Genomic DNA, 57,671 nt, shown 5'->3' with positions numbered 1-57,671 from the left:
ACTAATGTATATTCTACAAAAGCCTTAACGGAAGATCAACGTTTATTGTTTCACCAAAAGGTAGTTTCAGAAAGTACCGATGTGGTAAAAATAAACTTAAACCGTATTCACCCAAGATTCTTAAAAAACGAAATTCAGAATGTAATTATCACTAGCCAAAATACTGTAGAATCACTTACCACAAACTACTCGGCTATAGAATTACAGTTTAAAAATATTTATTGTGTAGGTCGTAGAACCAAACGTTTAGTTGAAAACCGTATTGGAAAAGTGACACACACCGAAAAGAACGCTAAAAAACTTGCTGAATATTTAGTAGAGTTTATGGAAGGTAGCGCAGTAACATATTTCTGTAGCGATATTAGATTAGATGCTTTACCAACTATTCTAGCTGAAAACAATATTGAAGTTACCGAAATTGAAGCTTATCAAACCAAATACGATGGCGTAAAAGTTACAGATACTGTTGAAGCAGTTATGTTTTACAGTCCATCTACTGTTGAAAGTTTCACTCAAAAAAACAATAAAGACCTTATTGCGTTTTGTATTGGTGAAACCACTGCAAATGAAGCTAAAAAGCATTTTAAAGATGTTCGGGTAGCCAAAGTGCCAACTGTAGAAAGTGTGATTGAATTAGTGAACGAGCACTACATTTAATATCAATACGCATTTATACCAAATTAAACCGGTATGATTTAAAATGTCTAGATTAAAAAAACAATCGCTACTTAATTACATTTATCGTTTTTTCGATATTATCGTATTATTTTTTATTGTTTTTGATTTAGGTTTCGATCATGCCGATAATTACACCTCGCCACACGTTTTTGGGCTAATTACATTATCGCTTTTATTACTGATTTTTAACACCGTTAAGCTTTTTGTTTACAAGTACCGCACCAACAAAAATGTGGCACTGGTTAACATTGTAATTATCTCACTTTTATTAGCTATTTCTACAGTGGTTGCTGTGGTGCATAACCATAACGACTACCACTATATATTACAAAAAGTAAAACCCATACTAGAATTAGGTCTTATTTTATATTTCCTATTGAGGCTTCTGGTTTTTGTACGTTACATTTACGAGGTTTATTTTAATCCCGCCATTGTATTTGTAGGTAGCTTTTTTATTTTAGCCATTTTAGGCGCTTTTTTACTCATGCTTCCTAGCGCAACTACTCATGGTATTACTTTCACAAACGCTCTATTTACAGCTACTAGTGCGTCATGTGTTACAGGTTTAGCCGTTTTAGATACGAGTCAGGATTTCACCATTATTGGGCAAACCATTATTTTAGTTTTAATTCAACTAGGTGGTTTAGGCATACTAACATTTACGTCCTTTTTTGCGTTTTTCTTTAGAGGAAGTTCTTCTTTTAAAGAAGGTTTAAACACTAAAGATTTTATTGCTCAAGAAGGCTTAAAAGATGTTTTTCGTGCAGCTTTAAACGTGGTTATTTTTACGGTTACTTTAGAACTTATTGGTGCGTTATTCATTTACTTTTCAGTACTCGATGATGTGGTTATAAAAGACAAACTCTTCTTTTCTGTGTTTCATTCTATTTCGGCATTTTGTAACGCCGGTTTCTCCATTTTACCTTCAGGTTTATTTGAAGAAAGCATCCGTTTCAACTATGGTTTTCAATGGATTATTATGCTACTCATTATTATTGGCGGTTTAGGACATAATATTATTTTCAACTTCTATCAAAAAATAAAGATATTAGTTTTAGAAACATTCACAAGTCATTCAATCCATAAACGCAGGCCTATAATAACACTAAATACTAAAATTGTAATTTACACCACCTCTATTTTACTTTTTGTAGGCTGGGTATTTTTTTTCATTTCAGAATACAACAACACCATGCTAGAGCATACCACTATAGTAGGTAAGCTCACCAATGCTGCGTTTAATTCGGTAAGCCCTAGAACAGCAGGTTTTAACGTTATAGATTACAGCCAAATGACGCTACCATCCTTATTATTCATCATATTTTTAATGTGGATAGGTGCTTCACCAGCATCAACCGGTGGTGGTATAAAAACCAGTACCTTTGCATTGGCAACACTAAATGTTTTTTCGGTGGCCCGAGGAAAAAGTCGTATTGAAATTTTCGGAAAACGTATTTCTGCTGAATCCACATCTAGAGCCTTTGCTATTTTATGCATTTCGCTTATTGTTATTGGTATTTCAATCATGGCTTTACTTATTTTTGAACCTAAAAACACACCCCTACTAACCGTAGTTTTCGAGTGTTTTTCAGCATATAGTACCGTAGGTTTAAGTTTGAATTTCACCCCAACTTTAACCGAAGCAAGTAAATACGTTATTATAGCCGTTATGTTTATTGGCCGTATTGGTATGCTCAATTTAATGATTGGTTTATTACGCCAAATAAATCATCAATTTTATGAGTATCCAAAAGAAAATATTTTAATTAACTAAAGCGTTTTACAAGTAATTTAATAATTAATACAGATGAAAATAATCGTTATCGGACTCGGAAACTTCGGAAATGCCTTAGCATTAAGCCTCACCGAAACAGGCAACGAAGTGATTGCTATAGACAAGCAAATGGATAAAATTAATTTGGTAAAAGACCAAGTTTCTCACGCCATCTGTATGGATTCTACCAACGAATTAGCCTATAACGCCGTACCTTTAAAAGATGCCGACAAAGTTGTTGTGGCCATTGGCGAAAATGAAGGCGCCGCTATAATTACCACCGCTATTGTAAAAAAACTATCCGATGTAAAAATAATTAGCCGTGCACTTTCACCTATTCACGATACCATTTTAGAAGCCATGGGCGTGCACAGTATTATTCATCCGGAGCAAGATTCGGCAAACCGATTAACCAAGCAAATTAATTTTAAATCTACTTTAGAAAACTATCAACTAGACGACAATTTCACCATTTCTGAAGTCAAAGCTAAACCCGATTTCTTCGGAAAAACATTAAAAGAACTCGATACCACTAATAAATTTCACCTGACCTTAATTACCATTATCCGTACTACGGAAAAACGTAATATTTTAGGAAAAAAAAGTATAATTAAAGCAAGTATTGGTCGTGTAAACTCTGAAACCTTGGTGCTCGAAAACGATATTTTAGTCGTTTATGGCAACAACAAAGACATAGAAAGTTACTGTGCCGGACAAGAAGAATACGACCTCAGAAACAAAAACATTTAATATGATAAAAAACGATCTATTTCTAAGAGCCTTAAAAGGCGAAACTGTAGAGCGCCCACCCGTTTGGATGATGCGCCAAGCCGGCCGATATTTACCAGAATTTATGGAAATTAAAGCCAAATACGATTTCTTTACACGCTGCCAAACACCGGAATTAGCCAGCGAAATCACCGTGCAACCCATCCGTCGTTTTGGTATGGATGCCGCCATTTTGTTTAGCGATATTTTAGTCATTCCACAAGCCATGAACATTGAAGTGCAAATGAAACCTAATTTCGGTCCCTATTTGCCAAACCCAATCCGTTCGCAAAAAGACGTCGATAACGTTATTGTTCCCGACGTTACCGTGGCTCTAGACTATGTTTACCAAGCCATAAAAGCCACCAAAGAAAAACTTAACGACGACATTCCGCTTATCGGTTTTGCAGGTTCACCATGGACTATCTTGTGCTATTGCGTACAAGGTCAAGGCTCTAAAAACTTCGATAAAGCCAAAGAATTTTGTTTTACAAATCCAGTTGCCGCTCATAATTTATTGCAAAAAATTACAGACACCACCATCGCTTACTTAAAAGAAAAAGTAAAAGCTGGTGTTAATGCTGTACAAGTTTTCGATTCTTGGGGAGGCATGCTTTCTCCAGTAGATTATCAAGAATTTTCTTGGCAATATATCCAACAAATCATCGACGCTCTTAAAGACGAAACTCCAGTCATCGCTTTCGGTAAAGGTTGTTGGTTCGCTCTAAACGAAATGGCCAATTCTGGTGCTGCAGCTTTGGGTGTAGATTGGACGTGCTCGGCTAGAAATGCTCGTTATTTAACCGGTGGAAACATCACCCTTCAAGGTAATTTCGACCCAACGCGCTTATTTTCGCCACCAGCAGAAATCAAGAAAATGGTACATCAAATGATTAACGAATTCGGCAAAGACAAATACATCGTTAACCTCGGGCACGGTATTCTACCAAACATCCCAATAGAAAATGCACGCGCATTTATCGATGCCGTTAAAGAGTATAAAGTTTAAGTTTTTTTTGGGCGTTACCTACTTTTTTAAGTAACTTTTTAGCTTTAACAGCTACTTATAGGCTGTAAAAAAGTAGGTCGCGCTTTTACTACTCGCTCCTTCCCGAAAAGGTCAGGGAGCTCAAACAGACCGTTCAATCGCTAACGCAAGAGTAACGCTATGATTAAAAATATAATTTCAGGAATTAAAGCCTACTTTGGGGCTTTCAGTTTAATATCAAAACTAAAACTCTGGAAATATTTTACTATTCCCATGCTTATAAGCGTGATAACCGCTGTCGTTATTTTCGGTTCAGCTTATGGGTTATCTGATAATATCGGGCATTTTATAGCCAAAATCTGGATTTGGGATTGGGGTAAAGACGCCTTTACAAGCATCAGTAATTTTATTGGCGGACTATTTATCATTGTCATCGGCCTAATTCTTTTTAAGCACATCATCATGGCATTATCAGCGCCATTCATGAGTCCGGTTTCCGAAAAAATTGAAGCCCATTTACTCAACAACCACAATAAAATACACCGAAACACCACATTCCAAGAACAACTTTGGCGCGGCATCCGCTTCAACCTTAGAAATCTTACTATGGAATTATTACTCACCATACCCATTTTAATTCTCGGGTTTATTCCTGTAATTGGAATTATTTCAAGCGTTTTATTATTTTTAACACAAGCCTATTACGCCGGTGCAGGAAATATGGATTACACCCTAGAACGCCACTTTAAATACAAAGAGAGCTTAATTTTTGTTAGACAGAACCGAGGGATTGCCATTGGTAACGGTATTGTTTTTATGCTCTTTTTATTAATTCCAATTATTGGTGTTATTTTAGTGCTGCCACTATCGGTAACTGCAGCAACCGTAAAAACGGTTCACGCTTTACCACTAAACAACAAACCAGATGCAGCTTAGTTTTAAAGATTACCATATCGAACCTATTAAAATTAGTGATGCTTGGCCTTTATGCAACTTTGCTGTAGCTAACGAAGATCGACTAAAACGCTATTTCCCAAAAACGCTACGTCAAAACTTAGCGCCAGGTTTATCTGGTTTTTTTGTTGAAAAAATGGTAAAATCCTTCAACCAAAAAGAAGCATTTTTATTCACCATAAAAGAAAAAGGATCTAACCAAATTGCGGGGTTAGTTTATATTAAAGACCTTGATTGGACTAAAAAACAAGGCGAATTTGCTTACTGCATCGGCTACCAATTTGAAGGACAAGGCGTCACCACAAACGCCATTAAAGTATTATCCGATTATGCTTTTGACAGCTTAGCATTAAAAACACTTCAAATTATTGTTCATAAAGACAATTTAGCTAGTGTTTCTGTTGCCAAAAACAACAATTTTATTTGGATAAAAACGTTAGAAAACGAACATACACCACCAGGTGAAGCCCCACTAGACATGGAACTTTACGAACTGTATCATGAAATTGAATAAGTAAAAAAAATGAAAAATAAGTTTTATAAATATATAGAAACCCTTCAAGATCAAATTACCTCAAAACTGGAAGCCGTAGATGGCAAAGCGCGTTTTCAAGAAGATATTTGGGAACGTCCAGAAGGTGGCGGCGGACGCACACGTGTGATTGAAAATGGAAATGTTTTTGAAAAAGGAGGTGTAAATATTTCTGGTGTACATGGCAAGTTACCAAAATCTATGCAAGACTATTTTAAAGTAGGCGATGTCGATTTTTTCGCCTGCGGATTAAGTTTAGTTTTACACCCAACAAATCCCATGGTGCCAACCGTTCACGCCAATTGGCGCTATTTTGAAATGTACGATAAAACAGGAGAAATAGTAGGAAGTTGGTTTGGTGGCGGACAAGATTTAACGCCATATTATCTATTTGAAGATGATGCTAAACATTTTCATCAAACGTGTAAAACCGCTTGCGATAAACATAATCCAGAATTTTATCCAAAATATAAAGCCCGTTGCGATGAATATTTCTACAATGCACATCGCAATGAAGGTCGCGGTTTAGGTGGTTTATTTTTCGATTACTGTAAAGCTACCGAAGACATGAGTATGGAAAACTGGTACAATTTTGTTACCGAAGTCGGTGATAGTTTCCTTGAAGCTTATGTACCCATTGTTGAAAAACGTAAAGATTTATCATATACTGAAGCTCAACGTAATTGGCAAGAAATTCGTCGTGGTCGTTACGTAGAATTCAATTTAGTACATGATAAAGGCACCCTTTTTGGACTAAAAACCAACGGACGTATAGAAAGTATTTTAATGAGTTTACCTCCACATGTGCAATGGGTTTACAACCACGAGCCAGAAGCAGGAAGCGAAGAAGAAAAGCTAATAGAAGTTTTACAAAAGCCGGTAGATTGGGTTTAATTTAGTCTAAATTCAGAAAAAACCATGAATTGCCACTGCGGAAATTTAAAAACCTATTCCGATTGCTGTGAAAAAGCACATAAAAATAAAGCTGAAGCCAAAACAGCCGAACAACTTATGCGTTCGCGCTACAGTGCTTTTGTGCTAGCAAACGGCGATTATTTGATGGAAAGTCACCACACATCTACGCGCCCAACAAAAGAAAAAAAATCTATTGTAAACTGGGCAAAATCGGTGCAATGGATAAAATTGGAAATCTTAGAAACTTCCGAAGGACAAGAAAACGACACTAAAGGCACTGTAACCTTTAACGCTTATTTTTTCGAAAATGGACAAGTAGAAGTCATCCACGAAAAATCAGCATTTATAAAAGAAAATAACCACTGGGCTTATTTAGGCCTAAGTAAATAAAACATATATTATGTACCCACTTAGAAGAAATAGAAGACTGAGAACTAATGAAGCTATCAGAAGTTTAGTTCGCGAAACCACAATAACACCAAACGATTTTTTAGTACCACTTTTTGTGGTTGAAGGCAAAGGTATCAAAGATGAAATTGCATCAATGCCTAATTACTTTCGCTACAGTTTAGACCTGCTAGAAGGTGAAATAAAAGAACTTTGGAGTCTAGGATTAAAATCGGTTTTACTTTTTGTAAAAGTACCAGATAACTTAAAAGACAATAAAGGTACTGAGGCTTTAAACCCAAACGGATTAATGCAACGTGCCATTAAAACCATAAAAAACGTTTGCCCGGATATGCTAGTGATGACGGATGTTGCGCTAGATCCTTATTCATCTTTTGGACATGATGGCATTGTACAAAATGGTATGATAATAAACGACGAGTCGGCTGCAGTATTATCGCAAATGGCTTTAACACACGCACAAGCAGGTGCCGATTTTGTAGCGCCTAGTGATATGAATGATGGCAGAACGTTACAAATTCGTCAATTATTAGAAAACGAAGGCTTTAAAAACACCGGAATTATGAGTTATTCAGCAAAATATGCATCGGCTTTTTATGGGCCTTTTCGTGATGCTTTAGATTCTGCCCCGGTTGATTTGGTTGATGTGCCAAAAGATAAAAAAACTTATCAAATGGATTGCGGAAATAGAATAGAAGCCATTCGCGAAACTTTAATGGATATCGACGAAGGTGCCGATATTGTTATGGTAAAACCAGGCTTATCTTACCTTGATATTTTACGCGACATAAAAAATGAAGTCGACGTTCCTATAGCTGTGTATCAAGTTTCTGGTGAATACGCTATGATTAAAGCTGCTGCCGAAAAAGGTTGGTTAAATCACGACCAAGTTATGATGGAAACCACCATAGCTTTTAAACGTGCGGGTGCCGATATTATCGCAAGTTACTTTGCCAAAGATGTTGTTAAATTGATTTCGTAAACCTTAAAAAATGAAGTTATATCTTGTTTAAAAGTCTATTATTTATTATTTCTGTTCTTTTCATATCGCCTTTAGTTTGGGCGCAATTAGAATATGATACGCCAGAATCAGTAGGATTAAATACCGATTTTATCCAAACAAAAGTAGATTCAATAATGCAATCGAGCATTAAAGAATACGCCTTTCCTGGCGCTCAACTTTTGGTGGCTAAAAATGGCAAAATCATTTTTCATAAGGCTTTTGGTTATCATACCTATGACAGCATTAATAAAGTTAATTTAAATGATATTTATGATTTAGCTTCGGTTACTAAAATAGTTGGTCCGCTCCCTGCTTTAATGAAACTTTACGAAGAAGGTAAGCTCGATTTAGACAAACCATTTAGTCATTACTGGAAACCTTGGAAACATAAAAAAGATAAGAAACACATAACACTTCGAGAGTTATTGGCGCATCAATCTGGCATGAAGCCCTACATTATTTTTTTAAACAGTGTTACAAAAAAAGGAAAGATTAAAAATCGATTTGTTAAAACGGAGACTAGCAAACGTTTTTCGAATAAAATGTACGACGGTATTTTTATTAAAAACCGTTTCAAAAATAAAGTATTCAGACAAATTAATCGATCTAAAGTCTCCAATGAAAAAGTTTATAACTACTCCGGGTTAGCATCATTAATTTATCCGGAGATTATTGAAAATTTAACTCAGCAATCGTATACTGAGTATCTTCAAAATGAATTTTATAAGCCTCTAGGCAGTGAAACATTAGGCTATCTTCCTTCGAACAAAAACTTTAAAAACAACATCGTTCCAACGGAATACGATTCAATATTTAGAAAAACCTTAGTTAAAGGCTGGGTTCATGATGAAAATGCGGGACTTTTAGGAGGTATTTCCGGAAATGCGGGCTTATTTGGTACCGCTTTAGATTTGGCAAAATACATGCAAATGCTGCTCCAAAAAGGACAATACAATAACAAGCAGTTTCTAAAGCCTGAAACGGTTGATACTTTTACGCAAATTCAATATCCAGAAAACAATAATCGTAGAGGTTTAGGCTTTGATAAACCCTTGCAAGGCAACGATACTTTAAGTTTGAAAGCGGCCTACCCAGCGCCAAGTGTTAGTCCACAAAGTTTTGGACACTCAGGTTTTACAGGCACTTTTATTTGGGCAGATCCCGTAAATGATATGATCTTTATTTTTCTATCAAATAGAGTATATCCAACTAGAGAAAATAGAAATATATACGACCATAATATTAGAATTCATTTACAACAAACCTTTTACGAAGCAACAAGAACAGAATAGCCCTATATTTCTTTTTATACAAAGTTAGTAGATTTAGGAAAGGTATTCAATGGATTTCGTAAATTAGCATTTAACAAAATCATCATTAATGAGCGCATTAATTTTTTGGGCAACCATATCTGTTTTCTTTTCTTTTTTATGTTCTATACTCGAGGCCGTTTTACTCAGTGTAACGCCAACCTTTATAAACGTTAAAAAACAAGAAAACAAAGACTACGCACTTACCTTAGAAGCATTAAAAAAAGATGTAGATAAGCCACTAATTGCTATTTTAACATTAAACACTATTGCTCACACATTAGGTGCCATGATGGTTGGTATTCAAGCAGAAAGTTTACCTTATAAAATTGAAGTTTTAGGTATAAATACTGTTGGTGTAGTATCTGCAATAATGACGTTACTTATTTTAGTAGCTTCGGAAATAATCCCGAAAACCATTGGCGCCACCTATTGGAAACAGCTCGCTAATTTCACAGCTAAAGCATTAACTGTTTTAATTTTCCCTTTAAAATGGACAGGTATTTTATGGCTACTACAACTCACTACAAAACTTATTGGAGGCAAAGGTCACGGAAGTATTTTAAGTAGAGAAGGCTTTTTAGTCATGGCCGATATGGCTCAAGAAGAAGGCGTTTTTCAAGAAAATGAAAGTAAAATAATAAAGAATTTATTAAACTTTAAAGAAGTGTTTGCCAAAAATGTGATGACACCACGAACCGTGATGTTATCCGAAGAAGAAAATACAACGGTTGAAGATTTTTTTAATAGAAATATGAATTTGCGTTTTTCTAGAATCCCTATTTATTCTGAAAACATAGACAACATTAAAGGGTTGGTTTTAAAAGATGAAATTTTTAAAGAAATGGCTTTAGGAAATAAAGACAAAAAACTTTCCGAATTAAAACGAAACATCATTATTATAGACCGTAATCTACCCATTCCGAAATTATTCGAACAACTTGTAGAAACTAGAAACCACATGGCTTTAGTAGTTGATGAGTATGGTTCTGTTAGCGGCATAGTAACTATGGAAGATGTGATTGAAACGCTTTTAGGTTTGGAAATTATGGATGAAAGCGATAACGTATCCGACTTACAACATATGGCGAGAAAAAGCTGGGAAGCACGTGCTAAAAAATTAGGAATTCTGGATGAAAACAATCCTGAAAACTAATGGAAACTTGTATTATCAATTCACCTTTAGGATTTACTAAAATTGTTGGAGATACCGATGGTATTTCTCAAGTAACAGTTTTAAATTCTGAAGAAAAACTGACTGATATTATTCCTATAGAATTGGAAGATTGCGCCAGGCAACTTCAAGAATACTTTGAAGGTATTCGCACACAATTCAATTTAAAATTAAATGCTGAAGGCACCGATTTTCAAAAACGAGTATGGGAAGCCTTAGCTCAAATCCCGCATGGCAAAACCACATCATATTTAGAGTTATCCAAAGAATTGGGCGATGTAAAAGCCATTCGAGCGGTGGCCAATGCCAACGGAAAAAATCCACTTTGGATTATTGTGCCTTGCCATCGCGTTATAGGCAGCAACGGCAGCTTAACCGGTTATGCAGGCGGACTTCATAGAAAACAATGGTTACTTAATCATGAAAGCCCATACAAACAACTAGCGCTTTTTTAGAATGTACAGAACCATAACCAAGATTGCAAAACGCTTTTTTACCGATGCTCAAATTTACAAATACGGGTTTAATTGGCCGCCCATGTATCGCAGATCTACAGGCCGATTAATTACCGTTTCGCAAGATTTAATGTACGTTAAAATCAAAATTCCGTTAAGTATTAAAAACAGAAACTTTATTGGAACCATTTTTGGTGGCAGTCTATTTTCGGCAACCGACCCGATTTACATGATTCAACTCATGAATATCTTGGGAAACAACTATGTCGTTTGGGATAAAAGTGCCACCATAAACTTTAAACGTCCGGCGAAAGAAACAGTTTTTGCTGAATTTGTTTTTTCCGAAGAAGATTTAAATCTCATTAAAACAAAAGTATCAAAAAACGGAGAATTCGATTTAGTAAAAACCCCAAATATTGTAGATAAAAAAGGGACTATTATTGCCGAATTATCAAAAACAATTTATGTGGCCGATAAAACCTACTACAAAGAAAAACGTAAACAAAAGCGCAAACCTTCAGCTTAAAAACAAACCTTCTTTTTTTATTAGAACAGAATTTTATTATCTTTAGTTTCAACATAAACTAAATAAATGACCTTCATAAAAAACCTTATCAAATGGCTCGCTGTAGCTATTATCTCACTTATTGCAGTGCTTTATATTACAGATACCGATTACTTAATAAAAGCCGTTAGAACCATATATCTTAAAGGCCATAAAACTGCTTATCTTGAAGATTATAAAGAAATGGACAACAGAGTTGTTGAAACTAACACACCTATACCGTGGCCAAACCATACAGACTATAATTCTATAAAAGAAACAGAGACGCTGTCTAAAGTTAATTCGGAAAACGGAACGATTGCCTACGTTATTATAAAAAACGACAGCATTTGGTTCGAAAATTATTACGATGGCTTTAACGAAAACTCGCAAACCAATTCATTTTCTATGGCAAAAAGTTATGTATCTGGCCTTTTAGGTAAAGCGATACAAGATGGCTATATTAAAAGTCTAGACCAACCTGTTTGCGATTTCCTACCTGATTTCTGCGACGGTTTAGCTGAAAAAATGACGGTTGGAGATTTAGCTAGCATGGCTTCTGGAACCAATTGGGACGAAGCATATTACTCACCACTATCCATTACAACCCGTGCTTATTTTGATGATGATTTAGCCAAAGTAACCAACAGTTTAAAAGTTGTAAATACTCCGGGGCAATCTTTTAAATATGCCAGTGGAGACACACAAATGTTAGCTATGGTGATAGAGAAAGCTACAGGCAAAAAGCTCTACAATTATTTAACTGAAAGCTTTTGGAAACCTTTAAATTCTGAAAACCCAACCTTATGGCAAGTCGATAGCGACAGTCACGATTTAGTAAAAGCCTACTGCTGCATAGCTAGTAACGCCAAAGATTTTGCGCGTTTTGGTAAACTTTACAAAGACCACGGTAAATGGAACGGTAAACAAATTTTAGACTCTACTTTTGTAGCCAAATCTATTACACCGCGCTTTAAAAACAGTCCAGAATATGGTTATGGCTGGTGGTTAAAAACCATGAACGACAAACATTTTTTTATGATGCGTGGTCACTTGGGGCAATACGTTATTGTAGAACCAAACGATAATGTAATTATAGTTAGATTAGGACATTCTAAAGGACCTGTAAAAACAGTAGCTACCTTCACCGATGATATTTCAGTATATATAAACGAAGCTTATAAAATGTTAGAAAAATGATACGTAAACTGAACTTAGAAAACATTTTATTTCTGGATATTGAAACCGTTCCAGAAACTCAATATTTTTCCGATTTAGATGAAACCAAACAAGCCCTTTGGGACCATAAATCGAAATACCAACGCCAGGCAGATGAAACAGCTGAAGACTTTTACGAACGCGCCGGAATTTGGGCAGAATTCGGAAAAATAGTTTGTATTTCGGTAGGATATTTTAAAATTACCGAAGATTCGAGAACGTTTAGAACGACTTCTTTTTTTGGTGATGAAACCACGATTCTTGAAGATTTTAAAACCCTTTTAAATACACATTTTAATCATCCGAAACATTTACTTTGCGGACATAATGGAAAAGAATTCGATTTTCCATACATTGCTAGGCGCATGATTATTAATGACATTGAAATTCCAGAAAAATTAAACCTTTTTGGTAAAAAACCTTGGGAAGTTCCGCATTTAGACACTTTAGAATTATGGAAGTTTGGCGACTATAAAACCTATACATCATTAAAGTTGCTTACCAATGTTTTAGGCATTCCATCACCTAAAGATGATATTGACGGCAGTGAAGTCTGTCGTGTATTTTACGAGGAAAACGAAATTGACCGGATTGTTACCTATTGTGAAAAAGACACCATTGCGGTGGCTCAAATATTTTTAAGATTGCGAGGCGATGCTATTTTAACAAACGACGAAATTATTCATATTTAAATGAAAAAAAACATCCTTAGCGTTAACAACTTATCTATTGCCTTTGGTGCAAATCAGGTTATTCATAACATTTCTTTTAATCTAAAAGAAAATGAAATCTTAGGTATTGTTGGCGAATCGGGTTCAGGCAAATCCGTTTCCTCACTAGCTATATTAGGCTTACTTCCGAAGAAAATTTCAAAAATTGTTTCAGGAAGTATTCTATTTCATGGTGAAGATTTAACACAATTATCTTCCAAAGCTTTTCAAAAAATTCGAGGAAAAAAAATAGCGATGATCTTTCAGGAACCTATGAGTTCCTTAAATCCTTCAATGACCTGCGGAAAACAAGTGCAAGAAATTCTGTTACAACATACCGATTTATCGAAAAAGGAAGCCGCAAATGAAACTTTAGCCTTATTCGAAAAAGTGAAGTTGCCCGATGTAGAAATAACCTATTCTAAATATCCACACGAAATTTCGGGCGGGCAAAAGCAGCGTGTCATGATTGCCATGGCTATCGCTTGCAAACCCGATGTTTTAATCGCCGACGAACCTACCACAGCACTCGATGTTACCGTACAAAAGGAGATTATAAAGCTCCTTAAAGATTTACAGGCCGAAACTCAAATGAGTATTATTTTTATTACGCACGATTTATCCTTAATTTCTGAAATAGCCAACCATGTGTTGGTTATGTTTAGAGGGAATTTAGTTGAAGAAGGCTTGGTTTCTACCATTTTTAAAAATCCGCAGCATAATTATACGAAAGCCTTAATAAATTCGAGACCATCCTTAGATGTGCGATTAAAAACCTTGCCAACCATACAAGATTTTTTAGACAATACCATATCTAAAACAATTGTTACAGATGCTGATAGAAAGGAAAATCACGCTAAAATATATGCTAAAAAACCACTATTAGAAGTTATAAATGTTGAAAAGGAATATTTTTCTAGTTCTGGGTGGTTTAAAAAACCAACATCCTTTAAAGCGGTAAACAACGTAAGCTTCAAATTGTATGAAGGTGAAACTTTAGGTTTAGTAGGCGAATCGGGCTGTGGAAAATCAACACTCGGCAACGCCATACTCCAATTAGATAAAGCAACTGCTGGACAAATTTTATACAACGGCATTGATATTACAAAATTAAAGAAAACAGACATACGAAAACTTAGGAAAGACATTCAAATTATTTTTCAAGATCCTTATTCATCCTTGAATCCGAGAATTCCTGTTGGAGAAGCCATCATGGAGCCCATGATTGTTCATAACCTCTTCAGCAATAATAAAGAACGAAAAGCGAAAGTCATTGAAATTTTAAATCGTGTCGGGTTGTCGGAAGATTACTTCAATCGCTATCCTCATGAATTTTCTGGCGGACAGCGCCAACGTATTGGTATTGCTAGAACCATTGCTTTACAACCTAAACTTATTGTTTGCGACGAATCGGTTTCTGCTCTCGATATTTCGGTACAAGCTCAGGTTTTAAATTTATTAAATGAATTAAAAGAAGACTTTGGATTTACTTACATCTTTATTTCGCACGATTTGGCTGTGGTTAAATATATGAGCGACCAGTTGTTAGTGATGAATAAAGGTAAAATTGAAGAATTAGACGATGCTGATGTCATCTATAAAACACCTAAAAAGGAATACACTAAAAAATTAATTGAAGCTATTCCGAAAGGCATTTAAAAAAAAATCATGCTGGTAGGTTACAGCATGAAAAGTTTTTTGGTTAAGTATAGTAAACCTTTTAAAAATTGCATGTTGCCATGCATGGTTTCTTGAAATTTACTCACTTTAATTGTAGGTTGTTCAGGTAGATTTGGTGCAAAATTCATAATCACTTTCGGTTAGGTTAATGATAAATTTGGGGCCCATTAAAATAAGTTAAGATTATGGTAGATTTGGGGTAATCTATAAATACACTTGGTTTCTTTGGGCTCTGTAAAGATAGTATTTAGATTGAATAATCAGCTGAAATACATTATTAATCGATGAAATACATTAAATTTTAACATTTAATGTCGATTAAATCTTATTTAAGCCCTATTTCATGCTTTACAGTACCATTTCCGGAATATCGCCTTCAATAATCAAAGTGCCTTCCGTAGCCTTTTTAATATCCTCCACAGATACTCCAGGCGCACGCTCTAAAAGTTTAAATCCGCTCTTGGTTACTTCTAACACAGCTAAGTTAGTTACAATACGCTTAACACAACCTACCCCTGTTAAAGGAAGCGAACATCTTTTTAAAAGTTTAGATTCGCCTTTCTTGTTCGTATGCATCATGGCAACAATAATATTTTCAGCACTCGCCACAAGATCCATAGCGCCTCCCATGCCTTTTACCATTCGTCCAGGGATTTTCCAATTAGCGATATCGCCATTTTCCGCTACTTCCATAGCACCTAGAATAGTTAAATCGACGTGTTGCCCACGAATCATAGAAAAACTCAAAGCCGAATCAAAGAAACTCGCCCCCGGTAGGGTTGTGATAGTTTGTTTTCCCGCGTTAATAACATCGGCATCTTCTTCTCCTTCAAAAGGAAATGGTCCCATGCCTAAAACGCCGTTTTCACTTTGAAATTCAACCTCAATATCATCACGAACATAATTGGCTACCAATGTAGGAATACCAATGCCTAAATTAACATAATATCCATTTTGAACCTCCTGTGCGATACGTTGAGCTATCCCGATTTTATCTAACATTTTTATAAGTTTTTAATGATGATGGATTATACCAAATTAAACCGCTTTGGTTCTAACCGTGCGTTGTTCGATGCGTTTTTCATAATGCGCACCTTTAAATATACGTTGCACAAAAATACCTGGAATATGAATTTGATTCGGATCGAGTTCTCCTAATGGCACGAGCTCTTCAACCTCTGCAACCGTTATTGTAGCAGCACCACACATTACAGGATTAAAATTACGAGCTGTTCCTTTAAAAATTAAATTACCGGCAGCATCGCCTTTCCATGCCTTCACAAAAGCAAAATCGGCTTTAAAGGCACGTTCCAAAACATACATTTTACCATCGAATTCTCTGGTTTCTTTTCCTTCGGCTACTTCTGTACCATAACCTGCAGGTGTGTAAATAGCAGGAAAACCAGCTTGCGCTGCCCGGCAACGTTCGGCTAAAGTACCTTGCGGAATCAGTTCTACATCCAATTCTCCTGAAAGCATTTGGCGTTCGAATTCATCGTTTTCCCCAACATAAGACGATATCATTTTTTTTATTTGTCTTTTCTGAAGTAATAAACCCAATCCGAAATTATCCACACCGGCATTATTAGAAATACACGTTAAATCTTTAACCCCCAAATGCACCAGTTCGGCAATAGCATTTTCCGGAATACCACTAAGTCCGAAACCGCCAAACATAAACGTCATACCATTTTTTACACCAACTAAGGCCTGCTTAATATCGTCTACTTTTTTATTTATCATTGGAATTCTATTTAGTTCAACTTTATGTTATTGAAAAATCAACTCATAAAGATGTATAAATTTACGAATTATTCAATAATAAGTACAAAATAATAACAATAAAAAAACCATCCTTTAAAAAGGATGGTTTCGTTTTATTTCTTGTTTTCAGAATAAATTCCGAAGTAAAATATTATTTTTTTAGAAATTTAAATCGTCTGGCATATCTTGACCTGGCTGACTGCTATTCGAATTATCATCATCATCCGTTTGAGAACAATCTACGTTTATTGATAAATTTTTAGGTTTTTCAAAAGCTCCTGTAGAAATATCTAAATTCTTATCGGCATAACAACTCTTCATATAAACACCCCAAATAGGTAAAGCCATGGCAGCACCTTGACCGTAAGTAATATTAGGGAAATGCACCGCTCTATCTTCGCCACCAACCCAAACGCCAGTAACTAAATTAGGCACCATACCCATAAACCAGCCATCACTTTGGTTTTGTGTGGTTCCTGTTTTACCTGCAATTGGATTTGTTAATTCGTATGGATAACCCGTGATTACTTTTCTATAATCCGCTCTATACGCATCTCTACCTTTTCCTCTTAATCGTGCACCTGACCCCGACTGTGTTACACCTTCCATGAGCTTCACGGTAACATAAGCCGTTTCTGCACTTAAAACATCGCGAGTTTCAGGTTTAAATTGATACAAAATCGTTCCGTTTTTATCGGCAATTGTAGTCACCATAACCGGTTTAGTATAAACGCCTTGGTTTGCAAAAGAAGAATAAGCTCCTACCATTTCGTAAACACTAATATCAGGTGTTCCTAAGGCGATAGAAGGTACCGCTGGAATCTCAGAATCAATACCTAACTTTTTAACTAAATCGATTACCGTTTGCGGACCAACCTTATCAATTAATTGTGCCGTAATGGTATTAACAGAATTTGCTAAAGCATTTTTAAGGCTACGTGTCCCGCCATATTCACCGCCTGAGTTTTTAGGACACCAAGCTTCTGGATTCCCATATTTATTGGCTTCTATACAAAATGGCGTATCAGGCAATTCGTCGCAAGGCGATAAGTGCAACTGATCCATAGCAGCTGTATAAACAAAAGGTTTAAAGGTAGAACCAATTTGGCGCTTTCCTTGTTTTACCATATCGTATTGAAAATGTCGATAATTCATGCCTCCAACCCAGGCTTTAACATGGCCCGTTTGTGGATCCATAGACATCATACCTGTACGTAAAAACGACTTGTAATAACGCATAGAATCCATAGGCTTCATGATGGTATCTATTTCAGAAGGCTTCCCTTCTTTCCAAGCAAACACAGACATTTCAGCAGGTTTATCGAAAGATTCTTCAATTTCTTTATCCGATTTTTTTAAATCGTATTTTAAGTGTCTCCATCGTTCAGATTGTTTCATACTACGTCTTAACAATGACGAAACTTCATCTTTATTAAGATCTAAAAATGGAGCCGTCGGATTTCTTTCGGGTGAATTCTGTTTAAAAAACTCAGCCTGTAATCTCGACATGTGTTGTTCTACCGCATCTTCAGCATGCTTTTGCATACGTGAATCGATAGTTGTATAAATGGTCAACCCATCATTATACAAATCATACTTTGTACCATCTGGTTTTGGGTTTTCCTTAATCCAATCTTTCATAAAACCATCCAAATAACCTCTAAAATACGTCGCAATACCATCTCTATGAGATTGTGGCGTATATTTTAAATCAAGATCGGTTTTTTGAAGCGAATCTTTAAGTGATTCATTAATGTAACCGTATTTATACATTTGAGCCAATACCACATTACGCCTGTCGCTAACCATTTCTGGACGTCTTCTAGGATTAAAAAGTGACGAGTTTTTGAACATCCCCACTAACATAGCAGACTCTTTTACGTCCAACTCTTTAGGCTCTTTATCAAAATAGATACTGGATGCACTACGGATACCATCGGCATTATTTAAAAAATCGTAAATATTAAAATATTGCGCTATAATTTCTTCTTTGGTATATTGACGCTCTAAACGAATAGCAATAATCCACTCTTTTACTTTTTGTAAAACACGTTCTACAATATTTTTAGATCCTTCACCATGAAATAATTGTTTTGCTAGCTGCTGAGAAATAGTACTTGCTCCACCGCCACTACCAAGTGTAAGTATAGCACGTAAGGTTCCCTTGGCATCGATACCTGAATGATCTTTAAAACGTGCATCTTCTGTTGCCATTAAAGCGTTAACCAAATATGGTGGTAACTCATTATAGCCAACGGGTGTTCTATTATCATTAAAATAGAATTTACCTAAAGTTTTCCCATCGGTAGAAAGAATTTCTGTTGCCAGGTTTGTTTTAGGATTTTCTAATACGGTATGATCTGGCATTTCACCAAAAACGCCCCAAGAAGCCAATAAAAAAATAAGTACTATTGAGAGAATTCCGCCTAAAAATGCAATCCAAAATAATCGGACGTATTTTGTAAAATCGGGAACAGTGTTTGTTTGTTTTTTTGCTTTTGCCATCGTTTAATTGCCTTAAGTGATAAGCGGCTTAAGTTTTGAAATTAGGGTTTAATATTGGTAGGGTTTTCTATTCTGAATCCAACATCGGTAATGCCATCTAAGTTTTTTACGCCGTTTACTTTACCGTTTTCGCGCATGGCTTGTTGAATGTTAATAGTATAATCGCCAGTTTCGTTAAACACAAAACCTTCTTTATACCAAAGTTTATTTTCTTTTATATCGGTATAACCTGTACCTAAAAGTTTACCACTAGGTTCGGCCATTTTATATTCTAAAGTGTCTTTTTGAATTTTCCCATTAGGGTTTATCATTTCAACAATTAAAAACAGATTACTGAATTTATACTCGTTAGTATTTCTAATATTTACAAACAAATCAAGCGGTTTAACCGAATCTACTGGATTAACTTTAAAACTAATAACATGTTCTTTATTCCAGGTATTTGGAACCGATTGATAGTCGTCGAAAACACGATTAGGATCGCAAGATGTAAATACAAATGCGGCTATTAAAAAAAATAAAAAGCTATTATTCGGTAGCATTATTATTGTTTTGTGGTTTTGGTTTTCTTTTATTATTCCGGTTACGGTTATTCTTACTTGGGTTACTATTTGGTTTAGCCGTGCTTTGTGGGCTATTATCACCAGTTTTCTTTTTTGGTGCTCTTTTAGGAGCTGCTTTTGGAGCTCCATCCCCTTTTGCATTAGCTCCTTTTGGATTAGCCGCCCTTTGATTTGGATGCTGTGGTTTTCGGCTAGCGTTTGGTTTTTTAGGATTCGGTTTTGGTTTCTGATTAGAATTCTCACCTGCCTTTTGCCCTGGCTTGCGTCTATTGTTTTTACGTTTATTATTACGTTTTGGACTATCGAAACGTGTTAAACTATCTTGACCAACCACGTTTTCGAACTCTGTTTTCACTTCTTCTAAAACATCAGAGGCGAATTCTTCTAGACTAGCAACGGGTTTATTGTTTTTATTAGACTCAATAATTTCGTTGGCTTGTTCGGTTGTTATTTTGTGCCAATTCATCCATTCCCCTTCATAAGCATACCACATATGCCCTTTGAAAATGTCTGTTTTTTGACAAACCGCAGTTCCTTTTGCAGTTTTAAGTTTAATATCTGTTTTTGGAAAACTCTTTAAAGCATCTAAATACGTATCCAATTCGTAGTTTAAACAGCATTTTAATTTACCACATTGTCCGGCTAATTTTTGCGGATTAAGTGATAATTGCTGGTAACGTGCTGCCGATGTGCTTACCGATCTAAAATCGGTTAACCATGTTGAACAGCATAATTCGCGACCACAAGAGCCAATACCTCCAAGTCGAGAAGCTTCTTGACGAAATCCAACTTGTTTCATTTCAATACGGGTTCTAAACTCGCGGGCAAAAACTTTAATAAGTTCTCGGAAATCAACGCGTTCTTCAGCCGTATAATAAAACGTAGCTTTACTTGCATCGCCTTGAAATTCGATATCCGAAATTTTCATTTGCAATTTCAAATCTATTGCAAACTGGCGGGCACGCACCTTCATAGGTTCTTCCTTATCGCGGGCTGCAGACCAAATATCGATATCTTTCTGACTTGCTTTTCTGTATATTTTTAAAATTTCAGCTGGTGTTTCCGAAACATTTTTACGTTTCATTTGCACACGCACCAATTCCCCCGAAAGGGTAACCATACCAATATCATGGCCAGATTGTGCTTGAGTAGCAACAATATCACCAATGCTTAATGTTAGGTTTTCGGAGTTTTTATAGTAGTCTTTTCGGCCATTTTTAAAGCGCACTTCTACCCAATCAAATGGTTTTTCGCCATTGGGAAGCGACATATTCGCTAACCAATCGAAAACAGTTAATTTATTGCAACTATCTGTACCACAGGTACCGTTATTTTTGCAGCCATTTGGAGAGCCGTCTTTAGTTGAGCAACTTGCGCAAGCCATATATTTTTATATTGATTTCGATTAAACTAAGGTTTATCGAAAGAAGGTTTATAACTATTTGTTTTACATCAAATTAAACATTTTATGTAGCCAGAAAATTGTATTCAATTTTACTTTTTATTAAAAATTAAGTAAAAAAACAATTCAATTTACTAACACAACATTCCATATTCAAGTTGGTATTGAATCTCGTTTTTACGGCACTATTTTCCGTAAAATCATGAGTATAATGCTTTTAAGAGTTTACTACTAAAGCAGAACTTCTCGACGTAAAGATAAGATTATTCTAAAGACTAAAAACAAGAATTTAGTAATAGTCTCTAACTTCCGGTATTCTCACAGATTTCTATGCTAAAAAATGTGATTCATTTTTTAGTTAATAGGACTAATTTTCAGATTCTTCGACGTCTTCTTTTGGAGTTAAAATGTCTGGAAAAATCATTGGCACTAGCGATTTCACAGGTTCGTAAAGTATGGAATCGGCTACATTTTCTTCCTCTACAAAAGTAATTGTGCTATTCATCCTATCGAAAACTATTAAAATAACACTCAAAATAAGTGCAATCTTCAAAGCTCCAAACACACCTCCAGCCAACTTATTAAAAATACCAAGTGCGGCAAAATCGGCTAATTTAGTCAAAGCTTTTCCTGCTAAAGAAATAACTAAAATAATAACTATAAAAGTGACTGCAAAGGCAGTTATGTTAATCGTTTTTTCGTCCCAATCGGTTTTGGTTTGCAAAAATTCGGCAGCAAAATTACTAAAATGAATGGCGCCATAAACACCTGCAACCAAAGCCACCAATGAAGCCACCTCAACAAAAAGTCCTTTGAGAAACCCACGTACCAGTCCGAATAAAATTAAAGCTCCTAAAACAATATCGATAACACCCATAATAACTATTTGATGCAAATATAAAATAAAAGAACTTATGAGGTTAATGCAACTTTTAGCAAAAAAAAGAACGATTAAATATTTACAGGAATTGAAGTGTTTTTAAAAATTTCTTCGGAATTTTTAAAGCAAACACCATAATTAATTTGGATGGTGATAACGTAATATTCGTTATGAAATAAATTCCGGCTTTAATTGAAACTTAAAAAGGTTTGTTAACTTTGCTGAAAATTTATAACTCAAAAATTTAAAATGGCTAGAGACGAACAATTAAAGGAACGCTGGGATTTGGTGGTAAAAAAACTATCTGACCAATTTGCCGATGGCGATACTTTAGACCTTGATGCTATTATTTACCTTATTGGTGTGCAAGAGCTCGGGCAATTGGAACGTACTTTTAAAAAGGACCAAAAACTAGATTTAATGCACATTGCTATTTGCAAACTTTTAATGCCTTACGGTTATTATGAACTCGATTTTGTTGATGCTGAAGGTTGGCCACACTACACCGCTTTAGGCGCTTTACCACATTTAAAAGCTGGCGAACAAAGTGTTTTAATGAAAGAAGCTATTGTAAATTACTTTTTAGAAACCACTTATATTGAGTAATTAGCTGTTTTTACACCGCTTTTTTTATTCAAAATTATTCTACACGAACGCTTATTGTTGGCGCTAATTAAAAAACTCAGGATTTTTACTCCTTTTTTTTGAACTAGCACAACCTTAGCCTGAACACGCCCTAAATTCGCTTAAAAACACCATTATTGGCAGTTATGCCCGCGTTAAGGATTGCAGTGAAAAGCCCACAGCCTGACGTAGGAAGTGCGCGGACTTGCAACGGAAAGCCTGACCCGCAGGGGAACGCCCAAATTAATTAAATAGCTTGGCAGGCTGTGATTTCTAAAAGTGTTTACAACTACGTGAAGTTTACGGTATACTCGTCTACTATTTCTAATTCGGTGCGAAAGGATAATATTTTATCGGCAAATTTTTGCAAACCTTCTGCTCTTAATTTATCGGCGTCGTCGCGGTAATAAGCGTCTAAAGCTTCGCGAGAATAAGAACGGTATTGCACGGAATAGGTTACGCCACCCATATCTTCTTCGACTAAAACTTTACTGAGTGTGGCTTTATCGAATTTACCGGTTGCTAGTACTTTTGGGATGTGTGCTTTTATCCAAGTGAGCCAATCGGCATGGATAGATTCGTCGATGTTTGAGGTGACGTTGTATATAATCATAATATTTTTTTAGTTTGAATGAATCGTGCTGTTTTGCTTTGGCAAAATTCCGAAGTAAAATTAGAATGGCAAAGGGTTTTACACTTTTTTATAACCTGATTATCACGAATGCTTACCGACTCTTAATTTATAGCATCGCCACGGAGGGCTCTGAATTTTTTTCGAGCTTCTACAAAATAAATGCTATCGGCATGGTTAAAAAGGATTTTTTCGTAAAGCTCTTTTGCTTGTTCGGGCTGCTCTAAATGGTTTACATATAGCTCGGCCAATTTATAATAAGCGTTGTCTATTAAAATGCCACTGCTGTAATTATCGATTATGTTTTGGTAATTATTTGCGGCTTTTTGGTACTGTTTTTGGGTTTCTAATAATTCGGCTTGCTTGTATAAGGCTTGCGGAATTATGGGTTCGGTTTTATGAGCGCTTAAAACGCTATCCAATACATTTATGGCAGCTTGCGTTTTATTCTGAAAGGATAACAAATCGGCTTTTGCATATCGTTTTAAGGCCGTTTGAAGGGAGTCTTCGTATTTATTATCACTTATTAACAGTTTTAAATTTAGAGCGTCGTTTGCAGTTAATTGCGACGTGGATGCTTTTAAAATTTTAAGTTGCGACTCGGCCCATTTAAAATCGCCTTTATAATAACTGGTTTGCGCCACTTTATAACGCGCCACTTGCGAAATGGTACTGTTTTTTAGATTTCGTTGAATTTGCGTATAATAAATTAAGGCTTGATTAAATTTTTCTTGAAGCACCAAAATATCGCCCAATTCTAATTTAACCTCGGCTTTTTCGCGTTCGGAAATAGGAAGTTCTAAAGTGTTTTCTAAAAACTTGGTGGCTTCAGTAGGATCGTTTTTATAAAAGGCTAAAAAATGCGCATATGCTATTTGAAGGCTTAGGGTTTGAGATGTATTACCAAATTCTTCAAACAAGGCTAAATACTTATCGTTAATCGCTGTGTAATCTGTTTCGGAACTATTTTTAACGTCTAGCTGTAATAATTGATAGTTGGCGTTTAATTTTGTGCCAACAACTTGAGATTTCTCAATAATATAGCTGTAAATTTCTCTAGCTGTTTCCGTTTGATTTTCGGCAGATGCGATGGCTGCCAAATCTTCTATGCGGTTTAAACTTTCAGGTGCACGGTTGAAAATGGCTTTTTCTTGTGTGAATGCTTTTTTTATGTCTTTCTGCTGAACAAATAACCAACTCAATAACTCATTCCAAAGTAAATTAGGTGCCTCCTGAGCTTTTTTAAGTAGAATTTTTCGGAATAAGATGTTGTTTTCATTCTCTTTATTCTCGCTTATGAAATCGTTAATAGCGCGTTTTACATTATTTATTGTAAACGGATTGGCCGCGATATAATCGATATAACTGGTAAACATTTTTTCAATGTGCCCTTGCTCGCCATATAATTGCGCTAATTGTAATTTGAAATCGTATTGCTCGTTTAACGCCATGCCTTTTTGATAAGCTGCAACGGCTTGATCTAGTAAATTATGATTTTGAAAACTTCGGGCTACAGAAAATACATTACTAGGTTTTTCATCAATACTTTCTAAAGCTTTGTTGTATTGAATTTTGGCGTTTTCTAAATCGTTTTTAAGTTGATAATTATAACCTATTTCTACCAAGAAACCGGCATATTTAATGGTTTGCATTAATTCGACTAAAAAAGCTTCCGCCTCGTCGTATTGTTCTAATTGCTGGTGGCACGTGATAATACCATCGATATAAGAAATGCTTGTTGATGGATTGCCAAATAGTTTTTTATACTCGTTTAAAGCTTTTTTATAATCGCCATTTTTGAAATATTCCTTAGCAAGAATATCGCTTTGCGAAAACATCGACGCACTTACAAACAGACATAGTATTAAAAAAAATCTCATGCCGTAAATATAATGATTGTGTTTTGGAGATATTGTACTGTTGTGAAATTTTTAATGCGAACGGTTGCTTATGGAAACAAACATTTACCAGACAACAGATATTAACCTTAAAGAAATAATAAATATGAAAATAAATTAAGTAGAAATATTACTAAATTACCAACCTAATAGAAGTCTTAAACAATAAAATTACAAACTGACCCCAATCAAGCTTACTGCCAAGTTTTATTTTTAAAAACAAATAAATGATACCCAAAATAATACATTTTTGCTGGCTTAGTAACGATGCCTATCCGCCATTAATTAAAAAATGCATAAACACTTGGAAAGAAAAATTACCTGATTATGAGTTCGTGCTTTGGGATACTAATAGATTCAACTTAGATGATAATATATGGGCTAAACAAGCCTTTGAAAGTAAAAAATATGCTTTTGCCGCCGATTACATACGCTTACATGCAGTATATAATTACGGAGGTATTTATTTAGATACAGATATTGAAGTTATAAAAAGTTTTAATAATCTTTTAGAGCGCCCCTATTTTATAGGCTCTGAAGGTGATGGCATTATCGAAGCCGGAGTTCTAGGAGCGGAAAAACATAGCGACTGGGTAAAACAATCTTTAGATTATTACACCGGAAAAGAATTTATCAAAATAGACGGAAACTTTAACACAAAGCCACTACCAAATATTATGACGGAACAAATTTCACAAATTAAAACATTTAAAGAAACAGTACCTGAAAATATATCCGCAGCTAAAATGAGAGAAGACAGCAATACTATTTTTATGTTTTCCAAAGATTATTTTTGCGCAAAAAACCACGGTACTGGTGTTATAGAAAAAACAACAAACACCTACTGTATTCATCATTATGCCATGTCATGGCTACCAAATAAAACTACTTTTTTACCTAATTTGAAACGGAAATTAATGAGACTTTTTGGCGTTAACTCCGTCGATAGAGTAATCTACTTATTAAGACTGCGTGAATTAAAAGATACATTAAAAAAATAAAGAATTCGCATTACACTATTATTACTTGCTTTATCTGCTTGACAACTCAAAAAAGTGTCGCAAAATACAATACACCAGCAAATACAGCCATTTACCAAAACCTATTAAAAACAAAAAAGTCTAACATTTCTGTTAGACTTAATTTTGCTCCTTCTCTTGGGCTCGAACCAAGGACCCTCTGATTAACAGTCAGATGCTCTAACCAACTGAGCTAAGAAGGACTGTGCTATTTTGCTTAGCGGTTGCAAAGATAGGACTTTATTTAAATGCCACAAACATTTTTTAATTTTTTTTAAAAAAATTTTTAATCAAATATCGATTTGTAGATATCATTCCCATTTGCAAACAGCACTAATGCTATTAAAAGAAAGAATCCAACCATTTGTGCGTATTCTAAAAATTTATCTCCAGGCTTTCTTCCCGAGATCATTTCGTATAATAAAAACATCACATGACCACCATCTAGTGCCGGTATAGGTAATAAATTTAAAACCCCTAACATAATAGATAAAAAGGCTGTAATACCCCAAAACACTTGCCAGCTCCAAAAGCTAGGAAATATATCATAAATTGCTTTAAAGCCTCCTACACCTTTATATGCGCCTGTGCTTGGTGTAAAAATAGCTTTAAACTGTTTGATGTAAGATGAAATTTTATCTCCTGTTTTTTCTAACCCTACCGGAATAGCTTCAAAAAAACCATATTCTTTAGTTTCAAAAGAATAATATCCTAAAGCTTCTAATGTAGCCATTGTAGATACTGGCGAATAAGTTATTCCTAACTTACCATCAGCACTAACATTTAATGGTAATGTTGTTTCTTTCCCTTCACGTACAACGGTTGCTGTTACATTTTGACCTTTAAATTGATCTAAACCTGCAATAATACCATCGACATATTTCGATTTATAATTATTTAAACCAACAAGAATATCACCTTTTTTAAGTCCGCTACCGCTATTTGCAGAAGTATCTGGAACTTCCATTACAACAAAAGGCATTCTTAAACTTACCAATCCTTTTTCTTTCGAATCTATCAGTTGTGCTAAAAAATCTTCAGGAAAAGTCACTACAGATTCTTGTCCGTTTCTTTCAATAGTAATTTCTTTTCCGAATAATACTTTTTCAGAAATTTCAGAATAGTTCTCAATTTTAACACCATCAACAGCAACCACATTGTCACCCGTTAACAAGCCGGCTTTGTTAGCCACTGTGTTTTCAACTAATAAACCATCTTTAATATTTTCAACAGGAAGAAATTTATCGCCATAGAAATAACTCATTCCAATATAAATAATCACAGCCAACACAAAGTTTACCGTAACACCACCCAACATAATAATTAAACGTTGCCAAGCTGGTTTCGATCTAAATTCCCAAGGCTGTGGCTCTTTTGCCATTTGTTCGGTATCCATACTTTCGTCTATCATACCCGAAATTTTCACATACCCACCAAGTGGCAACCAGCCAATGCCGTAAACAGTATCGCCAATTTTCTTTTTAAATAATGAAAACTTTACGTCAAAAAACAAGTAAAATTTTTCCACTCTAGTTTTAAAAATCTTCGCCGGAATAAAATGCCCTAATTCGTGTAAAACAATTAACAACGACAGACTTAGTAAAAACTGGGATATTTTGATAACAAACTCCATATAATCTTCAATCAATTTTTTATAATCGCACAAAAGTAAGCTTTTCAACCAACTTTAAAAAAGACAATAACACAATAGGCTAGTTTTAACAGCAATTTATGTTTCCGCAACCAACAGGTTATCTAAATTATCTCGTATTTTTGTTGAAAATTCAATAAAATGCGCGATTTTTTTAAAGATTACAAGGTTTTTTTCATTGTTTTCGGAGTTATATCGATCATCATTGTCGCTATGATTTATAACACCATGAATGTTTACAAACCTCTTCCAATTTATCAGCCAGCTTCAGTAAGTACAGAATTGGTAGATAGCACCATTCAGTATCAAAAAAAATATCATAAAATAGCCGATTTTGCTCTACTGAATCAAAACGGAAAAACCATCACACAAAACGATTATAAGGATAAAATTTACGTGGCCGATTTCTTCTTTACCACCTGCCAAACCATTTGTCCGATTATGACAAACCACATGGTCAAAATTCAGAAGGAAATTTTAAATGATGATGACGTTATGTTGCTTTCACACTCGGTAACTCCTGAAATTGACAGCGTTGCCCAACTAAAGCGTTATGCGATAAAAAAAGGTGTTAACGATAAAAAATGGAACCTGGTAACCGGAGATAAAGAGGAAATTTACAACCTCGCTCGAAAAAGTTATTTAGCAGTAAAAGATGCTGAATTCGGTGGTCCGTTTGATATGGTACATACCGAAAATTTTATGTTAATTGATAAAAAACGACAAATTCGAGGCTTTTACGACGGTACAAATGAAGAAGATATTGATAAATTATTAAGCGACATTTCAATTTTGAAAGAAGAAAAGTAAAAGGTTTAAGTGAATTCCTGAATGTTCTTATAAAAAAAACAGACTGCTAATCATTAAAAAAGCAAAACCTTTTACACCTTTAACCATCACGTTAAACAGCATTAGTACTCAAAATCATAAACATTTTTCAATAAACTTTTAACTTCTAAAGTTTTACTGTACTTTTGCTTCTTTAAACTCAATCTAAATAAGCTTGCAAGATACTTTAGCACATTTAAAACGGGGCGAACACGCTGTAATTACAGATGTTTCGTCTATTCACATCCCTCTAAAACTCTTAGAAATGGGCTGCTTACCTGGAAATTCGGTAGAATTAATTCAACTTGCGCCATTTCAAGACCCAATGTATTTAAACATTAACGGGTCGCATGTAGCTATTAGAAAAGAAACAGCTTCGCATATTTTAATTGAAAAAGTAACGCATGAGTAAGCAAATAAACGTCGCTTTAATAGGCAACCCGAACACTGGAAAAACCTCAGTATTTAACGCCTTAACCGGTTTAAACCAAAAAGTTGGAAATTACCCAGGCATCACGGTTGAAAAAAAAGAAGGTATTTGCAAACTTCCTCGTGGCGTTAAAGCACACGTTATAGATTTACCCGGAACTTACAGTTTAAACGCCTCGTCGCTAGATGAAAACGTAGTTATAGAACTGCTTTTAAATAAAAACGATAAAGATTTTCCAGATATCGCAGTTGTGGTTTCCGATGTTGAAAACCTAAAGCGAAACCTGCTAATTTTCACCCAAATTAAAGATTTACAAATCCCAACCATTCTAGTCATTAATATGGCCGACAGAATGAGTTACAAAGGGATTTCATTAGATATTGATTACCTAGAAGAACAATTTCAAACTAAAGTAGCCTTAATAAGCACCCGCAAAAAGCAAGGTTTAGAAAACTTAAAACAACTTATTGCTAACTACAAAGAAATCCCAGCAACACCTTGTCTAGATTTATCAGATATAGATAAACCTTACTTCGATGCTCTAAAAAAAGCCTTTCCAAACCAATTAAACTACAAACTTTGGTTGGTGATTACGCAAGATGTAAACTTCGGAAAAACCGATAGAAATGAAATTGATGCCATTACCAGTTTTAAAACAAAAACTAAAGGCGATTTAAAACGGTTACAACAACGAGAAACCATTAAACGCTACCAATACATAAACAACATTCTTAAAAAAGGATTAACTATTGATGCTTCGCAAGCCAAAGATTTACGAGCAAAGCTAGATAAAATTTTAACCCATAAAATTTGGGGTTATGTTATTTTCTTTTTCATTTTATTAACCATTTTTCAAGCCATTTACGATTGGTCGAGCATCCCAATGGATTGGATCGATGGTGCTTTTGCATCATTAAGTGAATGGGTTAAAACCACATTACCAGCTGGCGCATTTACCAATTTATTAGCCGAAGGTATCATTTCCGGGCTTGGCGGTATTGTTATTTTTATTCCGCAAATTGCCTTTTTATTCCTATTCATTGCCATACTTGAAGAAAGTGGATATATGAGTCGTGTTGTGTTTTTAATGGATCGTGTGATGCGCCGTTTTGGACTTAGCGGAAAAAGTGTTGTTCCCTTAATTTCAGGTACTGCATGTGCCATTCCTGCTATTATGGCCACCCGAAATATCGAAAGCTGGAAAGAGCGTTTAATTACTATTTTGGTAACACCATTCACGACCTGTTCAGCACGATTACCGGTATATTTAATTATAATTTCGCTAGTTATTCCAGAAGGTCGATTTTTAGGTTTAGGTTACCAAGCCTTAACTTTAATGTTACTGTATTTACTCGGTTTTGCTTCCGCAGTTATTTCAGCATACATTTTAAATAAAATTCTAAAAATAAAAAACAAGTCGTTTTTTGTGGTTGAAATGCCCAACTACAAATTACCGCTTTTAAAAAATGTAGCACTAACGGTAATCGAAAAAACGAAGTCGTTTATTTTTGGTGCCGGTAAAATTATTTTAGCCATTTCCATCGTGCTTTGGTTTCTAGCCTCTTATGGCCCTGGTGAAAACTTCAATAATGCTGAAGAAATTATCACGACCAAAAATGCATCAAATAACCTATCAGAAGAAGAATTACAACAAAAAATAGCATCGCATAAATTAGAACATTCCTTTATAGGAATTGCTGGCCACGCCATTGAACCTGCCATCAGACCATTAGGTTACGACTGGAAAATTGGTATCGCTATTGTAAGTAGTTTTGCAGCTCGTGAAGTTTTCGTAGGCACCTTAGCAACCATTTATAGCGTTGGAAATGATGATGAAGACACCATAAAAAATAGAATGGCAAAAGAAGTGAATCCCGTTTTAGGCGGCCCTTTATTCACTCTAGCATCAGGAGTTTCATTACTTTTATTTTACGCTTTCGCCATGCAATGTATGAGCACATTAGCTGTTGTAAAACGTGAAACTAACAGCTGGAAATGGCCTATTTGGCAATTAGTAATTATGACGTTAATTGCTTACATTACTGCTTTAATCGCTTTTCAACTTCTGAAATAAAACTTAAAACACATGAACACAATTATTCAAAATATATTAGTTTTCACCGCTATGATTTTAGCGGTAGCATTTCTAGTAAAAAAATACTTTATCAAAAAACCGAATGCTAAAAAAGCATGTGGTGGCGATGATGGCTGTGGCTGCCATTAACACGGTAAGATTGTAAAAAAGTTTATCAAACTATAAGAAAACCTCTATATTTGGATAAACTAAATACAACCAAATGCATTCTAAACTAAAGTACACTTTACTACTATTCACATTTTCAACCTTTGTGGGCTTCGCTCAAAAAAAAGGAAAAACCATTGATTTATTAGACAAAAACCTGAGCCAATTTGAGGTTTGGATCGGGGTTCCACACACCACCGTTACCGATTTACCAGAAAACACTTACCAATCTAGCAATGTACATAACGGCACAGCTTTAGGATTAAATAACGACATTAAAGATGTTTTTACGGTAACCGAAGAAAACAACGAATTAATATTAAATATAAGTGGCGAAATCTTAGGCTGCATAAGCACAATAAAAGATTACGAAAACTACCACTTAAGCACTTTATTTAAATGGGGCGATAAAAAATGGGAACCTCGATTAGATGCCAAACGCGATAGCGGCATACTATACCATTGCTATGGAGAACACGGTGCTTTTTGGAAAACCTGGAAAACATCTTTAGAATACCAAGTACAAGAAACCGATTTAGGCGATTTTATTCCATTAGGTGGCGGTACTGCAAAACCTAAAAGAGGCAAACCAACGGCTGATATTAGAGGAGAATCTAAAAAATTCAATCCAAATTCTGATGCTTATTTTGTTGGAGACAGCTATATTAACGCAGGCTCAGAACATGATGTTCCTCATGGCGAGTGGAATCTTCTAGAAATTTATGTGGTAGAAAATAATGCTGTTCACATGGTAAACGGCCATGTAGTTATGGTTGTTGAAAATGCCAAAAATGATAAAGGCGAAATTTTAGACAAAGGGCAAATTCAAATCCAATCGGAAGCTGCTGAATGTTATTATAAAAACCTCACCTTAACACCGATAAAAAAGTTTCCTAAAAAAATCAGAAAAAAAGTAAATTTTAAGGCGTAATTCAAAAAGCTCCTAACAAAAAAACGCGATTTGTAAACAACTACAAATCGCGTTTTTTTTACATTATACTTAACAACTACCCTAGCTTAACGAACAAATTATTAGCTATAATGTTAGAAACAATAAATTCTGAATTGTCTATAATAATAGTTACCGAATTATCAAAAGGCTCCTTGTGAGTCACTTTTAACTCCGTTCCTAAAGCAATATTATGCTTATCTAAATACTTCAAAAATTCTGAAGAAGAATCTTTAACACCAACACAAATACAAACACTATCTACTTTCGCTTGAGATAATAATATTTTATCAATGCTCTGTATTTTCCCATTCTCATCTGGAATTGGATCTCCATGCGGATCGTGAGACGGATACTCTAAAAATGCATCCAACTGTTTAATCAGTTTATCCGATTTTATATGCTCCAACTGCTCGGCAACATCATGAATTTCATCCCAAGAAAAATTTAACTTTTCAGATAAAAACACTTCCCATAACCGGTGCTTCCTAACAATATTAACCGCTATTAGCTTCCCTTGTTTAGTTAATGTAACACCTTGATATTTTTTATAATCGGCATAACCTTTTTCAGAAAGTTTTTTAACCATATCTGTCACAGAAGACGCCTTTGTTTCCATCTCTTTCGCAATGGCATTTGTACTTACATTATTTTCACCTCGCTTACCTAAGTGATAAATCGCTTTAATATAATTTTCTTCCGTGAGGGTAACCATAATACTTTTTTTAGAGATACCACAAATATATAATAATTAAAAGATTAAAAATATTTTTAGACTAACCTAAAAATATTTTTATATTTGTCAAAAATAAAAAACATGAGAACTCTAATATTTACTCTTTTTTATCTATTAAGCTTCACAATAAGCGCACAAACCATAACAGGGATAACAACCACAGATGGCGATGCATTACCTTATGTAAATGTATATTTAAAAGGAACTCAAAAAGGCTCAGTTTCTAATGATGACGGTGTATTTAGTATTAAAAACATACCTCAAGGAAAGCACACCATTACTGCATCATTTACAGGATATCAAACACAAAGAACAACAATAACAGTATCGAAATCAGACGATATTACTATAAATTTCGATTTACCAGAATCTGAAATATTAGATGAAATTGTGGTTACAGGAACCTTAAAATCCGTTTCTAGGTTGGACAGTCCTGTACCCGTAGAAGTGTATTCTACCGCATTTCTAAAAAAGAATCCTACTCCAAATATTTTTGAAGCATTGCAAAACGTAAACGGTGTACGCCCGCAAATAAATTGCAATGTTTGTAATACGGGAGATATTCACATCAATGGTTTAGAAGGGCCATATACCTTAGTTTTAATAGATGGCATGCCTATCGTTAGCGGACTTTCTACGGTTTATGGCTTGTCTGGAATTCCAAATTCTTTAATAGAACAAATTGAAATTGTAAAAGGTCCAGCATCATCTCTTTACGGAAGTGAAGCTGTTGGTGGCTTAATTAATATTATTACAAAACTACCCGAAAACGCACCACGCTTCTTTGCGGATAGCTACGCAACAGGTTGGGGAGAAATTAATTTAGATCTAGGTTTCAATACTAAAGTTGGGAAAAAAGCCAATTTACTTTTTGGTGTTAACTACTTTAACTACAACAATCCTATTGATAACAATGGCGATAATTTTACCGATTTAACCCTTCAGAATAGAATATCAGTATTTCAAAAATGGAATTTTAAACGTAAAGAAAATAGAGTCTTCTCTTTGGCCGGACGAGTATTTTACGAAGATCGTTGGGGCGGAGACATGCAATGGACCTCCGATTTTAGAGGTGGAAATGAAATCTACGGAGAAAGCATTTACACTAAGCGTGGAGAACTTTTAGGTAAATATCAATTACCCATTAAGGAAAAGGTGATGTTTCAATTTTCATACACAGATCACGATCAAAATTCAGTTTATGGAGACACAGCTTTTCTAGCCCAACAACGCATAGGTTTTGGTCAATTTACTTGGGATAAACCGCTTAAAAACCACGATTTACTTTTTGGAGCTGCCGCAAGATATAACTATTATAATGACAGTACACCTGCCACATTAACCGCCGACGAAGTGATTATTCCTTCCCTTTTTGCCCAAGACGAAATAAAACTAAGCCTAAAAAACACCTTACTATTAGGCGCTCGATACGATTATGATAAAAGACATGGCAATATATTCACACCAAGAATTGCGTATAAATTTAAACCAACACCCGATGATGTTTTTAGAGTAAATGCCGGATCAGGTTTTAGAGTGGTTAATATTTTTACCGAAGAGCACGCGGCACTTACCGGAGCCAGAGATGTAATAATTTCCGAAGAACTAAAACCCGAACGCTCCATCAACGTAAATCTAAATTATCTTAAAAAATTCTACACAAAATCAGGCGCCATTATCGGTTTAGATGTTTCGGCATGGTACACACATTTTTCAAATTTAATTTTACCAGATTACGACACCAACCCCAACCAAATTATATATGATAATTTAGACGGTAAAGCGGTAACAAAAGGCATAAGCGCTAATCTAGACGCTATAATAACAAGTGGCGTTAAACTTCTTGTTGGGGCTACAATTCAAGATGTATCGCAAACAGAAAACGACATAAAAGAACGCCAAATACTCACCGAAAATTTCACCGGAACCTGGGCAGCAACCTATAAAAATTACAAATACAATCTATCAGTAGATTATACTGGTAATATTTACGGCCCCATGCGCTTGCCTTTGTTAAGCGATTTAGATCCTAGAAGTCAAAACTCACCCGTTTGGAGCATACAAAACATACAATTAACTTTCGATGGTATTGAAAATGTAGAAATTTACGGAGGTGTTAAAAACCTATTAAACTGGACACCAAACAAGGGAAATCCATTTATTATAGCCAGAGCAAACGATCCTTTCGATAAAGATGTTACTTTCGATAATAATGGCAATGCACAAGTAACCCAAAACAACCCTTACGGATTAACCTTCGACCCAACTTATGTTTACGCACCCAACCAAGGAATTAGAGCCTTTTTAGGTTTAAGATATTCATTGAGATAATTAATTGCTTTTTAGTAATTTCACAAAAATTAAAATTCATGAAAAAATACACCTACATACTTCTTGTCAGCCTCATTGTTTTCAATTGCAAAGACGAGAAAAAAAACAACAATAAACTTAACATTGTCACCACAACATCCATGATTACCGATTTGGTAAAAAACATCGCTGGAGACCATGTTAATCTAGAAGGTTTAATGGGCAGTGGCGTCGATCCGCATTTATATAAAGCCAGTGAGGGCGACGTCACAAAGCTCGCCAATGCCGATATTATTTTTTACAACGGCCTACACCTAGAAGGCAAACTTGTAGAAGTTTTCGAGAAAATGCGCAACATAAAAACCGTTGCACTTTCCGATGCTTTAGATAAAAAAACACTTATTGGCTCCGAATATTTCGCCTCTAATTACGATCCGCACATTTGGTTCAACACCGATTACTGGATACAAATTACCCAATACGTTGCCAATACTTTATCCGACGCCCTTCCCGAAAAAAAGGAAATTTTTCAAGCCAACAGCACCGCCTATATTACACAATTAAAAGCCTTAAAAGCCAACATTAAAAGCACCATCGCAACCCTGCCAGAAGACAAACGTATCTTAGTAACAGCGCACGATGCTTTTAACTATTTCGGCAAAGCCTATGGTTTTAAAGTACTTGGTTTACAAGGAATTTCTACCGCAACAGAAGCCGGCGTGCAAGACGTTCAAAAGCTATCCGCCTTCATCATAGAAAATAAAATCAAGGCCATTTTTGTAGAAAGTTCCGTACCAAAACGCACCATAGAAGCGCTGCAAGCCGCGGTAAATTCCAAAGGCAATAACGTCGCTATTGGCGGCTCGTTATACTCCGATGCGCTCGGCAACGCAGGCACTATCGAGGGCACGTACATCGGCATGTTTCAATACAACGTCAACACTATCGTCAACGCGCTTAAATAATTTTTTTTGAAGCTTATCCTGCTATCCACTATATCTTTTTGTGTCGCAAACTTTAAAAACCTATAAAAAGCATAACATTAAGGTTTCTTTTAAAAAGTTAAGGCACATTTATTAAAACACAAAAAGGATGCCGTTGCTATCAGGGCTAAACCATCCGCAAATTCAGTATAAAACCAGTAAAATTGGCAAATCAATAAAGTGCCAATATCCGATAAAAAATGAACACATTCCCAGTAACAACCTCAACCATTTCCGCGAAAGCGCTAGAGGTATACATAAAAAAACAATACAAGCTAGACGAAAGTTACACCTGTACTTTGTTCAGAACCGGAATGAATCACACTTACTTTTTATCCAATAAAAACACCAAATTTGTACTCAGAGTCTACTGCTACAATTGGCGTTCAAAAACCGAAATAAACGAAGAAATTACGCTTTTATATCAGCTTAAAAACCAAGGTCTAAGTGTTTCTTTCCCAATAAAAGACAAAAACAACACTTACATTCAAGATATCGAAGCACCAGAAGGCACACGCCATGCGGTGCTATTTTCATTTGCCGAAGGAGAAAAAATGCGATTTATGGATAACAACACCTGTTTCGCCATTGGCGCATTAATGGGGAAATTCCATAGCGTTACCCAAAACAAAACCATCAACCGCATTCAGTACAATAAAAACTCACTTTTCGAATTACCATTTCAAAAATTAAGCAAATACTTTTCAGAAGACTTGCCCGAAATGGAATTCATAAAAACTATAGAAGCCACTTTTCAAGATTCCGATTTTAAAAACACAAAACAAGGCACCGTACATTTAGATATTTGGTACGATAATATGAGCGTTGCCAACCAAACCGACATCACTTTATTCGACTTCGATTTCTGTGGCAATGGTTCGCAAATTTTAGATATTGGTTATTTCTGCAAACAACTATTTCATATAGAAACCGATAAAAACATCTACGAAATAAAAAAAGACAGTTTCCTAGAAGGCTATCAAAAAACAAACACATTATCCGAAAAAGAACTAAAACTGCTCCCTAAAGCAGGACTTGCCGTTTTTATATTCTATCTTGGTATTCAAGCACAAAGATTCGATTGGTCTAATATTTTTCTTTCAGAAAACTACCTTAAAATGTATCTTGGACGATTAAAATCTTGGATGCAATACCAAAACATCGCAAACACATGAAAAAAAACATAGCTGTTCAAATAGACGATTTAACCGTAGCTTACAACTACAAACCCGTACTTTGGGATATAGATTTAGAAATTCCGGAAGGTGTTCTTATGGCTATTGTTGGCCCAAATGGCGCCGGTAAATCGACGTTAATAAAATCTATTTTAGGTATTTTAAAACCCATTGCTGGTAGCGTTTCAATTTTTGGCAAGAGCTACGAAAAACAACGTCATTTAGTAGCCTACGTGCCACAAAAAGGAAGCGTAGACTGGGATTTCCCAACTACCGCCTTAGATGTTGTAACTATGGGAACTTACGGAAGTTTAGGTTGGATAAAACGTCCCGGATTAAAAGAAAAAAAAGAATCTTTAGAGGCTTTAGAAAAAGTTGGCATGCTTGCTTTTAAAAACAGGCAAATTAGTCAACTTTCTGGCGGACAACAACAACGGATATTTTTAGCACGCGCTTTGGTGCAAAACGCGTCCATATATTTTATGGACGAACCGTTTCAAGGTGTTGACGCCACCACTGAAATTGCAATTATAAACATACTAAAAGAACTCCGAAAAGCAGGAAAAACAGTAATTGTAGTGCATCACGATTTACAAACCGTACCCGAATATTTTGACTGGGTAACCTTTTTAAACGTGAAAAAAATTGCCACAGGCCCTGTTAAAGATATTTTTAACGACGATAATTTAACAAAAACCTACGGAATTAATTACAAAGTAAGTATTCAAGAGTAATTTCTATTTACAGTAACAGCTCTCTGTATTCAGCATTAGCTCAAATGAAGAAAAAACAATACGTTCAATATTACAAAAAATGGACATAACAGAATATATAAAATTAGTTTTCACCGACTACACGCTTAGAACCATAACACTAGGAACCGCAATACTTGGTGCGGTTACTGGCATGCTTGGTAGCTTTGCTGTATTACGAAAACAAAGTCTTTTAGGTGATGCCATTTCGCACGCTGCCTTACCTGGGATTGCGATTGCTTTTTTAATTACTGGCGCAAAAGACACCAACGTGCTACTTTTAGGCGCTTTAGTCAGCGGACTGATTGGTACCTTTTGGATTCGTGGCATTATTAGTAAAACGCATTTAAAATCTGATACGGCTTTAGGGTTAATTCTATCGCTATTTTTTGGTTTTGGCATGTTACTTTTAACTTTTATTCAAAAACAACCTAATGCCAACCAAGCAGGTTTAGATAAATATTTATTCGGACAAGCGGCCACTTTAGTAGAAAGCGATGTTTGGCTTATGGCCATTGTTACCGGATTGTGTTTATTCGTTTTATTATTATTTTGGAAAGAATTTAAAATTCTGCTTTTTGATGCCGATTACACCAAAACACTCGGCTTCAATACTAAATTTATAGATATTTTAATCACCACTTTTATTGTTTTAGCCATTGTTTTAGGCTTACAAACCGTTGGTGTTGTACTTATGAGCGCCATGCTTTTAGCGCCTGCTGCCGCAGCCCGACAATGGACAAACAGTCTTGGTGTTATGGTGCTTTTAGCGGCATTATTTGGTGCGTTTTCAGGTGTTTTCGGAACTGCTATTAGCGCTAGCCAAAACAACCTTTCCACAGGACCAGTTATTGTTATCGTTGCTGGTGTTTTTGTTTTGGTTTCTTTTATATTTTCACCCAGTCGTGGATTGCTTTTTAAACAAATTAGATTTATCAAAAATCGCCGCGATTTAGAACTTCATAAAACCCTAGCTTTCATGTTTCATATTGCCGAAACACACGATAATATTTCGCATCCGCACACCATTAAAATTTTAAATAATTTTCAAGGATACACTAGAAATACACTTAAAAAACTAGTTGACAAACACTATGTAACCCTTAAAGGCAACACATGGAGTTTAACGGATGAAGGCTACAAAACCGCATCTAATTTGTACAACCAACAAAACGAAACCAATGAGTAACGCACAAATTGAAATACAACTTATTGCTAGTTTGGTTGCCATTGCTTGCGCCATTCCGGGTACGTTTTTAGTGCTCCGAAAAATGGCGATGATTAGCGATGCGATTAGCCATTCTATTTTACCCGGTATTGTTATTGGTTTTTTTATTACCCAAGATTTAAATTCACCTCTTCTAATTTTATTAGCAGCATTAACAGGTATTATTACCGTGGTTTTAGTTGAATATATTCAAAAAACAGGACTCGTTAAAGAGGATACCGCTATTGGCTTGGTATTCCCAATACTCTTTAGTATTGGTGTAATCCTTATTGCAAAAAATGCCAACGACGTGCATTTAGATGTCGACGCCGTTTTATTAGGCGAACTTGCTTTTGCACCATTTGATAGACTAATTATTTCTGGTGCTGATATTGGACCGAAATCGCTTTGGGTTATTGGCTCCATTTTATTGATTACTCTCGTACTACTACTAGCCTTTTTTAAAGAACTTAAAGTGAGTACTTTTGATGCAGGATTAGCAGCTTCTTTAGGCTTTTCACCAGCCATTCTTCATTACGGATTAATGACGGTATCTTCAGTAACCACAGTAGGTGCTTTTGATGCTGTTGGTGCTATTTTAGTAGTTGCTTTAATGATATCGCCCGCTGCCACAGCTTACCTGCTTACTAATAATTTAAAACGCATGCTCATTCTAGCCATGTGCTTTGGTGTGTTTAGTGCCATTTCTGGGTATTGGTTAGCACATTGGCTCGATGCTTCGATTTCAGGATCAATAACCACCATGCTTGGTTTGTTGTTTTTAGTTGTTTATTTATTCGCACCAAGCAAAGGTATTATTGCTGTGCTTTATCGCGAAAAACAACAGCGCACAGAAGTATCATTATTAACCTTTTTACTGCATTTAAAAAATCATACAGAAGAACGTGAACGCCATGTAAACCACCTCAACGAGCATATTAATTGGCAAAAAGTACGTTCGAAAACGGTTTTAGATTTAGCGCTTAAAAATAATATGATTCAGTTTGATAAAAACATTGTTTCTCTAACCGAAAAAGGAGAAAACTTCACCTCGCAAGCTATTGATTATATTATAACCAATCAAGATTCTAAAATTGAACATATGAAAGATGATTTCTTTTTATTTAGAGGATAATCAGTATGGCAGAACACAACCAACTTGGTAAAAAAGGCGAAGAACTGGCCGTGAATTTTCTAATAGAAAATGGCTACAGTATTATGGAGCGTAATTATCGCTATCAGAAAGCTGAAGTTGATATTATTGCGAAAAAAGGAGGTTTTCTAGCTGTTATTGAAGTAAAAACCCGCTCAACCATCAATTTTGGAAATCCTCAAGATTTTGTAAAACCAAAACAAATTCAGCGTTTAGTAAAAGCTATTGATCAATACGTAGAAACCAACAACCTTGATATGGAAGTCCGTTTTGATATTGTTGCCATTGTAAAAACAGGAAACACTTTTGAAATCGAGCATTTAGAAAACGCCTTTTATCATTTTTAATATAGACTTATTCTTCAACTTTATCAAAACCTTCTTTGTAAAAAGCTTTCAATAATTTAAAATCTTCTGGTTTCGAAATTATTTTTTTATCCTTATCTAAAATATAATACGTTGGTGTTGCCGTTACACCATAATCATTTCCAATTTTGTTTTCCCACTTTCCTTCACCATAAACGTGTATAAAACTTGGGTAATTATAAGTTAAACTTTTCCATTTATACGGATCGTCTTCCAAAGCTACAGCAATTACCTTCACTAAACCTTTCTCTAAAGTTTTCACATAAGTTTGCAACTGTGGAATTTCATCTAAACAATGCGAACACGTACTACTCCAAAAGACCACAACATAGGTTTGCGCTACATCCAGCTTACTTAACTGTGTTTTTACAAGCTTCTTATCCTTGGTCATATCAAAAGAAAAATCTGGAGCTTTTTGTCCAATCGAAGTGTTTTCAAACAAGGTTAAACCATCGATTAAATCTTGATCTTTTAATGCTTTAGCCACTGACATTAAATACGTGTTTGAAATATAATTAGCTACAGCATCATAATCTAAATCAATCATTTGTTGCCATAAATCGACAAGTAAAATACGCTTAACTCCTAACGGAGCCGTTTTTAAAGCTTCATAAAATACATCGATATTATTTTCATAATTTGCCACATCATCTTCCGTATCCGAAGTCATTCCGAAGACATAATTCAGCATTTTTTCTTCTAAAAAACTAGAACTTTGTAAAGCTTTATTATTAAAATCTACATGATCGAAATAATGTGCTTTCAAATGACTTATATATGTTTCTACAGGTTCAAAATCGGTTGGAATATATGGTCTATTTGCTTTTATAAAATCTAAAGCCATCATCCCTTTTGCGGCGGCTTCAAAATTTTCTTGGGTTTCTTTTTGAGTTTTAAAAATTGCTTTTAAAGCTTTCGGCTTATTACTTTCTTCTCTAAAATAGTTACCAATACTCTGCGTTACCATGGACATACTATTGGTGTACGAGGCCAATAATTTGTTTTCGGAAGATTTTAAAAACGTTACTCCGGTTTCCGAATTAAAGGTTAATTCAATATCTTCTTTACCGTTGTACATAATATCGAAATTATAATCTTCCTGAGGCACAGCGTACACCACGCGGTACATACCTTTGGTATTTAAAGAATCTAATTGAAATTCAAAACTACCGGTTTCCTTATTAACCTCGGCGTTAGAAATATATTCTGAAACCGTTGGCGTCACCTTATAAAGCAGAGCGAAATTATACTCTTTGGCAGGAGAGAATTTGCCTTTTATACTGTGTTGTGCTAATAAAATACTTGGTAATAATGCAATTAAAAATAGTAAACGTTTCACGATATTGAGTTGTATTTATTTTAAAATCTCCTTTTCAGAAGATAGAATTTAATTCACTTTAATGAAACAACAATTAAGCCACAATGGGTTGCAAAGCACCTAATGCTTGTTTCACGGTTTTTATTTTATCGAAAGTTAACATGAGCCTTAACCCATTTCGTGTTTGCTTTTCTTTCATTTTACAAACTTCAGGATGTTTTTGCACAAACTGTAATACACGTGTAAAACTAGCACTTTGATAAAAACTACTTTGTTGGTCGTTTATAAAGTAGCCAATAAGTTTGCCTTGTTTCATGACTACTTTTTCAAAACCAATTTTGGTTGCTAACCACTTAATTTGGACACTATTTAACAAATCGGTCACTTGTACTGGCAATTCGCCAAAGCGATCAACTAATTCTGCTTCAAAAGTAGCCAATTCCGCTTCGGTTTTCAAGTTATTTAACTGTGTATATAAACTTAATCTTTCAGCAATATTATTCACGTAATCATCAGGAAAAAGGAGTTCAAAATCGGTATCAATAGTGACTTCTTTCACATAAACACGTTCGCCTTCAGGTTCGTCGTATAAATCTTTGAATTCATTTTCTTTAAGCTCATCAATAGCTTCGGTTAATATTTTCTGATAGGTATCAAAACCAATTTCGTTAATAAATCCACTTTGTTCTCCTCCCAATAAATCGCCGGCTCCACGGATTTCTAGATCTTTCATGGCAATATTAAAACCACTTCCCAATTCGGTAAATTGCTCTAACGCTGTAATTCGTTTTCTAGCATCATCGGTCATTGCAGAATATTCGGGAGTAATAAAATAACAAAATGCTTTTTTATTGCTTCGTCCCACACGCCCTCGCATTTGATGCAAATCACTCAGCCCAAAATTATTAGCATTATTTATGAAAATAGTGTTGGCATTTGGCACATCCAAACCACTTTCAATAATAGTGGTACTCACCAAAACATCGAAGGCGCCATCCATAAAAGCCAACATTAATTGCTCTAGTTTTTTACCTTCCATTTGGCCATGACCAATACCTATTTTAGCATCGGGCACCAAACGTTGTATCATGCCCGCCACTTCTTTTATATTTTCTATTCTATTATGAATGAAGAAAATTTGTCCGCCTCGTTGAATTTCATAACTCACCGCATCACGAATATCATCTTCATTAAAACGAATCACGTTACTCTCAATAGGATAACGGTTTGGCGGAGGCGTGGTAATCACCGATAAATCGCGCGCTGCCATTAAACTAAATTGAAGCGTTCGCGGGATTGGCGTTGCTGTTAATGTAAGCACATCAACGTTATCTTTTAACGTTTTTAGTTTTTCTTTTACAGCAACTCCAAATTTTTGTTCTTCATCGACAATTAGAAGTCCTAAATCTTTAAATTTCACGTTTTTATTAACCAGTTGATGCGTACCGATAATGATATCGACTTTACCGTTTTCTAAATTCTCTAAGGTTTCTCGCTTTTCTTTAGCGGTTCTAAAACGATTAACATAATCAACCGTTACAGGAAAATCTTTTAAACGTTCGCTAAAAGTTCGTGAATGTTGGTAAGCCAAAATGGTTGTTGGCACCAAAACAGCCACTTGCTTCCCATTATCAACCGCTTTAAATGCCGCACGAATAGCAACCTCCGTTTTACCAAAACCAACATCACCACAAACCAAACGATCCATTGGTCGCTCGCTTTCCATATCCACTTTAATATCGGCTGTCGCAGTACTTTGGTCGGGCGTATCTTCATAAATAAACGAAGCTTCCAACTCGTGTTGCATATAACTATCCGGATTGTACTGATAGCCTTTTTCTGTTTTCCGCTTAGCGTAAAGTTTTATTAAATTGAAGGCCACATGCTTTACACGGGCTTTAGTTTTTTGTTTTAAGGTTTTCCAAGCCGTACTACCCAATTTATAAATTTTGGGCGGCTTGCCATCTTTACCGTTAAATTTCGTGATTTTATGTAACGAATGAATGCTTAAATACAACACATCGCGTTCACCGTACACCAATTTAATAGCTTCCTGCTTTTTGCCTTCGACATCTATTTTTTGAAGTCCGCCGAAACGCCCAATACCATGATCGATATGCGTTACATAATCGCCAATATCTAAATTTGTAAGCTCTTTTAAGGTGATTGCCTGTTTTTTGGCGTAACCATTTTTAACGTTGAATTTATGGTAACGCTCAAATATTTGATGATCGGTATAGCACGTTATTTTAGCATCGTGATCTACAAAACCTTGGTATAATGACAGCACAATGGTTTGATAAGACACATCGCCTTCTACATCGTCAAAAATATCATGAAAACGTTTGGCTTGTTGCTCACTAACACAGGCGATATAATTGGTATAACCTTTGTTATGGTTACTGTTTAAATCTTCTATTAAAAGATTAAATTGTTTATTAAACGCTGGTTGTGGCGTGGTTTTAAACTCTATAATTTGAACAGCCGCACCAATTTTTGTGAGTACAGAAGTGCCACCAAACTCAATAATTGAAAAATCGAGTAATTGTTTTTTTAATAATTCGGCGTTACAAAATAACTCGTGTGGTTCGGCGTGTTTTAATTCTGATGAAAGGGTTTTGAATGCACTTTCGGCTTTGTTGTAAAAATCGTCTATTCTAGAAAATAGTAAATCCGCATTTTTTAGACAGACCACCGTTTTTTGAGCAATATATTTTAAGAAACTTTGACGTTTTTCTTCTAAGAGCTTATTTGCAACATTAGGAATAACGTTTATTTTTTTTATTTGATCGATGGAAAGCTGTGTTTCTACATCGAAAGTTCGAATACTATCCACCTCATCTCCAAAGAATTCGATACGGTAAGGCTCATCGTTTGAGAATGAAAACACATCAACAATACCACCTCGCATTGAAAACTCACCTGGCTCGGTAACAAAATCGACCCGTTTAAATTGGTATTCAAAAAGGACTTCGTTTACAAAATCGATAGATAAATTATCGTTCACCCCTATTTTTAAGGTGTTACGTTCCAATTCTTTTCGAGTAACCACTTGCTCGAAAAGCGCATCGGGATAGGTAACAATTATAGCTGGCTTTTTTTGTGAATTTATACGATTTAAAACCTCTGCACGAAGCAACACATTAGCGTTATCAGTTTCTTCGATTTCGTATGGACGACGGTAACTTCCTGGGTAAAATAATACATCTTTACCATTACAAAGTTGCTCTAAATCGTTGAGATAAAAAGCAGCTTCTTCTTTATCGTTTAAAACGAGAAGAAACGGCTTATCGGCTTGTTTGAAAAGGTTGGAAATAACAAAGGAAAATGAGGATCCGACAAGGCCTTTTAATTGTACTTTATTTTGATTTTTGGCAACAGCAGTTTGCAGATTTTGCGCTTGCAAAGTCTGTAAATAGGTTTGCGAGAGGATAGATTTACTCACGAATTTTGTTTTTACGTTCGCAAAGGTAAGGTTTTAATATGTTTTTAAAATGAGACTCTTTTCTGTTTTTTTTAGTGAAATCTCTAGAGAATTAAAGACATATTGAGTAATTTGCCTCTTTTACCTGTATATGGTGAGAATTTTCAATAAAAACAAAAAAACTCTGAATGGTCCCTTACCAATCTACACTGCTTATCGATGATGATAAGTTTACTAATTTTTACAATGAAAAAATAGTAAAAAAACATAATACATTTAACTCTATCCAATCTGTAAATAGTGGTGCTGCCGCGTTGGCCTATCTACAAAAAGCGATGACTGGTTTAGTTGAAAAACCTGAAGTTATTTTTCTTGACATTAATATGCCCGCAATGAATGGTTGGGAATTTATAGAAGAATATAGCAAGCTAGATAAAACCTTTACTTCTAGTATTAAAATTATTATGTTAACAACATCATCTAATCCACATGATCAAGAAAAAGCAAAGGCTTCTTGCCTTATAGATGGTTACATAAACAAACCATTGTCTGTTGCGCTTTTAGATGAAGCTTTGAATTTTAAGAAGTAGTCCACATGGGAAAAAAAATAATTATTTTAATATGCCTGGTTTTCAGCACTGGCATTTACGCGCAAAAAAGAGCTTCTGTACAAGGAAATATTTCGGATGATTTTGGCGCTTTGCCAGGAGCATTAATTAGTGTTGAAGGTTATAAAATACAAACCACCACTAATGTAAACGGCGATTTTAAACTAGAACTTGAAGAAGGAGATTATGTGATAACCGCATCTTTTATTATGTATAATAGTAAAAGTAAATCAATCTCGCTTAAAGTAGGCGATAGTATTACTGTTGATTTTCGTTTAGAAACTGGCTTTTCTGCAGATGAGCCCGTATCCTTAGGAACTCGATCTAAACCACAGTCTGCATTAGAAACTACCGTACCTATTGAGATTATAACACCCGAAGAAATAAGTAATTCTTCGCATTTTGAATTAGGAGAATTACTTCAATTTTTAGTACCATCGTTTCATTCTACACAACAAACTGTTTCCGATGGCACAGACCATATCGACCCAGCAACTTTACGAGGTTTAGGACCAGATCAACTTTTGGTTTTAATCAACGGAAAACGACGCCACACATCTTCCATGTTAAATGTGAATAACACTATTGGCAGAGGTAGTGTGGGCACAGATTTTAATGCTATACCAGTGTCCTCTATCGATCATATTGAAATTTTAAGAGATGGTGCAACATCTCAGTACGGATCTGATGCTATTGCAGGTGTTATTAATATAATTCTGAAGAAACAAACCGATGTTATCGATATTGATACCGGAACTAAAATCAATACAGAAAACGATGGGGTAAACCATTATTTTAGTGGGAATTTTGGTTTAAAAATCGGAAATACTGGTTTTGTAAATATAACCGGAGAGTTTAGAGATAGAAGTGCTACAAACAGAGCAGGGAACTATACCGGCAATATCTATGTTTATAATGATGATACTTTAGATAACCAATTAATAGAAGAAAACGATTTTTTCTCTCAAACGGGCTATAATGATAAACAAGTTATGGAAGCTGGTAGTGCAGCAACTAGAAATTCAGCCTTGGCTTTTAATGGAGAATTATCACTTTTTGATAAGGCTAATCTTTATTTTTTTGGTGGTCGTAACTCTAGAGAAGGTACTTCAAAAGGGTTTTATCGTTTTCCTCTAGAAACAGATCGGGTTGTAGAATCACTTCATCCAAATGGTTTTTCACCAGAAATATTAACAAACATCCAAGATGATGCGGTTACTTTCGGAATTCGAGGAGAAAAAAATGGTTGGGATATTGATTTTAGTCATTCCATGGGATCTAATAGTATCGATTTTACGGTTAACAATTCTAATAACGCATCGCTTGGAGGAATTTCGTCTAGAACATTTAAATCTGGCGGATATCAATACGAACTGAACACAACTAACTTAGACTTTAGCCGACCTTTTGACGTTATGCATGGTCTTAACTTAGCCTTTGGAGGAGAACTCCGCGTGGAGCGTTATGAGATTATTGCAGGTGAAGAAGATTCATATATTAATGGCGGTGAAATGTACACCGATGAAAACGGAGAATTACGACCAAAAATTATTGGCGCTCAAGTATTTCCTGGCATACAACCTCAAGATGAACTTATTCGTTACCGTTCTAATGCTTCTGGATATGTCGATATTGAGTTAAAACCGATTGAGCCTATGCTTATAAAAGGAGCCTTTCGATATGAATCTAATAACGATTTTGGAGAAAACTCGCTTTGGAAACTTTCTGCTCGATATAAGTTAGGAAAAAAAACCGCCTTAAGATCTAGTTACTCTACAGGATTTAGGGCACCATCTATGCATCAAATGTTTTTTCAAAAAATTAGCACCCAGTTTTTTGATGGAGATATTAGTCAGGTTGGTACTTTTAACCAAGAAAGCACTTTGGTAACCGATGCTTTTGAAGTGAGTAAACTAAAGCCAGAATTATCAAAACATTTTAGCCTTGGTTTAAGCACTAAAATAGAAGATAAATACACGCTTTCTTTTGATTATTATAATATCAACATTGAAGATCGCATTGTTTTATCAGGACAGTTTGATGAAGGTTACGAAGATTTATTAGCGCCATTTGATGTAACGGCTGCACAATTTTTCGCAAATGCGATAGACTCTAAAACCAACGGTGTAGAAATGTCTTTCCATTACAAAAACCAAATAGGAGCCGGTAAATTAAACGGAAAGCTTTCAGCTAATTTTACCGAAACAAAAGTAACCAAAGTAAACAGGAGTAACATTGTAGACAACAATATTGAGTCGCTATTTAATAGAGAAGAACGCTCTAGAATAGAGTCTGCTCAGCCAAAATTCAAAATAAACTCGTATTTAAATTATGAAATTAATGATTTCAAATTCAATTTAGTTGGCACGTATTTTGGAAGCGTTATGTATATCCATCCAGACGATGGCAACCCAGATAATTGGGAGCTAAATGAGTTTACTGGCAATATTGAAACTCGAGATCAAAAATTCGATCCAAAGTTTGTTACCGATTTGTATGTAACTTATAATTATAAGAACTGGCTACAAGCCACTATTGGGTGCAATAATATTTTTGATGTGTACCCAAGTAAGCATACACACTCGGCTAATACGGAAAACGGAAGCTTGATTTATAGCAGACGTGTACAGCAATTTGGTGTTAACGGAGCCAATATTTTTACTAAAATTCTGTTACGTTTATAATGGTATGAAATTTAATAGTTTAATAAAATACACCTTAATGTTGTTATGCCTAATGGCTACACAAGTATATGCTCAAAACACAGATAATGAGCAGGTAAAACGCCTTAAGCGTGCTATTTTTATTTTCAATGTTGCAGAACAAACATTTTATGGCAATACGCATACAGACCTTAATTTTGTTATTGGGGTTTTAGGAAAAGACCGCACTATTATAGATTTAAAAAGCCTAGCACTAAAAAGAAAAATTAAAGACAAACCGGTTAAAGTGATTAGCTTTAATAGCGTAAAGGATATTGAAAACGCGGATATTGTCTACACTAATTATGAAAATAATTTTGATATTTCTTATGTATTAAACAAAATATCGAGCGATAACACGTTGCTTATTACAGAGAATTACCCTTATAATTCTTCTATGATTAATATTGTTAATGTTGGTAATGATTTCCAGTATGAAATTAACGAAAAATTGATGCTGAGCAACAATATTTCTACACATTATAACCTTCAAAAAAATGCTATTTCATCTATAGAAAAATGGAAACAGCTGTTCCAAAATTCTGAAAACACTTTAGTTAAAACCAAAGACAAACTATCTAAGGTAGAAAACCATGTTAAGCTTAAGGATCAAGAAATTGAAAACCAAAAAAAAACCATAGGTACCAAGGAAAATCTATTAAAAAACAAAAACAAATCTTTAGCTAATCAAAAAAGTGAAATTAACGAGCTTATCTCTCTTACTGAACTTCAAGAAAAAAAATATTCCGAGAAATTAATTATTGAAAGCGATCTAGAGCAACGCATTTTAAAACAAATAGATTCACTTAAAAATAAGCAAGAACAAATTACTTTAAGTAATAGTGAAATAGAAAAACAGCGAATCGTTTTAGCTAAGCAAAAAGAAGAAATTCTGGATAAGGAAACAAAAGCTAACGCTATTAATGAAAAGCTAAATACCCAACGCACAATTAATTATTTACTATTAGCATTGGTGATTTTTGCTGTGGTTTTAGTGTGGATCCTATTTAAAAACTATTACGCTACAAAGCGATTAAACACGGTTTTAAAAGAGAAAAACAACAAGATATATAGCCAATCTTTTACGTTGGCTTCTAAGAATAAAGAATTAGAAGAATTCGCCTACATAACAAGTCATGATTTAAAAGAACCTTTGGCAACAATTTCAGGACTTATTGCCTTACTGAAAGATGATTACAAAGATCAGCTCGACGATGACGCCATGACGAGCATGGAATTTATAGATAAGTCCAGTGAACGTATGAGAACACAGATAGACGATTTACTAGAGTATTCTAAGTTGGGAAAATCTAAAGAAAAAACGGCGATTGATTGTAATGATTTATTAGGAGAAATAACATTAGATATTGCTAATGCTATTACGCGTTTTAATGCCAAAATAACCTACGAAAATTTACCCACTGTTATGGGGAGTAAGGTTGAGCTTAGAGGGGTTTTTCAAAATTTAATAAATAATGCCATTAAGTTTAAAAAACCAGATGTAAATCCTGAGGTAGTTATTACATTTAAAACCGTTACATATGGACCTCAGAATTCAAGTTTTTGGCAATTTGAAGTAGCCGATAATGGTATAGGTATTGCTCAAAAACATAAAAGTAAAATTTTCTCTATTTTTCAGCGATTGCATTCTCGTGAAGAATACGAGGGTACGGGTATTGGTTTATCTTTTTGTAAAAAAATAGTAGAATCTTTAGGGGGGCAAATTTGGTTTGAATCTGAAATACACAAAGGCACTACATTTTTCTTTACAATACCGAAGTAATTGAAGTTTTGCAAAAGCAACCCTGTAATTTTAAATAACCTTACAGGTTTTTTTAAATCGCGTTTTCTGCGTTAGGGATTGCAGCGGATAGCCCACAGCCCGACGCAGGAGGTGCGAGGACTTGTAGCGGAAAGCCCGACCCTTGTGGTAACGCCCAAAAAATTAAACTTTTCGGTTTAGAATCTTAAAAAAAATATGTAGTTTTGCTGCACTAAAAAAAGAACAAAGGTATGTCGTTTTCAGATTTATTTGACAGTGGTTTTAAAAAGCGTAATGAGGATCATTTTGCTTCAATTGTAAAAATTGCCATGGATGACGGAGTTATTTCGGATGAAGAGCAGGCGTTTTTAGAACGTTTAGCTCGTAATTTAGATATTAGCGAGGGCGATTTTAAAATTATCTTAACGGATTATAAATCGCATCCAATTAATCCACCATCGTCTTACGATCGTCGTTTGGAACGTTTATACGATTTAGCCCGCATGGTTTATGTAGATCATATTAAAGGCGACCATGAAGAGGTTTTACTTAGAAAAATTGCTTTAGGCCTTGGTTTTAACACCGATAATGTAAAATATATTGTTGATAAAGCATTGACGTTGGTTAATAACGGTGCAGACTTAGACGATTTTACTGAGCAAATGAAAAACATGAATAGATAGTAGATTTTTACATCTAGTTATATAATGTGAGCACCCTTTTTGGGGTGCTTTTTTTATGGAATATGGTTTAGTTGTATTTCATTTTACGTAAAATGCGCATGGCTTCTTTATACTTTAGATACACTTCGCTGTTGTACTTTTTTAAATATGGCTTGGCTTCGTCGAGTTTATCGATGGCCTCATGAAACAGGTTTAGATAACAAATGAGATAGGTTACAGGCAGGTTTTTAAGATCTAATTCTTCTGCTTTTGTAAAGGTTAATCCTTTTTTAAGTTTTTCCAAAATAGCATTGTTGGCGTTGTAAATATGATGCAGCACTTTTTTATCATATTGAGGTGGTTCAAAGAGAAGTTTACTTTCAATAGCGTAAGTAGCATTGTTTTCGAAATGGATTATAGTCTCTTCAAGCTTATAATATTTATTATTATTTTGAAAACCCAAATTTACATATTCAGTAATCTTAAAGGCATCTTCGGATATAGAAATAGCAACATCGTCAAGTATCGAAAAAAACAAACGCACTTGCTCGTTTACAAGCTCGATATCGACGCGTGAAAAAAACACATCATCTTTTACCACTTTTTTTTGTCCTGCCCAACACACCACAAAATACTCTTTAAATACTTTATATTGCGGATTATAGTCTTTTCGATGGTTCATAAAATCGAAAACCCCATTTAACGTATGCTCTATATTGTTTTGAGAGTTTTTTTCAATGGCTTCGACAATTTTAGAGTTTACATCTTCAATTTCAATGTCGAAAACTTTAGGCATACTTATACTGCCATCTCTAAAAAAGACGGAACCTCCGTAATATTTCCAAATGTTTTTTCGCAAAGATGTTAATTTCCCTGTAGGCCTTATGGTAACCAAACCAACCACTTTATGATCAGGCAAATGCGGAAACGGTATGTTCTCGTATTGCACAATAGGCGGATGACTTAAATAGGCGTTTATTAAATTCTGAATTTTGCTATCGTCGAAAAAATCGACACCTACAATGGTATTATCTTCATCTTCTACACCAATTACAATAAACGAATTGTTTTTAGGGTTGCTATTAGACAAGGCGCAAACATGTTTTAAAAACTTGGCTTTTCCTTCTTTGTGAGTAATATCAATTTTTCGCTTTTTATCATAAAAACTGTTCTCATCATTGTGAGCTAAAAGGTGTTTTATGAGTAGGCGTTTGTTTATCATTTATAATAATTTAATTTCCTTTTAGAATATTTGCTATTGTTTTTCAGTGAAGTCATTATAAATTCTTATTAACAATAGTACTGCTTGCTTGTGCGGTGCAAAACATTAAAATATCTGCAAGGTTAACATGTGGCGGCCTAGAAATAGCGAAATAAATAACATCGGCAACATCCTTTGCTTGCAAAGCTTTAAACCCTTTATAAACTTGATTGGCAGCAGCATCCCCTTTATAACGCACTTGCGAAAACTCTGTTTCTACCATACCCGGATTTACGGCTCCAACCTTGATTCCATATTTATTTAAATCAATTCGCATGCCTTCTGTAATAGCTAAAACTGCATGTTTACTAGCGCAATAGACGTTTCCGTTAGGGTAAACTTCTTTTCCTGCGGAAGAACCAATATTTATAATTTGTCCCGATTTACGAGCCGTCATTTGCGGAATCACTGCTTTACTCACATACAACAAACCTTTAACGTTGATATCCATCATAGCATCCCAATCATCTAAATTTCCTTCGTTTATAGGATCTAAACCATGAGCATTACCTGCATTATTTATTAAAATATCTATGGTTTTAAAAGCTTCGGGCAGGCTTTCAATAGCATGTAGAGTCGCTGCTTTATCACTAACGTCAAAATTTAGAATATGCACATCGGTTAACCGCTCTAAAGCTTTTTGTATGGTATTCAAGCGTTCTATACGCCTTCCGCAGAGTATTAATTTAATGCCATGTTTTGCAAATTCGTAAGCGGTTGCTTCTCCAATACCACTTGTTGCTCCAGTAATTAGGGCTGTTTTTGTCATGCTACTTTTTATTCAATTTAATTCTTCCATAAAAATACTTAAAAACAAACTTAACTCGTATGCTTTCATGAAAAATTATAATCGAAATGCTTCTTCTAAAATGAATTAAAAAAATAATTAAGAAAAACTTATCATAATAATAGGTTAAACTGCGAAAACATTGAATTTCCTTGAATTTTTAACCAATTTTTAACAGCATCTAACGAAAAATTTTAACAATTTGCACAACTCTAAATAAGAGCTGTATATTAGCTTTTTAATAAAAAAAATAATGGAAGAAACAGGTACAATTGATATTAAGACGATAAACGAAAAAATTGAAAAGGAAAGTGCTTTTGTTGATTTACTAATGCTTGAAATGAACAAAGTAATTGTTGGCCAAAGACACATGGTAGAACGTTTACTTATTGGTTTATTAGGGCAGGGACATATTTTATTAGAAGGTGTGCCTGGTTTAGCAAAAACCTTAGCAATTAATACACTTGCACAAGCCGTTGATGGTAGTTTTAGCCGTATCCAATTTACGCCAGATTTATTACCAGCCGATGTTACAGGAACATTAATTTATAACATGAAAGTTAATGATTTCTCTATTAAAAAAGGACCAATCTTCGCCAATTTTGTATTAGCAGATGAGATTAACAGAGCGCCTGCAAAAGTACAATCGGCATTATTAGAAGCCATGCAAGAAAAGCAGGTTACTATTGGTGATGAAACTTTTAAATTAGACAAGCCCTTTTTAGTAATGGCCACCATGAACCCGGTTGAACAAGAAGGAACATACCCATTACCAGAAGCACAAGTCGATCGTTTTATGCTAAAAACTGTAATTGATTACCCAAAGTTAGACGAGGAGCAATTAATTATGCGATCTAACCTAAAAGGGTCTTGGGAAAAAGTAAACCCTGTAGTTTCTGTATCGCAAATATTACGTGCTCAAGAAGCTGTTCGTGAGGTTTATATGGATGAAAAAATTGAAAAATATATTCTGAATATTATTTTCGCAACCCGTTACCCAGAAAAATATAATCTTAACGATTTAAAACCATTAATTTCCTTTGGAGCATCGCCACGTGGTAGTATTAACTTAGCCACAGCTGCTAAATGTTACGCCTTTATTAAACGTCGTGGATATGTTATACCAGAAGATGTTCGCGCTGTGGTTTACGATGTATTACGTCACAGAATTGGTATTACCTATGAGGCTGAAGCTGAAAATGTAACCTCAATAGATATTATCACCAAAATCGTAAACGAAATTGAAGTACCTTAATTAGACGCCCGTTTTTTTTAGTTGGCCATTTTCAAGAATTACGCTTTCGTAAACTGAACATGACGACTGAAAACCGTATACTGATGACTGAGTACTGATGACTGAATACTGTTTACTGAAAAATGGATACTAAAGAATTACTAAAAAAAGTACGGAAAATTGAGATTAAGACACGTCGGTTGTCTGATCATATTTTTGGAGGCGAATACCATTCGACTTTCAAAGGGCGCGGCATGACTTTTAGCGAAGTGCGTCAATACAATTTTGGCGACGATGTTAGAAATATAGACTGGAATGTAACCGCACGCTACAACGAGCCTTACGTAAAAGTTTTTGAAGAAGAACGCGAACTAACCATGATGCTTATGGTTGATGTTTCAGGCTCGGAATTATTTGGAACCGAAAATCAATTTAAAAATGAAATGGTTACCGAAATCGCTGCTACCCTAGCCTTTTCAGCAACACAAAATAACGATAAAATAGGACTTATTTTATTTTCCGATAAAGTTGAATTATACATTCCGCCTAAAAAAGGACGTTCGCATGTGCTTCGTATCATTCGCGAATTAATAGAATTCAAACCAGAAAGCAAACAAACCAATTTAGCCGAAGCTTTAAAATTCATGCGAAACGTCATGAAGAAAAAAGTAATTGCTTTTGTACTTTCCGATTTTATAGCCGATGACTATCATCAAACCATGAAAATTGTCGCAAAAAAACACGATGTAACAGGAATTCGTGTGTATGATAAACGCGAAGAAGAAATCCCTAACATTGGGCTTGTACAAATGCAAGATGAAGAAACAGGCGAACTCATGTTAGTCAATACATCATCTAAAACCGTGCGTAAAAATTACAGTAAATTCTATCACGAAAAAGCGACTTATTACAAAGAAAGTTTTACCAAAGCGGGCGCAGGAGCTATAGATTGCCGCGTAGACGAAAGTTATGTAAAAAAATTATTGGGCTATTTTAAACATAGAGCATAATTAGTATTAGCAGTTAAAAAAATTAAAAGTGAGACAAATTACTTTAAATCATATCAAAATAAATAAGAAGTTTTCGGCCATTAGTAGCCCGAAAACTATTGGTATATATGCCATAATTTTATCTGTTTTATTTTTCCTATTCTCTTTAAGCTCACAAGCGCAAGTTACTTCAACCGTAGATTCTACATCCATTAAAATTGGAGCGCAAATCACGTATCATATTCAAGTTGAAACCGACACGACGAGTTTAGTTGTTTTCCCAGAAGGGCAATCGTTTTCTCCTTTAGAAATGATTGAATCTTACGCGGTAGACACGGTAAAAAACAAGGATAAATACAACCTGATAAAAAAATACGGACTCACACAATTCGATTCTGGCTCTTATACTATTCCACGTCAAAAAATTATTATTGGCACCAAAACATTTTTCACCGATTCGCTGAAAGTAGAAGTGAACAACGTAGTTATAGATACGCTAAAACAAGGTCTTTACGATATAAAACCTATTATTGAAGTTGAAAAATCATCAAGCAACTGGTGGAAATATGCTTTAATCATCCTGTTGATTATTGCTGCGATAGCCTTCATTCTTTATTGGTTTATTTGGCGTAAAAAACCACTTTCCGAAGAAGAAAAAATTGCTTTATTACCACCATACGACCGAGCGAAACTAGCTTTAAAAACATTAGATGAAAGTCGCTATTTAGAACAAGAAAACTTAAAAGATTATTATTCTGAATTAACCTTTATCATTAGAAAATATTTAGATGAAAAAGTTTACGATCGTGCTTTAGAAAGCACCACCGACGAATTAATTACAAGATTACAAATTCTGAAAGATGGTAATCAAGTTGATTTAAGTAAAGAAGATATTAGAAACTTAGAAAGCATTTTAAAACGTGCCGATTTAGTAAAGTTTGCTAAATCTGCGCCAGATATTGAGTTAGCAAAAATTGACCGCAGTACTATTGATATTGAAATCGATCACGTTAAAGAAGCTTTACCAGAACCTACGGAAGAAGAAAAACTTTTAGACGAAAAATACCGCGAAGAACAAGCTAAGAAAAAGAAACGAAACAAAATTATTTTAACCGTTGTTATCGCCATCTTCTTACTAATTGCAACCTTCGTGGGCTTTTCATTAAAATACGGGTTCAATTATGTAAAAGACACCCTTATTGGGCATGACAGCATCGAACTTTTAGAAGGCGATTGGGTTACCAGCTCATATGGCGTACCACCAATAACCATAACTACTCCAAAGGTTTTAAGACGAAATACGCCGGAACTTCCCGAAGAAGCGAAAGCCCAAATGGATGTTACGAGTTTCAATTATGGTAGTCTGCTTAACTTTTTTAGTATTGATGTTTCAACAATTACTATAAAACAAGCTAATCCCGAAGAAGATATCGATTTAGAACAAGCCGAAAATGCCGCCATAAAACAAATGGAACAAGCTGGTGTTACCGATATTTCTGTATTACGCGATAAGTTTTCGACACCAAACGGAGCCGAAGGTTTAAAAACACACGGTACAGGAAGTTTCCCTATTCTAAATTCCGATCAGTTTTACGAAGGTGAATATGTAATTTTACAATTTTCATCTAAAAACATTTTACAACGCATTTCCATTGTTTGGAATAAAACCGATGAATATGCCGATAGTATTGTAGAACGCATTATAAATTCAGTTGAACTTAAAAAAGCAGAAAACTAATGTTTGAA

At 35.0% G+C, this 57,671-nt stretch carries 53 protein-coding genes and 1 tRNA gene (2 of these 54 running past the window's edge); 38 read left to right on the top strand and 16 right to left on the bottom strand.

Annotated elements, in window-relative coordinates; all coding sequences use genetic code 11:
- The 16 genes from hemC to QWY92_RS06695 form a co-directional block, all read left to right on the top strand.
- Positions 1–657, top strand: the 3' end of a protein-coding gene (hemC, locus tag QWY92_RS06770) for a hydroxymethylbilane synthase (protein ID WP_290269607.1). Its footprint begins 918 nt before the window's first position; the window shows 657 of its 1,575 coding nt (coding positions 919–1,575); its start codon lies off the left edge, out of view; its stop codon occupies positions 655–657.
- Between the two features lie 43 nt (positions 658–700).
- On the top strand, positions 701–2,452 hold the full coding sequence (locus QWY92_RS06765) for a TrkH family potassium uptake protein (protein WP_290269605.1): 1,752 nt from the start codon (positions 701–703) through the stop codon (positions 2,450–2,452).
- Positions 2,453–2,485: 33 nt separating this feature from the next.
- Positions 2,486–3,202 (top strand): potassium channel family protein, encoded by a 717-nt coding sequence (locus QWY92_RS06760; RefSeq protein ID WP_290269603.1) that lies wholly within the window; start codon positions 2,486–2,488, stop codon positions 3,200–3,202.
- Position 3,203: 1 nt separating this feature from the next.
- Entirely contained in the window at positions 3,204–4,229 is a 1,026-nt protein-coding gene (gene hemE, locus QWY92_RS06755; protein WP_042504416.1) for a uroporphyrinogen decarboxylase, read from the top strand.
- Positions 4,230–4,388: 159 nt separating this feature from the next.
- The gene (locus QWY92_RS06750) at positions 4,389–5,144 is read left to right on the top strand and encodes an EI24 domain-containing protein (RefSeq protein ID WP_290269598.1); all 756 of its coding nucleotides are present in this window, start codon (positions 4,389–4,391) and stop codon (positions 5,142–5,144) included.
- Positions 5,134–5,676: a GNAT family N-acetyltransferase gene (locus tag QWY92_RS06745; RefSeq protein WP_290269595.1), complete on the top strand. Its 543-nt coding sequence runs from the start codon at positions 5,134–5,136 to the stop codon at positions 5,674–5,676. The genes QWY92_RS06750 and QWY92_RS06745 overlap by 11 nt, the downstream gene beginning before the upstream one ends.
- A gap of 9 nt (positions 5,677–5,685) precedes the next feature.
- On the top strand, positions 5,686–6,588 hold the full coding sequence (gene hemF, locus QWY92_RS06740) for an oxygen-dependent coproporphyrinogen oxidase (RefSeq protein ID WP_290269594.1): 903 nt from the start codon (positions 5,686–5,688) through the stop codon (positions 6,586–6,588).
- 24 nt (positions 6,589–6,612) lie between these two features.
- Positions 6,613–6,999, top strand: a complete 387-nt coding sequence (locus tag QWY92_RS06735; RefSeq protein WP_290269592.1) for a YchJ family protein — start codon at positions 6,613–6,615, stop codon at positions 6,997–6,999.
- A 10-nt stretch (positions 7,000–7,009) separates the two neighbouring features.
- On the top strand, positions 7,010–7,999 hold the full coding sequence (hemB, locus tag QWY92_RS06730) for a porphobilinogen synthase (protein ID WP_290269590.1): 990 nt from the start codon (positions 7,010–7,012) through the stop codon (positions 7,997–7,999).
- A 23-nt stretch (positions 8,000–8,022) separates the two neighbouring features.
- Positions 8,023–9,312, top strand: a complete 1,290-nt coding sequence (locus QWY92_RS06725; protein ID WP_290269587.1) for a serine hydrolase domain-containing protein — start codon at positions 8,023–8,025, stop codon at positions 9,310–9,312.
- A gap of 88 nt (positions 9,313–9,400) precedes the next feature.
- Positions 9,401–10,486 (top strand): CNNM domain-containing protein, encoded by a 1,086-nt coding sequence (locus QWY92_RS06720; RefSeq protein ID WP_290269585.1) that lies wholly within the window; start codon positions 9,401–9,403, stop codon positions 10,484–10,486.
- The gene (locus QWY92_RS06715; RefSeq protein ID WP_290269584.1) at positions 10,486–10,959 is read left to right on the top strand and encodes a methylated-DNA--[protein]-cysteine S-methyltransferase; all 474 of its coding nucleotides are present in this window, start codon (positions 10,486–10,488) and stop codon (positions 10,957–10,959) included. Before QWY92_RS06720 ends, QWY92_RS06715 begins: the two co-directional genes overlap by 1 nt.
- Position 10,960: 1 nt before the next feature.
- Entirely contained in the window at positions 10,961–11,485 is a 525-nt protein-coding gene (locus QWY92_RS06710; protein WP_290269582.1) for a DUF4442 domain-containing protein, read from the top strand.
- 66 nt (positions 11,486–11,551) lie between these two features.
- A complete protein-coding gene (locus QWY92_RS06705) occupies positions 11,552–12,703 on the top strand; it encodes a serine hydrolase domain-containing protein (protein WP_290269580.1) in 1,152 nt (383 codons plus the stop codon).
- Entirely contained in the window at positions 12,700–13,413 is a 714-nt protein-coding gene (locus tag QWY92_RS06700; protein ID WP_290269578.1) for a 3'-5' exonuclease, read from the top strand. The genes QWY92_RS06705 and QWY92_RS06700 overlap by 4 nt, the downstream gene beginning before the upstream one ends.
- Positions 13,414–15,090: an ABC transporter ATP-binding protein gene (locus QWY92_RS06695; RefSeq protein ID WP_290269576.1), complete on the top strand. Its 1,677-nt coding sequence runs from the start codon at positions 13,414–13,416 to the stop codon at positions 15,088–15,090. It begins immediately after the preceding gene.
- 20 nt (positions 15,091–15,110) lie between these two features.
- Here the strand turns inward: QWY92_RS06695 and QWY92_RS06690 are convergent, their stop codons facing one another.
- The 7 genes from QWY92_RS06690 to QWY92_RS06660 all read right to left on the bottom strand — a co-directional run bounded on the left by QWY92_RS06690 (position 15,111) and on the right by QWY92_RS06660 (position 22,222).
- Entirely contained in the window at positions 15,111–15,239 is a 129-nt protein-coding gene (locus QWY92_RS06690; protein WP_290269574.1) for a hypothetical protein, read from the bottom strand.
- 220 nt (positions 15,240–15,459) lie between these two features.
- Positions 15,460–16,113, bottom strand: a complete 654-nt coding sequence (locus tag QWY92_RS06685) for a 3-oxoacid CoA-transferase subunit B (protein WP_290269572.1) — start codon at positions 16,111–16,113, stop codon at positions 15,460–15,462.
- 36 nt (positions 16,114–16,149) lie between these two features.
- On the bottom strand, positions 16,150–16,854 hold the full coding sequence (locus tag QWY92_RS06680; protein WP_290269570.1) for a CoA transferase subunit A: 705 nt from the start codon (positions 16,852–16,854) through the stop codon (positions 16,150–16,152).
- 180 nt (positions 16,855–17,034) lie between these two features.
- Complete coding sequence (locus QWY92_RS06675) at positions 17,035–19,380, bottom strand: penicillin-binding protein 1A (RefSeq protein WP_290269568.1); 2,346 nt, start codon at positions 19,378–19,380, stop codon at positions 17,035–17,037.
- A gap of 41 nt (positions 19,381–19,421) precedes the next feature.
- Positions 19,422–19,922, bottom strand: a complete 501-nt coding sequence (locus tag QWY92_RS06670; protein WP_290269566.1) for a gliding motility lipoprotein GldH — start codon at positions 19,920–19,922, stop codon at positions 19,422–19,424.
- Positions 19,909–21,327, bottom strand: a complete 1,419-nt coding sequence (locus QWY92_RS06665) for a PSP1 domain-containing protein (RefSeq protein WP_290269564.1) — start codon at positions 21,325–21,327, stop codon at positions 19,909–19,911. Before QWY92_RS06665 ends, QWY92_RS06670 begins: the two co-directional genes overlap by 14 nt.
- A 385-nt stretch (positions 21,328–21,712) precedes the next feature.
- On the bottom strand, positions 21,713–22,222 hold the full coding sequence (locus QWY92_RS06660; protein WP_290270011.1) for a CvpA family protein: 510 nt from the start codon (positions 22,220–22,222) through the stop codon (positions 21,713–21,715).
- Between the two features lie 252 nt (positions 22,223–22,474).
- On the opposite strand from QWY92_RS06660, the gene QWY92_RS06655 reads away from it, so the two are divergent.
- Complete coding sequence (locus QWY92_RS06655; protein WP_290269562.1) at positions 22,475–22,831, top strand: hypothetical protein; 357 nt, start codon at positions 22,475–22,477, stop codon at positions 22,829–22,831.
- Positions 22,832–23,138: 307 nt separating this feature from the next.
- Here the strand turns inward: QWY92_RS06655 and QWY92_RS06650 are convergent, their stop codons facing one another.
- Together QWY92_RS06650 and QWY92_RS06645 are read right to left on the bottom strand one after the other, a co-directional pair.
- Positions 23,139–23,462, bottom strand: a complete 324-nt coding sequence (locus QWY92_RS06650) for a DUF4286 family protein (protein WP_290269560.1) — start codon at positions 23,460–23,462, stop codon at positions 23,139–23,141.
- A 122-nt stretch (positions 23,463–23,584) separates the two neighbouring features.
- Positions 23,585–25,360, bottom strand: coding sequence for a tetratricopeptide repeat protein (locus QWY92_RS06645; protein ID WP_290269559.1), 1,776 nt, complete (start codon positions 25,358–25,360; stop codon positions 23,585–23,587).
- A 245-nt stretch (positions 25,361–25,605) separates the two neighbouring features.
- Here QWY92_RS06645 and QWY92_RS06640 point away from each other — a divergent pair, with 245 nt between their 5' ends.
- Entirely contained in the window at positions 25,606–26,379 is a 774-nt protein-coding gene (locus QWY92_RS06640; RefSeq protein ID WP_290269557.1) for a glycosyltransferase family 32 protein, read from the top strand.
- Positions 26,380–26,526: 147 nt separating this feature from the next.
- On the opposite strand, the gene QWY92_RS06635 is transcribed toward QWY92_RS06640, so the two are convergent.
- Positions 26,527–26,600, bottom strand: a tRNA-Asn gene (locus QWY92_RS06635).
- An 83-nt stretch (positions 26,601–26,683) separates the two neighbouring features.
- The gene (gene rseP, locus QWY92_RS06630) at positions 26,684–28,030 is read right to left on the bottom strand and encodes an RIP metalloprotease RseP (protein ID WP_290270008.1); all 1,347 of its coding nucleotides are present in this window, start codon (positions 28,028–28,030) and stop codon (positions 26,684–26,686) included.
- Positions 28,031–28,189: 159 nt separating this feature from the next.
- On the opposite strand from rseP, the gene QWY92_RS06625 reads away from it, so the two are divergent.
- From QWY92_RS06625 to QWY92_RS06605, 5 genes are all read left to right on the top strand, one after another.
- The gene (locus tag QWY92_RS06625) at positions 28,190–28,858 is read left to right on the top strand and encodes an SCO family protein (RefSeq protein WP_290269555.1); all 669 of its coding nucleotides are present in this window, start codon (positions 28,190–28,192) and stop codon (positions 28,856–28,858) included.
- 193 nt (positions 28,859–29,051) lie between these two features.
- The gene (locus QWY92_RS06620) at positions 29,052–29,288 is read left to right on the top strand and encodes a FeoA family protein (RefSeq protein ID WP_290269553.1); all 237 of its coding nucleotides are present in this window, start codon (positions 29,052–29,054) and stop codon (positions 29,286–29,288) included.
- Positions 29,281–31,380 carry a ferrous iron transport protein B gene (gene feoB / locus QWY92_RS06615; protein WP_290269551.1) on the top strand — a complete coding sequence of 700 codons (2,100 nt, stop codon included), beginning with the start codon at positions 29,281–29,283 and terminating at the stop codon, positions 31,378–31,380. Before QWY92_RS06620 ends, feoB begins: the two co-directional genes overlap by 8 nt.
- Before the next feature lie 12 nt (positions 31,381–31,392).
- Complete coding sequence (locus tag QWY92_RS06610; RefSeq protein WP_290269549.1) at positions 31,393–31,530, top strand: FeoB-associated Cys-rich membrane protein; 138 nt, start codon at positions 31,393–31,395, stop codon at positions 31,528–31,530.
- A 73-nt stretch (positions 31,531–31,603) separates the two neighbouring features.
- Positions 31,604–32,479, top strand: coding sequence for a 3-keto-disaccharide hydrolase (locus QWY92_RS06605; protein WP_290269547.1), 876 nt, complete (start codon positions 31,604–31,606; stop codon positions 32,477–32,479).
- Positions 32,480–32,555: 76 nt separating this feature from the next.
- Here the strand turns inward: QWY92_RS06605 and QWY92_RS06600 are convergent, their stop codons facing one another.
- Positions 32,556–33,212, bottom strand: a complete 657-nt coding sequence (locus QWY92_RS06600) for a metal-dependent transcriptional regulator (protein WP_290269545.1) — start codon at positions 33,210–33,212, stop codon at positions 32,556–32,558.
- A 102-nt stretch (positions 33,213–33,314) separates the two neighbouring features.
- Here QWY92_RS06600 and QWY92_RS06595 point away from each other — a divergent pair, with 102 nt between their 5' ends.
- The 7 genes from QWY92_RS06595 (at position 33,315) to QWY92_RS06565 (ending at position 41,160) form a co-directional block, all read left to right on the top strand.
- Positions 33,315–35,564: a TonB-dependent receptor gene (locus tag QWY92_RS06595; protein WP_290269543.1), complete on the top strand. Its 2,250-nt coding sequence runs from the start codon at positions 33,315–33,317 to the stop codon at positions 35,562–35,564.
- A 38-nt stretch (positions 35,565–35,602) separates the two neighbouring features.
- Entirely contained in the window at positions 35,603–36,508 is a 906-nt protein-coding gene (locus tag QWY92_RS06590) for a metal ABC transporter solute-binding protein, Zn/Mn family (RefSeq protein WP_290269541.1), read from the top strand.
- A gap of 218 nt (positions 36,509–36,726) precedes the next feature.
- On the top strand, positions 36,727–37,701 hold the full coding sequence (locus QWY92_RS06585) for a phosphotransferase (RefSeq protein ID WP_290269540.1): 975 nt from the start codon (positions 36,727–36,729) through the stop codon (positions 37,699–37,701).
- A complete protein-coding gene (locus QWY92_RS06580; protein ID WP_290269539.1) occupies positions 37,698–38,435 on the top strand; it encodes a metal ABC transporter ATP-binding protein in 738 nt (245 codons plus the stop codon). Before QWY92_RS06585 ends, QWY92_RS06580 begins: the two co-directional genes overlap by 4 nt.
- Before the next feature lie 79 nt (positions 38,436–38,514).
- Complete coding sequence (locus QWY92_RS06575; RefSeq protein ID WP_290269536.1) at positions 38,515–39,642, top strand: metal ABC transporter permease; 1,128 nt, start codon at positions 38,515–38,517, stop codon at positions 39,640–39,642.
- Entirely contained in the window at positions 39,635–40,795 is a 1,161-nt protein-coding gene (locus tag QWY92_RS06570; protein ID WP_290269534.1) for a metal ABC transporter permease, read from the top strand. The genes QWY92_RS06575 and QWY92_RS06570 overlap by 8 nt, the downstream gene beginning before the upstream one ends.
- Before the next feature lie 5 nt (positions 40,796–40,800).
- The gene (locus QWY92_RS06565; RefSeq protein ID WP_290269533.1) at positions 40,801–41,160 is read left to right on the top strand and encodes a YraN family protein; all 360 of its coding nucleotides are present in this window, start codon (positions 40,801–40,803) and stop codon (positions 41,158–41,160) included.
- Positions 41,161–41,167: 7 nt separating this feature from the next.
- On the opposite strand, the gene QWY92_RS06560 is transcribed toward QWY92_RS06565, so the two are convergent.
- Both QWY92_RS06560 and mfd read right to left on the bottom strand, forming a co-directional pair.
- Entirely contained in the window at positions 41,168–42,517 is a 1,350-nt protein-coding gene (locus QWY92_RS06560; protein WP_290269531.1) for a TlpA family protein disulfide reductase, read from the bottom strand.
- Between the two features lie 73 nt (positions 42,518–42,590).
- Positions 42,591–45,941, bottom strand: a complete 3,351-nt coding sequence (mfd, locus tag QWY92_RS06555) for a transcription-repair coupling factor (RefSeq protein WP_290269529.1) — start codon at positions 45,939–45,941, stop codon at positions 42,591–42,593.
- A gap of 167 nt (positions 45,942–46,108) precedes the next feature.
- Between mfd and QWY92_RS06550 the strand changes: the two genes are divergently transcribed.
- From QWY92_RS06550 to QWY92_RS06535, 4 genes are all read left to right on the top strand, one after another.
- Positions 46,109–46,510: a response regulator gene (locus QWY92_RS06550; protein ID WP_290269528.1), complete on the top strand. Its 402-nt coding sequence runs from the start codon at positions 46,109–46,111 to the stop codon at positions 46,508–46,510.
- A 5-nt stretch (positions 46,511–46,515) separates the two neighbouring features.
- Positions 46,516–49,212, top strand: a complete 2,697-nt coding sequence (locus QWY92_RS06545; RefSeq protein WP_290269526.1) for a TonB-dependent receptor — start codon at positions 46,516–46,518, stop codon at positions 49,210–49,212.
- Between the two features lie 37 nt (positions 49,213–49,249).
- Entirely contained in the window at positions 49,250–51,013 is a 1,764-nt protein-coding gene (locus QWY92_RS06540) for a YfiR/HmsC family protein (RefSeq protein ID WP_290269524.1), read from the top strand.
- 230 nt (positions 51,014–51,243) lie between these two features.
- Positions 51,244–51,675 carry a tellurite resistance TerB family protein gene (locus tag QWY92_RS06535; protein ID WP_290269523.1) on the top strand — a complete coding sequence of 144 codons (432 nt, stop codon included), beginning with the start codon at positions 51,244–51,246 and terminating at the stop codon, positions 51,673–51,675.
- 67 nt (positions 51,676–51,742) lie between these two features.
- On the opposite strand, the gene QWY92_RS06530 is transcribed toward QWY92_RS06535, so the two are convergent.
- Both QWY92_RS06530 and QWY92_RS06525 read right to left on the bottom strand, forming a co-directional pair.
- On the bottom strand, positions 51,743–52,876 hold the full coding sequence (locus tag QWY92_RS06530) for an ATP-binding protein (protein ID WP_290269522.1): 1,134 nt from the start codon (positions 52,874–52,876) through the stop codon (positions 51,743–51,745).
- 55 nt (positions 52,877–52,931) lie between these two features.
- Positions 52,932–53,684, bottom strand: a complete 753-nt coding sequence (locus QWY92_RS06525) for an SDR family NAD(P)-dependent oxidoreductase (RefSeq protein WP_290269521.1) — start codon at positions 53,682–53,684, stop codon at positions 52,932–52,934.
- 271 nt (positions 53,685–53,955) lie between these two features.
- Here QWY92_RS06525 and QWY92_RS06520 point away from each other — a divergent pair, with 271 nt between their 5' ends.
- From QWY92_RS06520 to QWY92_RS06505, 4 genes are all read left to right on the top strand, one after another.
- A complete protein-coding gene (locus tag QWY92_RS06520) occupies positions 53,956–54,957 on the top strand; it encodes an AAA family ATPase (protein ID WP_290269520.1) in 1,002 nt (333 codons plus the stop codon).
- Between the two features lie 122 nt (positions 54,958–55,079).
- Positions 55,080–55,946, top strand: coding sequence for a DUF58 domain-containing protein (locus QWY92_RS06515; protein WP_290269518.1), 867 nt, complete (start codon positions 55,080–55,082; stop codon positions 55,944–55,946).
- 79 nt (positions 55,947–56,025) lie between these two features.
- On the top strand, positions 56,026–57,663 hold the full coding sequence (locus QWY92_RS06510; RefSeq protein ID WP_377878554.1) for a hypothetical protein: 1,638 nt from the start codon (positions 56,026–56,028) through the stop codon (positions 57,661–57,663).
- Positions 57,663–57,671 carry the 5' end (the start) of a vWA domain-containing protein gene (locus QWY92_RS06505; RefSeq protein ID WP_290269514.1) on the top strand. The gene runs 999 nt beyond the window's last position, so 9 of the gene's 1,008 nt are visible here — the first part of the coding sequence; it begins with the start codon at positions 57,663–57,665; the stop codon falls past the right edge of the window. The genes QWY92_RS06510 and QWY92_RS06505 overlap by 1 nt, the downstream gene beginning before the upstream one ends.

The organism is Algibacter miyuki (assembly GCF_030409805.1).
GTDB lineage: Bacteria > Bacteroidota > Bacteroidia > Flavobacteriales > Flavobacteriaceae > Algibacter > Algibacter miyuki.
Note: the sequence above shows the minus strand (reverse complement) of the source record. Positions and strands in the feature narration are given on the sequence as shown.

Coding starts and splice junctions, on each gene's coding strand:
- QWY92_RS06590 (WP_290269541.1), top strand. CDS start 35,603: ATGAAAAAATACACCTACATACTTCTTGTCAGCCTCATTGTTTTCAAT.
- hemF (WP_290269594.1), top strand. CDS start 5,686: ATGAAAAATAAGTTTTATAAATATATAGAAACCCTTCAAGATCAAATT.
- QWY92_RS06520 (WP_290269520.1), top strand. CDS start 53,956: ATGGAAGAAACAGGTACAATTGATATTAAGACGATAAACGAAAAAATT.
- QWY92_RS06530 (WP_290269522.1), bottom strand. CDS start 52,876: ATGATAAACAAACGCCTACTCATAAAACACCTTTTAGCTCACAATGAT.
- QWY92_RS06605 (WP_290269547.1), top strand. CDS start 31,604: ATGCATTCTAAACTAAAGTACACTTTACTACTATTCACATTTTCAACC.
- QWY92_RS06705 (WP_290269580.1), top strand. CDS start 11,552: ATGACCTTCATAAAAAACCTTATCAAATGGCTCGCTGTAGCTATTATC.
- QWY92_RS06580 (WP_290269539.1), top strand. CDS start 37,698: ATGAAAAAAAACATAGCTGTTCAAATAGACGATTTAACCGTAGCTTAC.
- QWY92_RS06695 (WP_290269576.1), top strand. CDS start 13,414: ATGAAAAAAAACATCCTTAGCGTTAACAACTTATCTATTGCCTTTGGT.
- QWY92_RS06545 (WP_290269526.1), top strand. CDS start 46,516: ATGGGAAAAAAAATAATTATTTTAATATGCCTGGTTTTCAGCACTGGC.
- QWY92_RS06680 (WP_290269570.1), bottom strand. CDS start 16,854: ATGATAAATAAAAAAGTAGACGATATTAAGCAGGCCTTAGTTGGTGTA.
- QWY92_RS06750 (WP_290269598.1), top strand. CDS start 4,389: ATGATTAAAAATATAATTTCAGGAATTAAAGCCTACTTTGGGGCTTTC.
- feoB (WP_290269551.1), top strand. CDS start 29,281: ATGAGTAAGCAAATAAACGTCGCTTTAATAGGCAACCCGAACACTGGA.
- QWY92_RS06625 (WP_290269555.1), top strand. CDS start 28,190: ATGCGCGATTTTTTTAAAGATTACAAGGTTTTTTTCATTGTTTTCGGA.
- QWY92_RS06670 (WP_290269566.1), bottom strand. CDS start 19,922: ATGCTACCGAATAATAGCTTTTTATTTTTTTTAATAGCCGCATTTGTA.
- QWY92_RS06540 (WP_290269524.1), top strand. CDS start 49,250: ATGTTGTTATGCCTAATGGCTACACAAGTATATGCTCAAAACACAGAT.
- QWY92_RS06715 (WP_290269584.1), top strand. CDS start 10,486: ATGGAAACTTGTATTATCAATTCACCTTTAGGATTTACTAAAATTGTT.
- hemB (WP_290269590.1), top strand. CDS start 7,010: ATGTACCCACTTAGAAGAAATAGAAGACTGAGAACTAATGAAGCTATC.
- QWY92_RS06690 (WP_290269574.1), bottom strand. CDS start 15,239: ATGAATTTTGCACCAAATCTACCTGAACAACCTACAATTAAAGTGAGT.
- QWY92_RS06535 (WP_290269523.1), top strand. CDS start 51,244: ATGTCGTTTTCAGATTTATTTGACAGTGGTTTTAAAAAGCGTAATGAG.
- QWY92_RS06645 (WP_290269559.1), bottom strand. CDS start 25,360: ATGAGATTTTTTTTAATACTATGTCTGTTTGTAAGTGCGTCGATGTTT.
- QWY92_RS06685 (WP_290269572.1), bottom strand. CDS start 16,113: ATGTTAGATAAAATCGGGATAGCTCAACGTATCGCACAGGAGGTTCAA.
- QWY92_RS06765 (WP_290269605.1), top strand. CDS start 701: ATGTCTAGATTAAAAAAACAATCGCTACTTAATTACATTTATCGTTTT.
- QWY92_RS06550 (WP_290269528.1), top strand. CDS start 46,109: ATGGTCCCTTACCAATCTACACTGCTTATCGATGATGATAAGTTTACT.
- QWY92_RS06600 (WP_290269545.1), bottom strand. CDS start 33,212: ATGGTTACCCTCACGGAAGAAAATTATATTAAAGCGATTTATCACTTA.
- QWY92_RS06665 (WP_290269564.1), bottom strand. CDS start 21,327: ATGGCTTGCGCAAGTTGCTCAACTAAAGACGGCTCTCCAAATGGCTGC.
- QWY92_RS06700 (WP_290269578.1), top strand. CDS start 12,700: ATGATACGTAAACTGAACTTAGAAAACATTTTATTTCTGGATATTGAA.
- QWY92_RS06710 (WP_290269582.1), top strand. CDS start 10,961: ATGTACAGAACCATAACCAAGATTGCAAAACGCTTTTTTACCGATGCT.
- QWY92_RS06585 (WP_290269540.1), top strand. CDS start 36,727: ATGAACACATTCCCAGTAACAACCTCAACCATTTCCGCGAAAGCGCTA.
- QWY92_RS06745 (WP_290269595.1), top strand. CDS start 5,134: ATGCAGCTTAGTTTTAAAGATTACCATATCGAACCTATTAAAATTAGT.
- QWY92_RS06515 (WP_290269518.1), top strand. CDS start 55,080: ATGGATACTAAAGAATTACTAAAAAAAGTACGGAAAATTGAGATTAAG.
- QWY92_RS06720 (WP_290269585.1), top strand. CDS start 9,401: ATGAGCGCATTAATTTTTTGGGCAACCATATCTGTTTTCTTTTCTTTT.
- QWY92_RS06675 (WP_290269568.1), bottom strand. CDS start 19,380: ATGGCAAAAGCAAAAAAACAAACAAACACTGTTCCCGATTTTACAAAA.
- hemE (WP_042504416.1), top strand. CDS start 3,204: ATGATAAAAAACGATCTATTTCTAAGAGCCTTAAAAGGCGAAACTGTA.
- QWY92_RS06525 (WP_290269521.1), bottom strand. CDS start 53,684: ATGACAAAAACAGCCCTAATTACTGGAGCAACAAGTGGTATTGGAGAA.
- QWY92_RS06610 (WP_290269549.1), top strand. CDS start 31,393: ATGAACACAATTATTCAAAATATATTAGTTTTCACCGCTATGATTTTA.
- QWY92_RS06640 (WP_290269557.1), top strand. CDS start 25,606: ATGATACCCAAAATAATACATTTTTGCTGGCTTAGTAACGATGCCTAT.
- QWY92_RS06655 (WP_290269562.1), top strand. CDS start 22,475: ATGGCTAGAGACGAACAATTAAAGGAACGCTGGGATTTGGTGGTAAAA.
- QWY92_RS06570 (WP_290269534.1), top strand. CDS start 39,635: ATGAGTAACGCACAAATTGAAATACAACTTATTGCTAGTTTGGTTGCC.
- QWY92_RS06565 (WP_290269533.1), top strand. CDS start 40,801: ATGGCAGAACACAACCAACTTGGTAAAAAAGGCGAAGAACTGGCCGTG.
- QWY92_RS06595 (WP_290269543.1), top strand. CDS start 33,315: ATGAGAACTCTAATATTTACTCTTTTTTATCTATTAAGCTTCACAATA.
- QWY92_RS06660 (WP_290270011.1), bottom strand. CDS start 22,222: ATGGGTGTTATCGATATTGTTTTAGGAGCTTTAATTTTATTCGGACTG.
- QWY92_RS06650 (WP_290269560.1), bottom strand. CDS start 23,462: ATGATTATATACAACGTCACCTCAAACATCGACGAATCTATCCATGCC.
- rseP (WP_290270008.1), bottom strand. CDS start 28,030: ATGGAGTTTGTTATCAAAATATCCCAGTTTTTACTAAGTCTGTCGTTG.
- QWY92_RS06575 (WP_290269536.1), top strand. CDS start 38,515: ATGGACATAACAGAATATATAAAATTAGTTTTCACCGACTACACGCTT.
- QWY92_RS06760 (WP_290269603.1), top strand. CDS start 2,486: ATGAAAATAATCGTTATCGGACTCGGAAACTTCGGAAATGCCTTAGCA.
- QWY92_RS06735 (WP_290269592.1), top strand. CDS start 6,613: ATGAATTGCCACTGCGGAAATTTAAAAACCTATTCCGATTGCTGTGAA.